The 40,987-nt window shown below is 42.6% G+C and carries 36 protein-coding genes and 1 tRNA gene; 4 read left to right on the top strand and 33 right to left on the bottom strand.

Annotated features, from left to right (window positions below; translation table 11 throughout):
• The first annotated feature begins 253 nt into the window (after positions 1-253).
• Positions 254-3,391, top strand: coding sequence for a protein O-mannosyl-transferase family (locus AAGC65_RS10380; RefSeq protein WP_343112378.1), 3,138 nt, complete (start codon positions 254-256; stop codon positions 3,389-3,391).
• Between the two features lie 56 nt (positions 3,392-3,447).
• On the opposite strand, the gene AAGC65_RS10385 is transcribed toward AAGC65_RS10380, so the two are convergent.
• Positions 3,448-3,660: a hypothetical protein gene (locus tag AAGC65_RS10385; protein WP_343112379.1), complete on the bottom strand. Its 213-nt coding sequence runs from the start codon at positions 3,658-3,660 to the stop codon at positions 3,448-3,450.
• A 225-nt stretch (positions 3,661-3,885) separates the two neighbouring features.
• Here AAGC65_RS10385 and AAGC65_RS10390 point away from each other — a divergent pair, with 225 nt between their 5' ends.
• Positions 3,886-4,728, top strand: a complete 843-nt coding sequence (locus tag AAGC65_RS10390; RefSeq protein WP_343112380.1) for an oxidoreductase — start codon at positions 3,886-3,888, stop codon at positions 4,726-4,728.
• A 126-nt stretch (positions 4,729-4,854) separates the two neighbouring features.
• Here AAGC65_RS10390 and AAGC65_RS10395 read toward each other — a convergent pair whose 3' ends face one another.
• The 5 genes from AAGC65_RS10395 to AAGC65_RS10415 form a co-directional block, all read right to left on the bottom strand.
• Positions 4,855-6,591, bottom strand: a complete 1,737-nt coding sequence (locus AAGC65_RS10395; protein ID WP_343112381.1) for a thiamine pyrophosphate-dependent enzyme — start codon at positions 6,589-6,591, stop codon at positions 4,855-4,857.
• A 199-nt stretch (positions 6,592-6,790) separates the two neighbouring features.
• Positions 6,791-7,375, bottom strand: coding sequence for a hypothetical protein (locus AAGC65_RS10400; RefSeq protein ID WP_343112382.1), 585 nt, complete (start codon positions 7,373-7,375; stop codon positions 6,791-6,793).
• A gap of 303 nt (positions 7,376-7,678) precedes the next feature.
• The gene (locus AAGC65_RS10405) at positions 7,679-8,593 is read right to left on the bottom strand and encodes a helix-turn-helix domain-containing protein (protein ID WP_343112383.1); all 915 of its coding nucleotides are present in this window, start codon (positions 8,591-8,593) and stop codon (positions 7,679-7,681) included.
• Between the two features lie 453 nt (positions 8,594-9,046).
• Complete coding sequence (locus AAGC65_RS10410) at positions 9,047-9,781, bottom strand: LytTR family DNA-binding domain-containing protein (protein ID WP_343112384.1); 735 nt, start codon at positions 9,779-9,781, stop codon at positions 9,047-9,049.
• Positions 9,778-10,893, bottom strand: a complete 1,116-nt coding sequence (locus AAGC65_RS10415; protein WP_343112385.1) for a histidine kinase — start codon at positions 10,891-10,893, stop codon at positions 9,778-9,780. The genes AAGC65_RS10410 and AAGC65_RS10415 overlap by 4 nt, the downstream gene beginning before the upstream one ends.
• A gap of 236 nt (positions 10,894-11,129) precedes the next feature.
• Here AAGC65_RS10415 and AAGC65_RS10420 point away from each other — a divergent pair, with 236 nt between their 5' ends.
• A complete protein-coding gene (locus tag AAGC65_RS10420) occupies positions 11,130-11,438 on the top strand; it encodes a hypothetical protein (protein WP_343112386.1) in 309 nt (102 codons plus the stop codon).
• A gap of 69 nt (positions 11,439-11,507) precedes the next feature.
• Here the strand turns inward: AAGC65_RS10420 and ispG are convergent, their stop codons facing one another.
• The 25 genes from ispG to AAGC65_RS10540 all read right to left on the bottom strand — a co-directional run bounded on the left by ispG (position 11,508) and on the right by AAGC65_RS10540 (position 39,119).
• Positions 11,508-13,562 (bottom strand): (E)-4-hydroxy-3-methylbut-2-enyl-diphosphate synthase, encoded by a 2,055-nt coding sequence (gene ispG, locus AAGC65_RS10425; RefSeq protein ID WP_343112387.1) that lies wholly within the window; start codon positions 13,560-13,562, stop codon positions 11,508-11,510.
• Positions 13,563-13,651: 89 nt separating this feature from the next.
• Positions 13,652-14,263, bottom strand: a complete 612-nt coding sequence (locus tag AAGC65_RS10430) for an RDD family protein (protein WP_343112388.1) — start codon at positions 14,261-14,263, stop codon at positions 13,652-13,654.
• Between the two features lie 116 nt (positions 14,264-14,379).
• Positions 14,380-15,375 carry an MBL fold metallo-hydrolase gene (locus AAGC65_RS10435; RefSeq protein WP_343112389.1) on the bottom strand — a complete coding sequence of 332 codons (996 nt, stop codon included), beginning with the start codon at positions 15,373-15,375 and terminating at the stop codon, positions 14,380-14,382.
• Positions 15,376-15,595: 220 nt separating this feature from the next.
• Positions 15,596-16,552, bottom strand: coding sequence for an acetyl-CoA carboxylase carboxyltransferase subunit alpha (locus AAGC65_RS10440; RefSeq protein ID WP_343112390.1), 957 nt, complete (start codon positions 16,550-16,552; stop codon positions 15,596-15,598).
• Between the two features lie 46 nt (positions 16,553-16,598).
• Positions 16,599-17,102 (bottom strand): hypothetical protein, encoded by a 504-nt coding sequence (locus tag AAGC65_RS10445; protein WP_343112391.1) that lies wholly within the window; start codon positions 17,100-17,102, stop codon positions 16,599-16,601.
• 69 nt (positions 17,103-17,171) lie between these two features.
• Positions 17,172-18,929 carry a family 43 glycosylhydrolase gene (locus AAGC65_RS10450; RefSeq protein WP_343112392.1) on the bottom strand — a complete coding sequence of 586 codons (1,758 nt, stop codon included), beginning with the start codon at positions 18,927-18,929 and terminating at the stop codon, positions 17,172-17,174.
• 108 nt (positions 18,930-19,037) lie between these two features.
• A complete protein-coding gene (gene arsB, locus AAGC65_RS10455) occupies positions 19,038-20,126 on the bottom strand; it encodes an ACR3 family arsenite efflux transporter (RefSeq protein WP_343112393.1) in 1,089 nt (362 codons plus the stop codon).
• Between the two features lie 45 nt (positions 20,127-20,171).
• Positions 20,172-20,501 carry a metalloregulator ArsR/SmtB family transcription factor gene (locus tag AAGC65_RS10460; RefSeq protein WP_343112394.1) on the bottom strand — a complete coding sequence of 110 codons (330 nt, stop codon included), beginning with the start codon at positions 20,499-20,501 and terminating at the stop codon, positions 20,172-20,174.
• Between the two features lie 47 nt (positions 20,502-20,548).
• Complete coding sequence (locus tag AAGC65_RS10465) at positions 20,549-20,962, bottom strand: arsenate reductase ArsC (protein ID WP_343112395.1); 414 nt, start codon at positions 20,960-20,962, stop codon at positions 20,549-20,551.
• Positions 20,963-20,972: 10 nt separating this feature from the next.
• Positions 20,973-21,533, bottom strand: a complete 561-nt coding sequence (locus tag AAGC65_RS10470; protein WP_343112396.1) for a DUF6428 family protein — start codon at positions 21,531-21,533, stop codon at positions 20,973-20,975.
• A 240-nt stretch (positions 21,534-21,773) separates the two neighbouring features.
• Complete coding sequence (locus tag AAGC65_RS10475; protein WP_343112397.1) at positions 21,774-23,486, bottom strand: ATP-binding protein; 1,713 nt, start codon at positions 23,484-23,486, stop codon at positions 21,774-21,776.
• Positions 23,487-23,488: 2 nt separating this feature from the next.
• Positions 23,489-24,616, bottom strand: a complete 1,128-nt coding sequence (locus AAGC65_RS10480) for a sensor protein KdpD (RefSeq protein ID WP_343112398.1) — start codon at positions 24,614-24,616, stop codon at positions 23,489-23,491.
• A gap of 153 nt (positions 24,617-24,769) precedes the next feature.
• On the bottom strand, positions 24,770-25,336 hold the full coding sequence (locus AAGC65_RS10485) for a K(+)-transporting ATPase subunit C (RefSeq protein WP_343112399.1): 567 nt from the start codon (positions 25,334-25,336) through the stop codon (positions 24,770-24,772).
• Between the two features lie 112 nt (positions 25,337-25,448).
• Entirely contained in the window at positions 25,449-27,479 is a 2,031-nt protein-coding gene (kdpB, locus tag AAGC65_RS10490; RefSeq protein ID WP_343112400.1) for a potassium-transporting ATPase subunit KdpB, read from the bottom strand.
• A 106-nt stretch (positions 27,480-27,585) separates the two neighbouring features.
• Positions 27,586-29,301, bottom strand: a complete 1,716-nt coding sequence (gene kdpA / locus AAGC65_RS10495) for a potassium-transporting ATPase subunit KdpA (protein WP_343112401.1) — start codon at positions 29,299-29,301, stop codon at positions 27,586-27,588.
• An 11-nt stretch (positions 29,302-29,312) separates the two neighbouring features.
• The gene (gene kdpF, locus AAGC65_RS26185) at positions 29,313-29,390 is read right to left on the bottom strand and encodes a K(+)-transporting ATPase subunit F (protein ID WP_169611101.1); all 78 of its coding nucleotides are present in this window, start codon (positions 29,388-29,390) and stop codon (positions 29,313-29,315) included.
• A 273-nt stretch (positions 29,391-29,663) separates the two neighbouring features.
• Positions 29,664-30,479, bottom strand: coding sequence for a hypothetical protein (locus AAGC65_RS10500; protein ID WP_343112402.1), 816 nt, complete (start codon positions 30,477-30,479; stop codon positions 29,664-29,666).
• Positions 30,480-30,544: 65 nt separating this feature from the next.
• A complete protein-coding gene (locus AAGC65_RS10505) occupies positions 30,545-31,891 on the bottom strand; it encodes a sigma-54 dependent transcriptional regulator (RefSeq protein WP_343112403.1) in 1,347 nt (448 codons plus the stop codon).
• 108 nt (positions 31,892-31,999) lie between these two features.
• On the bottom strand, positions 32,000-32,203 hold the full coding sequence (locus AAGC65_RS10510) for a YqaE/Pmp3 family membrane protein (RefSeq protein WP_407940665.1): 204 nt from the start codon (positions 32,201-32,203) through the stop codon (positions 32,000-32,002).
• A 77-nt stretch (positions 32,204-32,280) separates the two neighbouring features.
• Positions 32,281-32,820 (bottom strand): acyl-CoA thioesterase, encoded by a 540-nt coding sequence (locus AAGC65_RS10515; RefSeq protein WP_343112404.1) that lies wholly within the window; start codon positions 32,818-32,820, stop codon positions 32,281-32,283.
• A gap of 115 nt (positions 32,821-32,935) precedes the next feature.
• A complete protein-coding gene (locus AAGC65_RS10520; protein ID WP_343112405.1) occupies positions 32,936-34,192 on the bottom strand; it encodes a DUF5103 domain-containing protein in 1,257 nt (418 codons plus the stop codon).
• Positions 34,193-34,621: 429 nt separating this feature from the next.
• On the bottom strand, positions 34,622-36,544 hold the full coding sequence (abc-f, locus tag AAGC65_RS10525) for a ribosomal protection-like ABC-F family protein (protein WP_343112406.1): 1,923 nt from the start codon (positions 36,542-36,544) through the stop codon (positions 34,622-34,624).
• Positions 36,545-36,696: 152 nt separating this feature from the next.
• Positions 36,697-37,386: a hypothetical protein gene (locus tag AAGC65_RS10530; RefSeq protein ID WP_343112407.1), complete on the bottom strand. Its 690-nt coding sequence runs from the start codon at positions 37,384-37,386 to the stop codon at positions 36,697-36,699.
• A 125-nt stretch (positions 37,387-37,511) separates the two neighbouring features.
• The gene (locus tag AAGC65_RS10535; RefSeq protein WP_343112408.1) at positions 37,512-38,291 is read right to left on the bottom strand and encodes an SGNH/GDSL hydrolase family protein; all 780 of its coding nucleotides are present in this window, start codon (positions 38,289-38,291) and stop codon (positions 37,512-37,514) included.
• A gap of 279 nt (positions 38,292-38,570) precedes the next feature.
• Entirely contained in the window at positions 38,571-39,119 is a 549-nt protein-coding gene (locus AAGC65_RS10540; RefSeq protein WP_343112409.1) for an REP-associated tyrosine transposase, read from the bottom strand.
• Positions 39,120-39,374: 255 nt separating this feature from the next.
• Between AAGC65_RS10540 and AAGC65_RS10545 the strand changes: the two genes are divergently transcribed.
• Positions 39,375-40,418: a quinone-dependent dihydroorotate dehydrogenase gene (locus AAGC65_RS10545; RefSeq protein WP_343112410.1), complete on the top strand. Its 1,044-nt coding sequence runs from the start codon at positions 39,375-39,377 to the stop codon at positions 40,416-40,418.
• A gap of 281 nt (positions 40,419-40,699) precedes the next feature.
• Here AAGC65_RS10545 and AAGC65_RS10550 read toward each other — a convergent pair whose 3' ends face one another.
• Both AAGC65_RS10550 and AAGC65_RS10555 read right to left on the bottom strand, forming a co-directional pair.
• Positions 40,700-40,876 carry a spore protein gene (locus tag AAGC65_RS10550; RefSeq protein WP_321564456.1) on the bottom strand — a complete coding sequence of 59 codons (177 nt, stop codon included), beginning with the start codon at positions 40,874-40,876 and terminating at the stop codon, positions 40,700-40,702.
• A 33-nt stretch (positions 40,877-40,909) separates the two neighbouring features.
• A tRNA-Cys gene (locus AAGC65_RS10555) sits at positions 40,910-40,980 on the bottom strand.
• Positions 40,981-40,987: the final 7 nt, after the last annotated feature.

Genomic DNA, 40,987 nt, shown 5'->3' on the forward strand with positions numbered 1-40,987 from the left:
TACCAAAAACCGTCGTACTACCATTATACTATCAGGCAATCTCCTTTGGTTTGTTATTTACTCCCCGAAAAGGAATGCAAATATAGGAGGATTTTTTTAACTCCAAAAAGAATTTTAAAAAAGTATTTTTAATTGCCTCTCTATACTCAAAAAGGGTTCAAAATGCGTTAATAAGGTGCTTTTGATTTCATCATCCTAATACTTTTATTAATTTCGGGCTGCATTCAACCTTTTTCTATCGTAATATTCAGACATGAACTACAACAAGATCAACAATATATTTGGCTGGGTAGCCTTTATCATTGCTTCGTTAACGTATATTTTAACCTTAGAGCCATCCTCCAGTTTTTGGGATTGCGGTGAGTTTATTGCCTGTATTTACCGGTTGCAGGTAGCCCACCAGCCCGGCGCGCCATTGTTCACCATTATTGGCAAGGTGTTTACCCTGCTTTCAATGGGCGATGTAACTAAGGTAGCTTACTGGGCCAATATGGCATCTGCACTGGCCAGCGGCGCTACCATCATGTTCCTGTTCTGGACAATTACGGCATTAGCCAAAAAACTATTAGTAAAAAAAGGCGAAGACATCAACCAGACAAACCTTATCCTGATCATAGGTTCGGGATTGGTGGGAGCTTTGGCGTATGCTTATTCAGATACCTTTTGGTTTTCGGCGGTTGAGTCTGAAGTTTACGCGCAATCATCATTATGTACTGCCATTGTATTTTGGGCCATATTAAAATGGGATGCCCATGCCGATGAGCAGCATGCCGATAAATGGATTGTTTTTATAGCCTATGTAATGGGGCTTTCTATTGGTATCCACCTGTTAAACCTGTTGGTTATACCTGCTATAGCACTGGTAATTTACTTCCGCAGGGCTAAAAATATTACTACTAAAGGTACTTTCTGGGCGTTTATGGCAGGCATTGTAGCTGTAGCCTTCGTGCTATGGGGTGTAATTCAATTCACGGTAAAAGGCGCTGCCTTCTCCGATCTGCTTTTTGTAAATACCTTGGGTATGGGCTTTGGCAGCGGTGCCATCATGTTTTTTGTGTTACTGATAGCCACCATAATTTCAGGTATTTATTATACTATTAAACCGTTAAAAGCTGTAATTATAGTATGCGCAGTATGTTTTATATTAGTATTAGGTATTAGTGCCGGTATTATTGGCTTCGTGGTTGGTCTGGGTGTACTGGCTCTGTTAGAGTATGTAGTAAAAATACGCGAAAGGCGTTTCGCACTAAACACTTTTTTAATTTGCCTGCTGTTTATCCTGTTCGGTTACAGTTCATTTGTAATGATTGTGGTGAGGGCAAAAGCCAATCCTAACCTGAATAACAGCGACCCTGAAAACGCCTTTGCATTGAACAGTTATCTGAACCGCGATCAGTATGGCGATACTCCCCTGCTTTACGGCCAGTTTTTTGACTCTACCCCTACCGAGCAAACAGAGGGAGCAAATATTTATCGCCGCGGCGAAACCAAATATGAAATTGCCGGTAAAAAACTAACTACAGTCTACGACCGTAATACGCCCTTCCCGCGTATGTTTAGCGATAAGCCTGGCCACCCGGAGTTTTACCGTTCCTGGACCCACCTGGCCGAGGGTGAAAAGCCAACTTTTGCTACCAACCTGGGCTTTTTTGGCAGCTGGCAGATCAACCAAATGTACACACGTTACTTTCTGTGGAACTTTGTTGGTCGTACCAATGATCTGGATGGCCAAACCAGCAACAGTGGTGTTGACGGCAACTGGATAAGCGGCCTTAACTTTAAAAAGCCGCTTCCCTACTCTGTAACAGAAAGCAAAAGTTATAACCGTTTATTCTTTTTACCGCTTATTATTGGTTTAATCGGCTTATTCTTCCACTTTTGGCGCGATCAAAGGAATGCCAGTGTAGTGGCAGTACTATTCTTTTTTACCGGTATTGCTATCGTATTATACCTGAATCAGGACCCTTTGCAACCACGTGAACGTGATTACGCCTATGCTGGTTCTTTTTACGCCTTTGCCATTTGGATAGGCTTGGGCGTATTAGGCATTGCCGATTTCCTGAGCAAAAAGGTAAACGCCAAAACAAGCGCTGTGATAGCCACCGTAGTTTGTTTACTGGCAGCTCCCATATTAATGGCCAATCAGGAGTGGGATGATCATGACCGCTCAACCAAGCTTACACCTCATGATATGGCCTATAATTACCTTAACTCCTGCGCGCCAAATGCCATCTTATTTACCTATGGCGATAATGATACCTACCCGCTTTGGTATATTCAGGAGGTTGAAAATGTACGTCCGGATGTGCGCATTGTAAACTTAAGCTTGCTGGGTACCGATTGGTACATCCGTGGGATGAAGCATCAAATGAATCAATCGGCACCATTGCCAATCACCATGCCCGACAAAAAATTTGAACCGGGCGTACGTGATGTGATTTACTACAACGACCAAAAAGTAGCCGGTCATGTTGAGCTAAAAGAGGTTTTTGACTTTATGACCTCCGATGATAAAGCTGCGATGGTTGAATACAACAACGGTGATGTTACCAATTACCTGCCTACCAAAAACTTTAAAATAACCGTTAACCCGGATGAAGTGGTACAAACAGGTACCGTACCTGCCACGGATAAGGATAAAATAACCACAGAAATGGACTGGACATTCGGTGGTCGCTATGTTACCAAAGATGTACTGGCAATGATGGATATCCTATCGCACAATAACTGGAAACGCCCTATCTATTTTTCGGTAACCGTACCTAATGATAACATGATAGGCCTGGATAAATTTTTATACAATGAAGGCTTTGCATATCGCCTGATGCCTTTAAAACCTGATACTGCCGCAAGCCCATTGGAGGTGAGCAATACTCCAGTGATGTACCAGAACATGATGACCAAGTTTAAATGGGGCAACATGAAAAATGCCCGCTACCTTGATCATGAATCTATGACCATGTTTTATCCGCTTATCAGCAGGCTTTACGCCAACTTGGCCGATAACCTGACCAAAGAGGGACATACAGATCAGGCTAAAAAGGTACTGACCAGATATGATGAAGTAATGCCGGGCATCATTAACTCAACCGAGATTGCCGTGCGCAAATACTACATGATAGAAAGCGCCTATCGCCTGGGGGATGCAGCCCTGGCCAACAAACTATCAAACGAAGTTAATGATTATGTTACCAACTCACTTGATTACAACTATGAACTATTGAAAAATGGTGAAACCAGCGTTGAGAACCGGGATATACAATACTCCATGTCGATACTAAGCGGCCTGGTTGGCTTTACTAAAGACTTTAAACAAAGTGCTCTTAACGCAAAATTCAGCAATCAGCTAAAAGGCTACGAAAGCAAATTCGGAGCAGCGCCAAAGCAGTAAGATATTGAACACGTAAAAGTTTAGGACTGTCATAATAACCACATGACAGTCCTTTTTTATTTACTTATTTCTGCAGCAAAAGAGAGACGCTGTTCTTCCATTATTACATTCAGAATTTTCAGGGTTTTATTTCCGATACCATGCAAGTGCATAAATTCGGCCTGTGTAAGCTTTGATAAATCTTCTAACGTTTTTATCCCGGCACCCGCCAAGGCACGTTGCGCAGGCTTGCCTAGTTTATCAAATGGATGATTTGCTTCAGGTTTCATAATCAAGCTTTTATCATACCAATATAAGAATTATTACACTTGATTGTTTGTGCATATCCCCCTCATATATATCCTACGTCTTTTCCTTCATACCCCACAAGAGCATGCTTTTTTTATTATTACTTTTAATCTGTTTGTAACAGCGAAGCTATACAACAATGAAGCTGAGCTGACAAACAATTTATCGCCTATCTGTTAATTTACATTATAAACAACAACATAGCTATGAATAATAAAGTATGGCTAATAACAGGTTGCTCAACCGGCTTTGGCCGCGAATTAGCAAAACTTGTTTTAAAATTGGGCTATAAGGCCGGAGTAGCATCGCGTAATACTGAAGATGTAAAAGACATTGTTGCCGACTACCCGGATACAGCTATTGCGCTAAAACTGGATGTAACTAATGCTGATGAAATCAAAGCCTCGGTAGCAGCGGTTGAGCAAAAATTCGGACAAATAGATGTACTGGTGAACAATGCCGGTATTGGCTACTTTGGCGCTATTGAAGAAAGCGAGGAGGATGAAATACGCCGTATGTTTGAAATCAATTTCTTTGGTCTGGCTAACATGACCAAAGAGGTGCTGCCCATTATGCGTGCACAGCGCAGCGGTCATATCCTGAACATTAGTTCTATTGGCGGGCTAAGGTCATTCCCGGGCGTTGGCTTTTATAACGCTACTAAATACGCTGTTGATGGTTATTCCGAATCGCTGTCAAAAGAAACTGCCAATTTGGGTATCAAGGTTACAGTGATTGCGCCAAGTGGTTTCCGTACAGACTGGGCCGGTCGTTCGGCCAATGACAGTAAAATTGTTATTGACGATTACAAAGATACAGCAAGAGTTAATCAAGGCAACATCCGTGGCTATAGTGGCAAACAACCCGGCGACCCGGAACGCGCTGCCCAGGCTATTGTAAAAGTTGTAGAAACAGAGACCCCACCTTTGCGCTTGCTGCTTGGCAAAGCTGCACTGAAAGGCGCGCATGCTAAACTGCAAGAACTCAAAGCAGATTTTGACACATGGGAAAAGACCACCATCGGTGCAGATTTTCCTGAGGGACAATAAATAAAAAATCCCTTTCTGTTAAGTTGTCATTGCGAGGAGGAACGACGAAGCAATCGCAAACTGTGCAAATCCCTTTGTAAAGTTCGCGGTTGCCACGCTATCGCTCGCAATGACAACTTTTATGTCTTACAACAAATCCTTTAAATGCTTGTAATTAGCTTTTACAGTATCCAATACCTCATCCATATGACCGTTGAGCATCAGCTTGGTCATGGAAACTGCCATTCCCTTTACCTGTTCAAATTCAATTTTTGGTGGCATGGCCAATGCGTTGGGATCGGTAAATACATTTACTAAGGCAGGGCCATCAAAAGCTAAAGCTTCAGTAATGGCTTGCTCCACATCTTCCGGGCGTTTGGCGGTAATACCTTTCATACCCATAGCTTGGGCAACTAAAGCAAAATCAGGGTTGTACATATCTGTTTGCCAGTCGGGCAGGCCTGCTACTTCCATTTCCAGTTTCACCATGCCTAATGATCGGTTATTAAATACAACAACCTTAACCGGCAGCTTGTACTGAACAATGGTTGCCAGATCACCCAACAACATGGAGATACCGCCATCACCGCAAAGGGCGATAACCTGTTGCCCCGGCCGGGCCAGTGCAGCCCCAATAGCCTGCGGCATGGCATTAGCCATTGAACCGTGGTTAAATGAGCCTATCATTTTACGCTTACCCGTGGCATTAATATACCGCGATCCCCATACGCATGACATGCCTGTATCCACCGTAAATATGGCATCATGGGCGGCATGTTTATCCAGTATGCTGGCAACATATTCGGGATGTATCTTATCCTGGCTGCCGCTGTCGTCAACATAGGTTTGCATTTTATCTTTTACATCAGCGTATACTTTAAGCTGAGCTTTTAGAAAGCTATCGTCTTGTTTCTGGGCAATAAGCGGCAGCAGGGTAGCAAGCGTATCCTTGATGGTGCCGCACAGGCCTACATCCACTTTGGCCCGCCTGCCTATGCGTTCGGGTTTAGTATCAACTTGTATAATTTTACAGTCGGTAGGCATAAATGGGGTGTAGGGGAAATCGGTGCCTAATAATATCAGCAAGTCACTTTCATGCATGCTATGATAGGCCGATGGTAGGCCTAGCAGCCCGGTCATGCCAACTTCGTTAGGGTTATCATACTGTATATCCATTTTAGCCCTGAAAGAATAGGCTACGGTGGCGTGTAGTTTTTGCGAAAGCGCCACTACCTCATCATGAGCGTCGGCAGCGCCTATGCCGCAAAAAATAGTTATTTTATGATACTTGTTTATCAAACTTGCCAATTGCTGTAAGTCAGCATCCGAGGGTCTCACAACCGGTACCGGATTAAAACTTTGAACCGAAGTGTTTATCTCCACAGCATCCATAGCGGCAACATCGCCGGGCAAACCAACTACGGCTACCCCTTTCTGGTGCAATGCATTTTGAATAGCTGCCTGTAGCATGCGCGGCAACTGTTTGGGCGTGGTAGCAATCTGGTTGTAATAGCTGCAATCATCAAAAAGTTTAATGGTATTGGTTTCCTGAAAATAGCTGCTGCCAAACTCAAAACTGGCTATGGTTGATGCAATAGCGATAACCGGCGCACCTGAACGATGAGCATCGTACAGGCCATTAATTAAGTGAACATGCCCCGGGCCGCTACTACCCGCGCAGCAAGCCAAGCCATTTAGTTGTGCTTCGGCACCGGCGGCATAAGCTCCGGCTTCCTCGTGCCTTACGTGTACCCATTGAATGCTGCCTTCGCGGCGTACGGCATCATTTACCTCGTTTAAGCTATCGCCGGTTACGGCATATATTCTTTTTATGCCAGCGTTTACCAGCATCTCAACCAATTGGTCTGCAACATTTTTTGCCATTTTGTTTTTTGATTATATAAACCAAAAACTCCGTAAGGCTATAAGAGTTTTTAAAATTGTGAATTGCTTCACTAAATGACCATAAATTAACAGATGGAGAAAAATGTGCATAAAAACAAAAGCGGCACCGCCTTAATGAGTGGTGCCGCTTTTTATATTTCAATATATGATGAAGCCTTTAAAGGCTGTTGTTTTCTGCTTATAAATTGAAAGCGTAAGCTATTCTTAAACCAATAAAGTTGCTTTTGTTATCATTAGTGTAAAAGGCGCTATTGCTTTCAAACCTTACACCGGCATCAATATAGCTTTTACGGCTTACGTTAAACAATACACCTACCTGAGGAGCATATACAAAAGCTGCTGATTTGGTTGTACCCATATCTGATTTGTTGGCAATGAATGAAGCACCGGCTTCTCCCTGTACATAAAAGTTTTTAACCGGGAAGTATTTCAAACCAGCTTTAACGGGTATTAACTGAATATCTGCCGCGTTGCTTACATTATTTGCGTATATGTTGTTAAAGCCTGCATTTAAAGTTGCATACAATTCTCTTTCAATGATTGGGAAATCTGCCTGTACAGAACCACCAAAATTCCAGTTGTAAGCATCGTTTAATTTACCAATAGGCAAACCTGATTCGATGCCTGCGCTTAACCTGATACCTGAACCTAAATTGGTTGTTTTGGGTGTAACAGGGGTATTAATATCCTGAGCTTTAAGATTCAAAGAAATAATTGATAACAATAAAAATATTAAAGTGCTTAGTTTAAGTGAGGTTTTCATGATCGTAGTAGTTTAGATTATATGTGATTAGCGTTTTAGTTTTACTGAAAAAAATTATCTGTAGATAATGGTTAAAATTTGGTAGGTATCCCAGTATATCTGGAGAAGCTTTCCTTTTAATACATCTAAGTTTGCTTTTTTCATTGTTGCTTTTGATTGATATATCAAAGGTACGGTGGCCCGGGAGGCGCATCAATCTCAATAAATCGGTTTTAACAACCAATTTTTCCTATTGCAATAAAATCGTCGTCAGGCAATAGCCTTAACGGGTATTTTCGGGGATAAAACGGAGGAGAGAGGAGCTTAGATATTCTTAAATTCAGACGGATTGTAACCGGCAAACCGTTTAAAAAAGCGACTGAAGTGTGAACTGTTGTCAAAGTTTAGGCGATCGGCAATTTCTTTAATGCTCAACCCCGATGATGATAGCAGGTATTGTGCTTCCAGGTACATCCGATTATGGATAACATGCAATGCGTTTTGGCCGGTTTCACTTTTAACAATCTCAGTTAAATACTTGGCAGATATAAACAGCTCGTCGGCATATTCCTGCACGGTTTTCATGGTCAGAAATTTATCTTCAACCAGTTTTTTAAACTTGTATACCAGCTGGTACTGTTTGCTCAGGTGCCGGGTAGAATGCAGTAAGCAATTTTCGCAGGCCCGGTTCATTTCATAAAGCAGATCGGTGAGCAGTAAACGTAAAATTTGTAAGTGAAACGCGCCCTGCTCCCTGCTTTCATCGCTTATCTTTTCGTACAGTGCTTTTAATGATAGTACCGCCTTTTGGGGCAGACCATAAATTGGCGGATAATCTGGGTTTATTTCCAGCAGGTTATTCAGTGTATTCTCTTTTAAAAAGTTGTTGAGCAGAAACTCTTTTTTAAACAATACCTGGTACAATAACAGGTCATCAGATGCTTCCTCGAAAGAAGTAATATAAGCAGGTGATACCAGGTGAACGGAGTTTGGGTAAACCTCGAACACAAAATGGCCAATTGTTTTTTTGCATGAACCGCTAAGGCATAAAATAACGGAGTAATAATCAGTTTTAATGGGTAAGCCATGCTTTAAACCACTTTCATTGCTTAGTATGGCAAAATCATCCTGCTTCCAGTCATCGGTAACAATACCAAAGCCGGGCTGGGTAATATTTGTAGATGCAATATGGCGCTTTAGTGTAGCGGGGATATCTAAAACAACTATTTTATCACTCATATAAGCTCCGTAATTAATTACGGCATTGGCCAAATATAATGTAATTTATGGTTCGGGGCAGATGCTCATATAACGGCTCAATAGGATTCGGAAGATTTTTGTTCCTCTGTTGGGAGGGTAATAGCCTGTGAAAAGGCATGATCTTTGGCGTGGTATGTTATATAAGTGACTCACCCGGTCTACGCTTCGCTGGACCATCCTCTCTTCGCCTATGGCGGAAAGATGGTAGAAAAAATGGATAAAAAACAAAAAAGTAAATAAAAAATCTCCCACCCTCTTTCCAGCGAAGCTGAAGAGAGGGTCGACAAGCGTAGCGATGTCAGGGTGAGTAGATAAACATGAAGGGGGCTATGTGTTATTTCAAATAGATAGTCAACCGATACAACCCCTCCCTCCACCCTCACAGGGGAGGGAATCGCACATTCCTCTGCTTTTTAACTTCAGATACACTAATCACGGTTCAAACAGCAGGCGCTCTGTTTTGAGCTTTTTTTGAACATCGTGCTTGTAATTACGCCCAATAGGTAGTTCATGACCGGCTATTTGAATGCTGTACGAGTAAAAGGAATCTATTTTGGCCAGTGCTACTATGAACGACCGGTGTATGCGGATAAAGCGGTTTTCGGGAAGCATGGCTTCCAACATACTGATCTTTTGGCGGGTAATATATTCATGATCTTTTATAACAACCTTCACATAATCGCGCAGGCTTTCTATCCATAAAATATCTGCCACATTTACCTTTACCGTTTTGCGCTCAACTTTCAGGTAAATAAAAGTTTCATGGTCGCTCACCGGGGTTTCATGGGTGATAAGCGGTTGCGGCCTGTTTTCTGTTAGTTGATATATTTTATCTACCGCGCGCAAAAAACGCTCGAAAGAAATAGGCTTCAGTAAATAGTCGACCGCATTTAGCTCGAAGCCTTCCAGCGCGTATTCGCTGTATGCAGTGGTAAAGATTACCTTGGGCGGGTTTTTAAGGCTCCGGAGCAGATCGGTTCCTTTTATACCAGGCATCTTAATATCCAGGAACATCAGGTCGATAGTTTTTTGCTGTAACAATTGAAATGCCTGTATGGCATCCGTGCATTTGCCAACCAGCTCCATCTGGCTAAACTGTAGCAGATATTTTTCAAGCACCTCTATAGCCAGCGGTTCATCATCAACTATTATGGTGCGAATCTTCATACGGTTACTAATTTTACTTCAGGTTGTTTAATAACGTTCAGATCCATATCAAGCACAATTAAGAAGGTGTCGTCCTCATTCATGATCTTCAATTTTGAAGTGGCCGGATATAACAGCTCAAGCCGCTTCATTACATTTTTTAAGCCAATGTGTCCCGGTGCCTCCTGATTATTTCCGGGCTCCCTCTCGGGATTGTTATTAGCTATTTTAAGCTTGAAATGATTGCCCGTAACATTAATATCAATATTGATCCATACCTGTCCAGTTTTTTCGCTGGTGCCATGTTTAAATGCGTTTTCAATAAACGGGAGTATAAGCAGCGGTGCGATTAGTTTATTGGTCAGGTCGCCTTTGATTGTAAAGTTAATATCTATGCGATTCTCGTACCGTACTTTTTCCAGCTTAACATACTGCTGCATCATGAATATTTCCCGCTCCAGATGCACCTCATTGGCATTGCACTCATAAAGCATATACCGTAAAATATCCGAAAGACCCAGTATTAACTGCGGCGATTTTGGCGAACCATCTAAACTAAGCGCATAAAGATTATTCAGCGTATTAAACAAAAAATGAGGATGTACCTGCGCTTTTAAGGCGCTCAGCTCGGCCTCAAGGGCAGCCTGTTTGCGCTCATACCACATTTTAAACAACTTTATGGCCAGTACAAAGCCAATAATAAGGTTTACCCCCTTAAAGGCATTTACCATGCTTTGCTTATCAAACAGTTTAACTAAAAAAGGACGCTGCTCAGCTTCAAGTGCATCATGGGAAACAATATTCATTACCCTGATGATGTGTGGGTTTACAAATACTATGGCTATTACCCGGGTTATAATTAAGGAAACGATGACCAAAAGCAACACCAGCAAAGCGAATTTTAAATACTGCTTAACAAATAAATATTTAGGGATCACCCAGTAGGCAATGGCGTAATAATAAGCTATTTGCACCGGCATAAAGTACAAATTATTGCGCATGGATACCCAGAAATTTGTTTGCACCGAATACAGGCCTGCCACAAATATATATACCACTGCCCAAAACATCAGGTGCTGATATACCCGTGGTATTTTGATGTTTTGCAGCCGTGTATCTAATTGGTTATACATATAACAAAATTACCGCATATAGGCCAAAAGATGTAAAAACTTTTAGCTAAATGCGATAAACCGCACGCTTTTGTCGACATACAACAAAAAAATATTTCGTAACGCTTTTTATTTTTGACCAGTGTTGATAAGGGCATAACAGATACCTTTTATCGCTCATTTATTGTTGAGTATCCCAGTTGCTTTTTAGCAGTTTTAAACCATAGTAACTTGGTTACTAAATTAAAAACAGGGTTATGAAAACGATAATGATAACAGCATTGATACTGATAAGCGCGGTTTGCTGTCAGGCTCAAAACAAGTTAGCAGCCGGTAAGGGCTTTTGGGTGGTAGAAAGCAATATCAACGAGCCCAAAGTACAAACCATACGGTTTTACAGCGATGATGCGAAACTATTGTATACAGAAACGATAAATGCCAAATTGAATTTAAAGCATGACAAGGTAAAGCTTGCTTTAAACCAACTATGTAATAAACTACAGGAGAATAAGGACTATCTGGATAACAAAAAGCTTATTGCCCTGGCGTTTAATCTGAAACGATAACGATCTTTTTTAATTATACTTTGAACAAGGGTTGGCGCGAGGCCAGCCCTGTTCTGTTTTAAAAGGTTTTTATGCCTGTTCCTGCTCAACCCAGTTGCCATCATCTTTAATGATGCCAATCAATTCGTCAAGGGCATTGGCGGCGCTGATATTTTTCTTTACAGCTTCCTTACCGCGGTATAGCGTAATTTTATCGGTGCCGGAGCCTACATAGCCATAATCGGCATCGGCCATTTCACCGGGGCCATTTACAATACAACCCATGATACCAATTTTCAGCCCTTTCAGGTGGCTGGTACGGCTGCGGATCATTTGGGTAGTAACCATCAGATCAAAAAGTGTACGGCCGCAGCTTGGGCACGATATATATTCCGTTTTAGAAATGCGTGACCTTGTGGCCTGCAAAATACCAAACGCGGTAGAAGTTACCACATTGGCCGGCAGTTCAGGGGCATCTATCCAAATGCCATCTCCAAAACCATCAACTAAGAGTGCGCCCATATCAGTAGCAGCGTATAGTTGAAGCATAGTAGTAAGTTGTGAGTTATGAGTTGTGAGTGAATTTTGATTTTTAAACTTATTACTCATAACTCCAAACTCGTAACTTCTCTTCACAATCACCGGTACCTCCAGACCCAATTCTTCCAGTTTAAAGAAGAAACTGCGCTGATCTGCCATGCCGTGCAGAGCGGTGGTTTCCAGTACCAATACCAATGAATTATCAAAAGGCAATGAACCAAATTCGTCCGATTCTATATCTGCATGTTGCACCCTCACCAGGTTTAATTTTGAGGAACGATCTGTATCAGCACTAATATATTCTGCCAGAGAAAACACCGGGTGGCAATTCGTTTTATCGGCCAGTTTTTGCCAGGTATTATAGTTATAAAGCTGTTTTAAATTACTCGGGAACGTAAACGATGGCAACGCATCTGCCAGGTAAACAAAATCAACCGACTGCTCGGCCATGTTATATTTATCAAGCAGAGGCGAATAGATATAGCCAGCATCTTTAAGTACAGCAGGATCTTTCAGATTTTTGCCCGAAAGGTCGGCCACCACCCTTGGTACCATATGCCCGCCTATAAAAGCGTTGGCCTCATAGGTATGACGTTTTTTGTATTCGTAAGGATTATGAGTGAGTGGTGAGTGGTGAGTAGTGAGTAGTGAGCTCTCCTGTCCGAAATTTTGACTTTTGAATTTTGAATTTTGACTTCTCTCTGTGTAACGTTTCACCAGTTCAATGGCAACCGGGGCTTCGGCTTCGGGTTCTTCGGTCAGGGAAACGCGAACGGTATCGCCCAGACCATCTTCAAGCAGAGCACCAATCCCCACGGCCGATTTGATGCGGCCATCTTCGCCATCACCGGCTTCGGTAACACCCAGGTGCAGCGGATAGTTCATACCTTCGGCCACCATAGTTTCAACCAGTAAGCGGTAAGCCTGCACCATTACCTGCGGATTGCTCGATTTCATGGAGATCACTAGATTGTAATAGTTCAATGTTTCGCACATCCGCATAAACTCCATAGCCGACTCAACCATGCCTTGCGGGGTATCGCCATAACGGCTCATAATGCGGTCGCTCAACGAGCCATGATTGGTACCTATACGCATGGCCGTGCCATACTCTTTACAGATCTTAACCAGCGGAGCAAATTTTTTGTAAATGCGTTCCAATTCGCCCTGATATTCCAGATCGGTATAATCTATCTGGTCAAATTTCTTTTTATCGGCATAGTTGCCCGGGTTTACCCGTACCTTTTCAACAATGCGGGCAGCCACCTCGGCAGCGTTGGGGGTAAAGTGTATATCGGCTACCAGCGGTACAGTGTATCCGCGCTGGCGAAGCTGTTTCTTGATCTCGGCCAGGTTCTGGGCCTCTTTAATGCTTGGGGCGGTAATGCGCACATACTCGCAACCGGCATCAACCATACGGATAGACTGCTCTACGGTACCAATGGTATCCATTGTGTCAGTAGTGGTCATGCTTTGTATACGGATAGGGTTGTTGCCCCCTAACGGTACATCGCCAATATTAACCTCGCGGGTAATAAAACGGGAGTATTCTGTTAATGAATTACAATAACGGCCTTGCAGCAATTTTACAGCATCAGTATTCATGCCTGGATATGAATTAATAAGATGCAAATTTAATGAATATAGTCGAATAGCTAATTTATATTTCTATAGAACCATGTAACGCTGCCAATTCAAAATAACCTATCCTTGATCACCAGTGTACCCGCCATCATATCGTGCAGGCATTGCTGCTGTTTATTAAAAAAGGCCAGCAGGTAACCAATAAAACCGGTACCCACAGAAAATATTTTACACAGGTTACGGCTAATGGCTTTGCCAATGCTTATTCGGTCGCCCTGCATATCCACCACTCTTATTTTGAGCATTTGCTTCCCGAAGGTGGCCTGCTTGGCCGAGCTTTCCATCACGACATGATAAATGATCTTGGCGAAAGGTACAATGCCCATAATGACAAATGAGGCCACGATCCGCGTTTCTTTATCATGGATAAACAGCAACACTACTACAAAGGCAATAAGGATAAATACTCCAAAAAGGATAAACCAGTCAAGCACGGAGGCCAGCAGCCGCTGGTCAAAACTGCCAAAGTATTGCATCAGCAGCGCAGGTTTGGCAAAACCTAACAACTCCCTTAACTCAGCAATTTCGTGGGCTTCTTTGTAATCGTCCATTTCAGGAGTTTTTACAAAGTCGGTAGGTTTGATGTGAAAATCCTTGAGTTGCTCCAGGCTGAATGGCCCCTGCGGTTTACCATCAATTACCAATATGTAGGTCTGAGCCATTGATATTATACTTTGGATTGGAATGATGATAAGTTACACCAAAACATTGATTTCCGAAAACGGAAGAATATCCTGAGAGATCCTGAAACAAGTTCAGGATGACGGGAGTATAACCTTTACAAATACGGCTTCCACCAATTGGAATTATAGGTGCCAGTTACTTCGGTGGGTTCGCCGGGTTTGGGCACAAACAGGTCAATTTGTTTTTCTTGAGCCAAAACCGTTAAACGTTCAATAGGTTCATACCAGGCATGGGGTGCCAGGTTAAAGGTACCGTAATGTATGGGCATCATCAATTTACCTTTCAGGGCCAAATGTGCATTCGATGCATGGTCGGGCCCCATGTGTATATCGGGCCAGTAAGTACCATAAGCGCCAACTTCAAGCATGGTTAAATCAAACGGGCCAAATTTATTGCCGATCTCCTCAAAGCTTGGCGACCAGCCAGAATCGGCCCCGAAATAAATATTATGTTTTGGGCCTTTGATCACGAATGATGCCCACAGGGTTTCGTTCCGGTTGACCACGCCCCGGCCAGAAAAATGCCTCGATGGCGTTGAGGTAAGCACTACATCGGTGCCAATCATCACGCTATCGCCCCAATCCATCTCTGTAATATAATTTTCAATAATGCCCCATTTACGCAGATATTGACCTACACCGACAGAACAATAAAACGGAATGGTTGAACCAGCGAAGTATTTAATGGTATCCTTATCAAAATGGTCGTAATGATCGTGCGATATGATAATGGCATCAAGCGGAGGCAGCTCGCTCAGTAAAAGCGGTGGTTCAAAAAAACGTTTCGGCCCGAAGTATTTACTGAATGATGCACGTTCCCCCCAAACAGGGTCGGTCAGGATTCGCTTGCCATCAATTTCTATCAGGATACTGGAGTGGCCGACCCAGGTAATACGCAGGCCGCTGGCAGGTGGAATTTGATAAACAGAAGCATCGGTTTTGAATGGGCCGAGCGTTTTTTTAGGCGTATTTTCGGCCTTGTTATTTATGTACTCCCGTAAAATGGCTGGCATTTTTCCAAAACCGGCCTCGTCGGTGGGTATTACATTGATGTATTTTTTTCCTTGTTTTCTCGATCCTTCTAAACTCATATAAACAATTATAGTAATAACTGTTCATTAAGATAGGGTATGCGATTAAAAGTTACGTTAAAGAATTTAGGTAGGATTTTGTTGACTTTGGAATGATATTCAATCTTACCATAACATTCTTATTCGACTCTTCCGGAAAAAGGCTTTTTAAATGATCTCAAACAAGAAAGAGCCGCCCTATTCAGACAGCTCTTTCTTTATAATATCAATTCAAATAAACTTATCCTTCGTTAACAACACCCATGCTGCAAAATTTATCAATACGCTCGGTAACCAGCTCATTGATATCACGCTCGCCAAGGGTTTTCAGATCTTTTAGGAGTTGCTTTTTCAGAATGGCAGCCATCGCTACCGGATCCTGATGAGCACCGCCAAGAGGTTCTTTAATTACACCGTCAATCAGTTTATTTTTAAGCATTTCTGTCGAGGTTAATTTCAATACTTCGGCAGCACGCTCTTTATTTTCCCAGGTTTTCCACAGGATGGTTGAGCAGTTTTCCGGTGATATTACCGAATACCAGGAATTATCCAGCATCAGTACCCTATCGCCAATACCTATACCTAATGCACCGCCCGATGCGCCTTCGCCTATTATCACACAGATCACCGGAACTTTCAGTACCGACATTTCCAGCAAATTGCGGGCAATGGCTTCACCCTGTCCACGTTCTTCAGCCTCCAAACCAGGAAATGCTCCCGGGGTATCAATGAGGGTAACAATAGGTTTGTTGAATTTTTCGGCCATTTTCATGAGCCTTAAAGCTTTGCGGTAACCTTCAGGGTTGGCCATACCAAAATTACGGTATTGGCGCTCTTTGGTATTGCGGCCTTTTTGATGACCAATGAACATCACGGTTTGGCCATTCAAAGTACCGAAACCACCGATAATAGCTTTATCATCACCTACTGTCCTATCGCCATGCAACTCAATAAAATCATCACACATCAGCTCTATGTATTGCAGGGTATATGGTCTTTCAGGGTGACGCGATATCTGTACTTTTTGCCAACCGGTAAGGTTAGAATATATATCTTTTTTAGCGGCGTCAAGTTTTGCTTCCAGTTCAGCTACTGTGGCAGACATGTCCAATTTGTTCTTGTCTTCAACCTGTCTCACCTTTTCAATTTGCTGTTGCAGTTCAGCCAGCGGCTTTTCAAAATCAAAAGTAATCTTCATACTATTTATTTGGGCTGCTAAATTACGTAAATCAAACGGGATATTATCAATTACGATTTTGCAAAGTTTCCAGCTTTTTAATTTGCTGCGGAGCAAGCAGATTACCTGTACTTAAACAGGCCTGCAAAATGGCGTTCCTGAGCTCGCCATAGTATAAACCTGACCGTGTTGTATAAAATATAACATCGCCATTATTCAGCCTTTGTTTACGAAAAAGGTTATCCAAAGTTTTTTCATTGTTGATAATGAACGTGCCCATCTCTATCCTTTTGCGTTTTAATTCGGCAGCAATGGCTCCAATTTTTGTGATCTGAACCGGACTCAGATCCAATTCTTTTTTGAACTTCATCACCTTATCGGGAATAGGGAAGTGATTTAGTTCAGCAGGCAGGGCCATATTATAAAGATCGTCGCCATTCAGCAAAGCGTTGTACTGTTTATCGCTCAAGGTTTTTACCGGCGATTTTTTCAGAGTGCTATCTGCCTGCTGGGCGTGCAACGAGCAACAAATGAATAAACTGATCAGTAAAGCGGCAATTGGTTTCAGCATAGGCTATATTTTATAAATATTAACTTCCGGGCAATTCAAACTAAGTTAAAAAACGCTCGTCGTTTATTTTCATTGCACCTTAACTATTTTTGTACGTTGCGATATTCCGTTCTCGTTAAATGACTCTATTTGAAAATAGTAAGGCAGGTTTTTATCCATTCCATTAAAATAGTATTCATTTTTACCGTATACCATCATGTTGTTATACAGTTTATCGGGCGCTATGCCCATGTAAACAGTATAACCAACGGCATTATCAACCGGTTTCCATTTAAGCCAGGCATTGCGACGCTCACTATCACCGCGTAACACGATCAGGTTTTGAACGGTATCGGGCTTAACTCCTGCACCTTTACCAAATACCCGAAAACCCGACAACGCGAATTTCCCGGTTGGCATATGCAGGTTAACCATTTTAAGGTAACGTGCCTTTGTAGGTATTTTTAGCTCCACATAATCATGAGGCACATCAGTTTTGTTTTTGCTTTTATCTATCAAAGGTTTCCAACTTTTACCATCGAGCGATGAGTAAACGATATACTGATGAAAAACGTTCATTGATTTGCCCATGAATGTAGCATCCTGATCGGCATAGTTTATTTGTACGGCATTCACCGTACTTACAGCACCCAGATCGGTTTTAAACCACTCGCCTTTAGCGGCCGTTTTTGCGCTCCAGTAGGTTTTAATATCTTCATCAACGGCATTGTTAGGTTCATAAGCGCCCAGGGTTGATGAAACCTCTACAGGTTTATTATAATTAAGGATCATCCAGCCGGTAAAATTGCTTTTCAGGTGATCTTCGGGACCGGTTGCCAGGTAATGCGGATAATCGCCATAAGCGGTATTGGTATATAGTACGCCATCCTTATCAAAGCCGGCCGGCCAAAAACCTATGCGACGTTCAAAATTATTTTTAACCGAGATACCCATTGTAGAGATATGCCAGTAGTTGCCAAACTTATCCTGCCAGGTAGCTCCATGTCCCGCTCCCTTTGCAAAACCGCCGGGCTTGTACGAGAAAGGATTATGCTTTTGATACGTGAATGGCCCTAACGGCTTATCGCTGATAAATACACCATCGCCGTAACCACTTTGCTCGGTACCAGGCGCGCCAAATTGCAGGTAGTATTTCCCATTATGCTTGTTCATCCACGAACCTTCAATAAAAGGTAGTAAAAATACATTATCGTTGTGCTCACCGAAGCGTTCCCAGCCGTGTACTTCCGGGTCGAGCTTTACCAGTTCTTTTTTGGGGCCGATGGGTTCAAAAGTTTTGCGGTCGATCTCCTGCCCGTAAAGCGGCAGCGTATTGCTGGAACCATGATAAATATACACCCGCCCGTCATCGTCCGCAAACATACCCGGATCCCAGGCGCCTACCTTAAAATAATCTTTAGCGGCTTTCCAATCATCATGAGTGGGGTTGGTGCTCATCCAAAGGGTAAAATCTTTGTTATAGGTTGATCCGATTACTAATAGGGTGTCACCCAAAACCAATGTAGCCGGAGCGCAAAGCTCATCTCCCTGCACCTCATTGTAAGGGCGCAGAAACTTGCGATAAATAAAATGCCAGTTCAGCATATCATCACTCCACCAATAGCCAAACTGGTTGGTGCTGAACAAATAGTATTTACCCTTGAACAAGGTCATGGTTGGGTCGGCAGTAGCGCGATGTTTACCCCACTCGGCAAAATTAGGGAACGGCGTATAGCCGTAATCTAAATTGAGCGGGTTACAATACGTAAGCCTTTTGTTTTGGGCGTTAGCGTTAAACAGACCAAAACAAAGCAATAAAACAAGCAAACTAAAAAAGCGGATCTTCATAAATTCAGGTAAGCAGATTATTTAAAACAGGTGGCTAATATCTGTTTTTAAACCTTACTTAAACTACAATTTACTACTACATCTGTTTCACAAAACGACTAATAGGCTTCACATTTGCTCATTAAGTTGGGGCGAACCAACGCTGTAAACCTTTTTGCGCAACCAAAAAGCCAGATTTACCAAAGCAATTAAAGCCGGTACCTCAACCAATGGCCCAATTACCCCCACAAAAGCCTGCCCGCTATTAATGCCAAATACTCCAATGGATACCGCTATAGCCAGTTCAAAATTATTACCGGCCGCAGTAAATGATAATGCCGCGTTTTGCGAATAATCGGCACCAAGCCATCTACCTGTTATAAATGTAATCAGAAACATGATGATAAAATAAATTACCAAAGGGATAGCTATCCTTACTACATCAAATGGTATCTGTACTATCAGATCGCCTTTTAAGCTAAACATAACCAAGATGGTAAATAACAAGGCAACGAGTGTTAAGGGACTTATTTTAGGGATAAAATAATCATTGTACCAGGCATCGCCTTTTAATCTCCGCAAAACAAAACGCGTTAAAAAACCAACAAAAAACGGAATACCCAAATAAATAAGCACGCTTTTCCCTATTTGACCTATACCGATGTTTACCCGCATACTTTTAAGCCCAAAATATGGAGGCAAAACCGTTATGAACAACCATACGAATACACTGTAAAAAAGCACCTGGAATATACTGTTAAAGGCTACCAAACCGGCAGCGTATTCGCGGTTGCCATCGGCAAGTTCATTCCATACCATTACCATAGCTATGCATCTGGCCAGCCCGATCATTATTAAGCCTATCATGTAGGCCGGATGATGCCGCAGAAAAATGATCGCTAACAAAAACATCAGCACAGGCCCGACAAGCCAGTTCATGATAAGCGACAATGATAATATTTTGCTGTTGCTAAATACCTTGCCTAATGCTTCAAAACGTACTTTAGCAAAAGGTGGGTACATCATCAATATTAAACCCACTGCAATAGGTATGTTGGTAGTATCTGATTGAAATTGATTGATGAAGCTTTTGGTTGACGGCATATAATAACCTGTGAATATCCCTGCCCCCATAGCAATAAATATCCACAGGGTTAAATACCTGTCTAAAAAAGACAGCTTTTTCCGTTGAACCGGATTGCAATTATTGGCATTCATTATATTTGTATATTGCTATGAAACGATAGTTATAATCAAAAAAAATCAGCAGCAGTTTTCAGGGAAATTAACCGGGGTAAAAAAAGCGTTCAGCTTATCGGCATATTGTTTCCATTTAACCTGATCAATACAGTAATTCATGGAAGTACCCTCAATGGTGCCCTTAATTAAGCCGGCTTCTTTAAGCTCCCGCAAGTGTTGAGAGGTGGTGGGTTGGGCCAGGCCAAGTACTTCAACCAGATCGGTACCTATACAGGCATTGGCCTTTATCAAATGCTCAATAATGGCAATGCGCGCGGGATGCGCCAAAGCTTTAAGCATTTTGGCCAACTCGTTTTGAGCCTCAGTAAAGTTTTCTGTTTTGGTTAAACCCATGTCAGGCAATATTACGATTAAAGCGGTTAATAATCAAAAACAGCAACTTACAGGTTCTGACCAATAAAATAAGCTGTATAAGTTTTGATCATATCCCTTACCCTTTCAAATTCCTGCATTATCTCCTGCTCGGTTCCGGTAACCTTAGCCGGATCTGGAAAGTTATGATGAAACCTTTGTGCTGTTGAAGGAAAGTAAGGACAATTCTCTCTGGCATTATCACACACGGTAATGATATAATCAAACTGAACGTCTGTATATTCATCCACATGGTTTGATGTGTGTTGACTAATGTCTACCCCATCATTAGCCATAATCTGTACAGCTCTTGGGTTTACGCCATGCACTTCAACACCGGCACTATAAACCCGTGCTTTATCGCCAGCATACATTTGAAGATAACCCTCTGCTATCTGGCTACGGCAACTATTACCCGTGCACAGCACTAATATATTTTTCATATAATGATAATTAGCAACAACCCCCACCAGGAGTACACACAGAAGTAGAAATTAAATTTTTTAATTCAATTTTGGATTTTGCATCGGCAGGAGTACAGCACTCTGATCCAGTATCAGTGGTACCGCAGCTGCCTCCCCTTTCAATAGCTTTGCACTGTACCGAATCTGGTCGTAAGTCCACCAGAAGATTATCGCCATCAGCAACGATACTGCCGGGAAACATTTGCCGGGTGTCAAACTCAGCATTACCAAATTCAATTTTAACCATAGCCAAAGGATTTAATGGCAACGTTTTTTCAACCAGTTCAATAATGGATAGTGCTTTGCCCACTTTCATGGGCCGTTTCTGCTGCTGGTCTGTTGGTTCCCATAATTGTACAATGATCTCCGTCCAGCTGTTCATTTTTCCGCCGCAATCAACAGATGTAATGGGGGCCTGCTTAATTTCGGTAATGTGGTATGCAGCATTAACCCATTTGTTTTCGGCATACTGAAATTGCAGATCAAGATCGGGGTGTATGAGCAATTGTTCTTTAAACGATGCCCAGTTCATAACCTTCTGATTATTCATGATTCAACTTATTGATTAATATATTGCAATATTACGATTAATAAATTAAATGCAAATTTGTTTTTTATAATTCCATAAAAGTTGTACCACATTAGGTATTCATTGCCGTTGACTTTAGTCAACAGCATACGGCTAATATTAAGGCTTTAGCCAAATTACACATGGTATTTGGCTAAAGCCCATCTCCTTATTCATTGTTCAGGTGACTAAAGTCAACGGCAATGAATTTGTTAGGGAATATTAAACTATTCTCTTCAGCGTAAACGTGAACTTACTCCCTGCGCCCAGTTCACTATCTACATGTATCTCTCCCGATTGTGCTTCGATAAAATCTTTGGCTATGGCCAGGCCCAGGCCAGTGCCGGTTTGATCGGCAGAGGCGTTTGGCACTTTAAAGTAGCGTTCAAACAGGCGCGACAGATATTGCTCTTCAATACCTTTACCATGATCCTGTACCGAAAACTCAATCTCGTCATTATGGTGTTTTTTCACCACCAGCTCAACGGTTGACTTTTCATGGCTGTATTTGATAGCGTTTGAGAGCAGGTTAATCAATACCCAGGTGGTTTTGTCCAGATCGGCATGAACCTCAGGTAAGTTCTCATCGCAATCTACATTGATGGCAACCTGCTTTTGATCGGCAGTAAATTTGATGGCGCGCACCGCGTAATCAACAATGTTTCTGGGGTGTGTACTGCCAAAATTAAGCTGCAATTTTCCGGTTTCAACCTGTGCCATATCCAGCAGTTCGCCGGTTATTTGCAGCAGGCGACGGGCGTCATCATCAATATTTTCCAGCAACTGCTTTTGCTCGGTGTTAACGGCTCCTATACGACTATCATCCAGCAATTTTAAACTCATTTTTATAGAGGAGATAGGCGTTTTTAACTCGTGCGATATGGTGGCGATAAAATTAGTTTTAGCCTCATCTAACTGCTGATATTCGGTTATATTTTTCAAGATGATCACTTTTCCGATAACTTTCCCTTTGCTGTTTACCGATAATGATTCGCGCGAGTAAAAGCTCTCCCGGTTATCTGCAAATATTTTCAGTTTAGGCTGATCGTTAACGAGCAAATTGCGCAGCAGGTCGTTTTCCAGGGCTATATCCGGAGCATACCTGCCGTTCAGTTGCTCGGCAGTCATCCCGATCAGGGTACAGGCCACCTCGTTGGCAAATATGATGATGAGCTTCTCATCCAAACCTAAAATGGCATCGTGCATGCTGTTGATGATGGTCTCGATCCGTTTCTTTTCAAACAAGATGCTGGCCAGGTTGCTATTCTCAAACTCATCCAGTTTCTTGGTCATGACATTGAATGCTTCTCCCAGTTCACCAAACTCATCATCAGATTTAAAATGAATTTGCTGATGATAATTACGGTTTGATACTTCTTTGATGCGGGCGGTTAACTCCTTAAGCGGATTAGCTATGTAACCCGGGAAATTCACCGCGAAACTAAAGGCAACCAAAAACAGGAACGCGCCGCAAAAAGCGACCAGTATGGTAGCACGGCTGGCTGTATGGGTAGCCACATCATTTTTGTGCGATATGGCATTCATGTTTAGCTGCATAATACCATATATCAGCTGGCGGGCCTGGATGCGTAACTCGTTTTGCAGTTTAATGTCCTGACCGGGCAGTTTAATTTTTTCATAAACAGCGCTTAATGAGTCGGTCAATTTACCTTCGCCTTGCTCGGTAACATTGTGCCTTTGCAGGTTGAGGTTATAATCAATTGTTTTAACCTGGGCCGGAGTTATGAGCCCGCCGCTTGCATCAATTGCAGCTAATATTTTTTGGGTATACTGCAGGGTTTTATAGTTATCCTTCAGGATCACCCCGGCATCTGCCGACAGGCGATTCAGAAAATAGATTGATAACCCGCAGCATATTAATGCCAGTACAAACAAAAAACCTATGCCGGTACGGAGTTTATTTTTAATGGTCATGGCTATGATAGTATTACAAGGTCAATATCAGTTTTTGACATTTTATTCAGTAGTTGCGTAAATATGGCTGTTTTCATGATCACCTGATAAAATTTAAATCGCGGTTTGCCAATGCAAATGGTAGTTACATCATGCTTTTCGGCCGTTTCCCAAATGGTTTTGGCTATGTTATCACTTTTTATTTTCAGTACCTCGCCGCCCAACTGGGTGGCCAGCTTCATATTATTGATCAGGTGCCGCTGCGAAGCCAGGTTTATTTTGTCGCTGCTTTCCCTTGATGTTTGCACATACAATAAAAACCATTTAGAGCGATAGTATGATGACAGCCTTGCCGTTTTACGTATAATTACCTTGGCCGATGCATCGTTGGTACTTATGCAGGCCAAGAAAAGCTCGGGCCGCAGTTTAATATTTTTAGGTATCTCGGTATCAATCTTCCGTTCAACCTGGTGAGCTACCTCGCGCAGGGCCAACTCCCGCAACTGCAATATCCTGTCTGACTGAAAAAAGTTACTCAACGCCAGCGGAACCTTTGTTGCATCATATATTTTACCTTCCTTTAGCCTGTCAATCAGCTCATCTGCAGTAAGGTCAATATTCACCACCTCATCCGCCATTTGCAAAACCTTATCGGGTATGCGCTCATTTATGGTGGCCCCGGTTATGCGTTCTACTTCTTCGTTGAGGCTTTCCATGTGCTGAATATTCACTGCGCTGATCACATTGATGCCCGCGTTCAGTATCTCCACTACATCCTGCCAGCGTTTTTCATTTTTGCTGCCCTCAATGTTAGTATGGGCAAGCTCATCAACAATTACCACCTCGGGCCGCAGGCTAATGATGGCTTTCAGATCCATCTCCTCGAGTTCCTTTCCCTTATAAAATAGCTTGCGGCGGGGTATCAGCGGCAGGCCCTCTAACTGGGTAACGGTTTCTTTGCGGTTATGCGTTTCAATGTATCCTATTTTAACATCAATGCCGCTGCGCATCAGGGCCTGAGCCTCCAGCAGCATTCGGTAGGTTTTACCTACTCCCGCACTCATGCCTATGTAAACCTTAAATTTACCTCTCCGCGAACGCTTGATCAGTTCCAGAAAATGCTCAACCGATTGTTCTTTTTCTTCACTCATGATTGGTATACCTTACCTTTCAAATTCATGATCATTATATAAATGTATTAAAACTAATAAAAGGAGATTCCGAAAAATCCCCTTTTATAGTATGAATGTCAATCAAACCAAGTTTATAATTAACAATCAACATTAATTACAAAACAATCCATACTATTTCTTCAGCTCGTCTAAAGCGATGTTCAGTTTAAGCACATTTACCTTAGCCGGGCCAAATGCACCTAACCACGGTTTTTCGGTATGCTCGTTAACCAGCTGGGTTAATTGTTGTGCCGATATACCGCGTATTTTGGCAATGCGGGCAATCTGCACCTGGGCACCGGCTGGCGACAGGTCAGGATCCAAACCACTGCCCGATGCGGTAACCAGCTCGGCCGGTATTTGAGCACGGGTAACGCCGGGATTATGTTTCATAAAATCCTTGATGCGGTCATCAACCTGTTTTAAATAATCAGGGTTTGACGGACCTTTGTTTGAGCCTCCTGAACCTGCCGCGTTATAATCAACAGCCGATGGGCGCGACCAGAAATATTCGTCTTTAGTAAATTTTTGGCCTATTAGGGCATAGCCAACTGTACGGCCTTTGTATTGGATGGTTTCGCCATCTCCGTGTCCCGGTGTTAATTTTCCTACTCCGGCTATAGCCAGTGGGTAAATGCCTGCAAGTATCACGATCAAAATGAGCGTTAACTTTAATGAGGGCAACAAATATGTTTTCATCTTTTTATTTTAGATATGAGATATTAGATTTGAGATATGAGACCATTGATAGGGATATGAAATTCAAGACTTCTGTTTTTTTGTCTCAAATCTCATATCTCTGCACTCATATCTATATAAATATGCCAACGGCAAGGTCAATCAGCTTTATGCCTATGAATGGGATAAGTACACCGCCAAGTCCGTAGATCAGCAGGTTACGACGCAACAGCGCGCTTGCTCCTATCGGTTTATACTCCACACCTTTTAAAGCCAATGGAATTAACAGCGGGATAATGATCGCGTTAAAAATAACTGCTGATAGTATCGCTGATTCCGGGCTGTGCAAGGCCATAATGTTTAGCGCCCTTAACGATGGTATGGATACCATGAACAGTGCCGGAACAATAGCAAAATACTTGGCCACATCATTAGCGATGGAGAATGTGGTAAGCGTGCCGCGGGTCATGAGCAACTGCTTACCTATCTCCACAATCTCGATCAGTTTGGTGGGATCATTGTCCAAATCTACCATGTTACCGGCCTCTTTTGCTGCTTGTGTACCGCTGTTCATGGCTACACCAACATCGGCCTGGGCCAAAGCAGGGGCATCATTTGTACCGTCGCCCATCATGGCTACCAGTTTACCGCCCTGTTGCTCTTTTTTAATGTAGTTCATTTTATCCTCAGGCTTGGCCTCGGCAATAAAATCGTCTACACCAGCTTTTTCGGCAATAAATTTGGCGGTTAGCGGATTATCGCCAGTTACCATTACGGTTTTAACACCCATTTTGCGCAGGCGCTCAAAACGTTCGGCAATACCTGTTTTAATAATGTCCTGTAGTTCGATAACGCCTAAAATTTCACTGTTCTGAGCAACTACCAGTGGTGTACCACCGTTAGAAGCTACCCGTTTCACACAATCTTCTACCTCTTCCGGAACCCTTTTATCGGCTTTATGGGCCAGGTTTCTCATCGAATCGAACGCGCCTTTACGAATCTTTAAACCATCGGGTGTATCAATACCGCTGGAACGGGTTTCGGCGGTGAATTTGATAAACACAGAACCTTCAGGAGCTTTAACATCTAAAAATGCCTTGTCATGACCTGCCAGTTCAATGATGGATTTACCTTCTGGGGTTTCATCAGCAAGTGAAGCCAATACTGCCGCATTAATCAACACGTCAGGAGAGATGCCCAATGCAGGCCAAAATTGGGTTGCCTTACGGTTACCTATAGTAATAGTACCGGTTTTATCGAGCAAAAGGGTATCCAAATCGCCGGCGGTTTCAACCGCTTTACCCGATTTGGTGATCACGTTGGCACGCAAAGCCCTGTCCATACCCGCTATACCAATGGCTGATAAAAGCCCGCCGATAGTGGTTGGGATGAGACATACAAACAGAGAGATAAAAGCCGCTATGGTGATAGGCGTGTTGGCATAATCGCCAAAAGGTTTCAACGTAACGCACACGATCACGAATATCAGCGTGAAGCCTGCCAGTAAAATAGTTAAAGCTATTTCATTCGGTGTTTTCTGGCGTGAGGCACCTTCCACCAGGGCGATCATCTTATCCAGAAAGCTTTCGCCGGGTTGAGTGGTCACCATTACCTTGATCCTGTCAGATAATACCTTAGTACCGCCTGTCACAGATGATTTATCGCCGCCCGCCTCACGGATCACCGGGGCTGACTCACCGGTAATGGCCGATTCATCAATGGTAGCAATACCCTCAATGATCTCACCATCGGTTGGGATGTTATCGCCGGTTTCGCAGATAAACACATCGCCTTTTTTTAATTGCGACGACATCACCCTTTCTTCTTTACCGTTAACCAGTAAACGGGCAGGTGTTTCTTCGCGGGTTTTGCGCAGGCTCTCGGCCTGCGCTTTTCCGCGCGCCTCGGCAATAGCTTCGGCGAAATTGGCGAACAGAACAGTTAATAGTAAAACGATGAATACGGTAAAGTTGTAAGCAAAACTGCCCTGTCCTTTATTGGCAAAAGAGTAAATGCTTACTATCAGCATCACGAATGTTCCTATCTCAACGGTAAACATTACCGGGTTGCGGAACAGTACGCGTGGGTTCAGTTTGATAAATGACTGCTTGAAAGCCTCCCTCATTTGATCGCCCTGGAATAATGTATTTTGATTTGAGTTCATGACGAATTCTATATGATTATTTCTTTTGTTTAGCCTCACCTAAATCCTCTCCAAGGGAGAGGACTTTTAAGAACCATCTCCTTTGGAGAGGCGGGGTGAGGCTCGTTTATCTTAATGAAAAATGTTCGGCAATTGGACCTAATGCTAATGACGGGAAGAATGACAGTGCAGCAATAATCACGATCACCGCGAATATCATCACCCCAAAAGTTGAGGTATCGCTTTTCAATGTTCCGGCCGATTCTGGTATATATTTTTTATTGGCTAACAAACCGGCTATGGCCAGCGGGCCAATAATTGGTAAAAACCTACCAAGGATCATGACAATACCAGTAGTAACGTTCCAGAATATATTACCATCGCCCAAACCTTCAAAACCTGAACCGTTGTTGGCAGCAGATGAGGTATACTCATACAGCATTTCGGAAAAGCCGTGGCTACCCGGGTTATTTAACCAGGCCGACGGTTTAACCGCCCAATCTGCACCAGGCATATGTACTAATACATATGACGAAATGGCCAAACCTACCAAAATAATGAAAGGATGCAGCAAGGCGATCAACGAGGCTATCTTCATTTCCCGGGCCTCGATTTTACGGCCGAAAAACTCGGGTGTTCGCCCAACCATCAATCCCGAAATAAACACGGCTATAATGATAAAAATGTAAAAGTTCAGGATACCTACCCCACAGCCACCGTAAAAGCAGTTCACCATCATGCCCAGCATCATCATGATACCTGATACCGGCATGGCGCTATCGTGCATGGAGTTGATGGAACCTGTTGATATAATAGTGGTAACTATGCTCCAGTAAGCAGAACTGGCCGGGCCAAAGCGCACTTCCTTACCTTCCATTGCGCCCGTTGGCTGGCTAATCCCCATTTTAGCGATAGCAGGGTTACCCCCCAGTTCGGCATTCATTGTTGGGATGAGCAACATGAGCATACCCAGCGTCATGACACCGAATATAACGTAAGCGAATTTTTTCTTGTTAAGATAAAAGCCAAGCGCAAATACCAACGCAATGGGTATTAAAGTTTGCGCAACCAGTTCTGTAATATTGGTTAAGTAGTTTGGGTTTTCGATTGGATGAGCTGAGTTTGCTCCAAACCAACCGCCGCCGTTTGTACCTAAGTGTTTAATGGCCACCAAAGCAGCAACCGGACCGCGGGATACGTGAACGGTATCGCCCTGCATACTGATAAAAGTGTCTTTACCGGCATAGCTGGTGGTCATGCCGTTAAAGGCTAATATAATGGCTATTACAAATGATATAGGCAGTAATACACGGGTAAGGGTTTTTACAAAGTAATCCCAAAAGTTACCCAGCTTGTCGGTCACTTTATCTTTTAAGGCCCTGAACACTACGACCAGTGCTGCAATACCTGTAGCAGCAGAAACAAAGTGCAGGAACATAAACACAAAATGCTGTGTAAAGTAAGTAGCGCCGCTTTCGCCTGAGTAGTGTTGCAGGTTACAGTTTACCAAAAAACTAATGGCGGTATTAAAAGCTGTATCTGCCGATTGGCCCGCGTTGCCATCTGGATTAAGCGGAAGGTGGCCCTGGGCCATTAAACAAACAAATGCATAAATGAGCCACACGCTATTAATAGTAAGCAGGGCAAATAAATGCTGTTTCCAGTTCATTTCCTTTTTGGTATCAATACCGCTGAAACGGAAAATGAAACGTTCAACAGGGGCCATAAAATCAAGCCATGTTTTTTCGCCTTTAAAAACGCGGGCTATGTAGCGGCCCAGTGGTATAGCCAGTGCAAGCGTGAGCAGGTAAGTAAATATTACACCTGAAATTTCAGAGTTCATGGGTTATATAGTTAAAATTTTTCGGGTTTAAGCAGCACGTACACCATGTATATGAACACGGCTATGGCCACAATGAATAATGCGATCATGGTGATTAGATTTTTTCGAAGTAACTAACTGATTTAAAAAAGAGCCAGAAGATGGCTATGAAGGCCACTACGTAAATAACAACTTGTAAAACATCCATAGTATTAGTTTTTACAGGTGCTTTACCAAGCGGATGCCACAAAATAACAAAACCTATTAAATAGCTTAAATACAGCCATTTAATAGGTTTTTATGTAATTGTTGGAGATTTTTAGTGATTGATAAACCTATCAAAATGATAATTGGTTATCAAAGTGGGAATGGGCACTGAAAAATTAATACCCTATTAATTCTATTTGTTTAGGATTAGTAATGTTTACAGCGAATTTTCCTTTATAAGGAATTACCCTCCCTTTAATCGAGATTTGTTTATTTAAAAATGCAACCTCAGGAATTGTATGAAACTTATTGCGGACTTCGCCTTTAATGATTACTACTAATGTTTCGTTACTTAAATATAATTCGGTAAGCATTTCGTTTACATAAAATTTAGCATCTGAAACACTATCGCTATACCATATTTTTTTATTTACCCTTTCAGAAAAATATTTGTAGCTACTGGCTTTAACTGCCTCCCTACTTGGAGGCAGTAACTCAACACTTGTAACACGCGTCGATGGCTTTTTACCTCCATCTTTTTGAAACTGCAATCTTGATTTAAAGCTTGAAAGCAAAAAAGCTGATTTATCATCAGCCATAAAGACTGAGTTTGTAATGATTGGTTTTTCACGGTTTCCATTTACTACCCCGTACACCTCAATATCATGTTTTTTTAAGGCTTTGAGCACACTCGGTTTGGCAGCTTCATACAGATAGCTTATCTCAACGGCAACGGATCTACCTTTCGATGCGGAGTCAATACTTACAATGAAACCATTAACACCAGGTATTTCTTTGATCTCACGTATATGGCCATAAACACAAACCGTATCGCCTATATGATCCGGAACATCTTTTAATTCGATGTATTTTGCCGCTTGTCTGAATATGCTGCCTTTCCTCATTGCCTGCATAATGGAGGTAGTATCCTGTGCCAATGCATAGCTAATTTGGATGAGTATAAAAGCAATTACAAGGTTTAGGGTTTTCATGCATTTAAGATAGGCAAAAAGACTTTTCCATCCGCTACCCAACCCGCGAATTATTGTATCTAACCCTACTCCAACCCGTACTCTTTAAGCTTACGGTAAAGTGTAGCTACACCTATGTTTAACAAATGAGCGGCTTCGGCGCGGTTACCGTGGGTATGGTTAAGTACGCGCTGTATGTGCAGTTTTTCTACCGATGATAGATCAAACGCAGATAGCGGGCTGCCTGATTTTACCTGTTGCTGCTGAATTTCATAGGGTAGCAGGCTTTCGTCTAAAATATTATTATCGGCCAAGATAACCGCGCGTTCAATGATGTTTTTCAGTTCGCGGATGTTGCCGGGCCAGTTGTATGCTTCCAGCTTATCTACAAACTCCTCGCTTAGTTTATTGATCTGCTTTTTAACCTTTAGGGCAAAATACTGCATAAAGTATTCGGCCAGCAGCTTAATATCTTTTTTACGCTCGCGCAGGGCAGGCAATGTGATCTGGAAAACCGACAGGCGGTAAAACAGATCTGACCGGAAATGGCCATCGGTTATTTCAGTTTGCAGGTTGCGGTTGGTTGCAGCCAGTATCCGTACATTGACCTGGGTAGGCTTGGTATCACCTATTTTTAAAAACTGCTGCGATTCCAGCACTCGAAGCAGTTTGGCTTGCAGATCATGGTCGAGCTCGCCAATTTCATCTAAAAATATAGTACCTCCGTTGGCTTCCTCAAACAGGCCTTTTTTATCTTTCAGTGCGCCGGTAAATGATCCTGCCTTATGGCCAAACAGCTCGCTTTCCAATAACTCTTTAGTAAAGGCGCTGCAATTTACAGCCACGAATGATTTAGCGCTCCGGTTACTGGCCTGGTGAATAGCTTCGGCAAAAATCTCTTTCCCGGTGCCGGTTTCACCCAATAACAAAACAGTGGTATCGGTTAAAGATACTTTTTGAGCCAGCTTGATCACATCACTTATAGCTGTTGATTTACCGATAAGCCTGTCGAACCCAAACTTATCATTCAACTTACTTTGCAGGTCAATCACCGTTTGCTGCAGCAGGGCCTTATCCATAGCCTTGCTTACCAGGGGGATTATCTTTTCGTTATCATCACCTTTGGTGATATAATCAAAAGCACCTGCTTTAATGGCCTTTACCCCATCGTTAATGGTGCCATAGGCGGTAAGGACTATAATTTCGGTAGCCGGATATGTTTTTTTGATAGTTTCGGAGAGGGTGATACCGTCGATATCAGGCAGCTTTACATCACTCAATACTACCTGAATTTGTTCCTGTTGTAATTTGCGCAGGCCTTCTTTGGCGTTTGCAGCGGTAAGTACTTCGTGACCTTCCAGCTGAAGTATACGGGCCAGCAGGTTGCGCAGCCGTTCTTCGTCGTCGATAATTAACAGTTTGCCTTTTTGCATCTTTTATAGATGTGCAGATTTAAGATATGCAAATGTGCAGATATTATTTTAGATGTAAACGGGTATCATTTGCACATCTGCATATCCGCACATTTACACATTCACTAATTACCATCTTCCGGCTCTTCGGGTAGCACGCATCAGCTGGCGATGCCTTTTGGCTTCGTAATAATCGTTAATCACTAATATAGCGTGAATAATACCTGGTATCAGAAAGCAAAGCGTTAACAATATATTCAATATGAATGCGCCTATCCGGCCAGTGGTTAATATGGCCAGCGGTGGCAGCAAAAAGCATAAAAAGTATCTCATGGCAATAAATTTAAATCGGTTGGTACATTGTACCTGATATTTAGAGTATGAAATTCCCTTTTTGTTACCGCCACTAATTAATCGCGCAGGTTCAGCGGAAGCTGTTCGCCAAAGAAAAGCGCTTTCAGTTCGGTAGCATCGTTTGGCAGCATTTTACCACCCAATATAAGCCTCAATTGGCGACGGCGCAAAGCTCCCTCAAAAAGGGTTACTTCCGCGTCTGTTTCTGGTATCAGGCACGGTACAGCTGTTTTTTTACCCTCACTGTCAAGCGCTACAAAGGTATAATAGGCCTCGTTGCTTTTTACACGGGTACCCGATGGTATATTCTGTGCCCATACATCCATGCGAACCTCCACCGAAGTTGTGAATGCCCGGGTTACCTTTGCCTCTATACTGATCACATCGCCCAGTTTAATAGGCGACTGGAATGACACGTTATCAACCGATGCGGTTACCACAATGCGATTACAGTGTTTTTGCGCGGATATAGCCGCGGCAATATCCATCCAGTGCAGCAGGCGCCCACCCATCAGGTTGTTTAAGGTGTTGGTATCATTGGGTAATACCAATTCATTCATGATGGTATATGATTCCTGCGGCGATTTTCCTGTCATATAGAGATTTGTTTTGTACAAAGATACGTTTTTTGAGCCTCACTCCAGTCCTCTCCAAAGGAGAGGGAGTATTACTTCAAAGTCCTCCCCTTTGGAAAGAACTTAGGTGAAGCTCCTATTTCTTCACCGTATTCAACTCGCCAAAGCCAACCAGCTCATCCCAGCGGGCAGTGGGCGGGCGGTAGTAGATAAGCAGCTGGTAATCATTTTCAGTTTCAAAATGGCTGCCCTCAAACGTGATATCGTTGGCTCTTTTCGTTTTATTATCGTACCAAACGTATTCATAATCGTATACCCCCTGCTTTAAAAACAAGTTGATATTATATTTTCCGTTTTCGCCTCGGGTTAGTTTGCTATGCTCATCCAGCTTGTAATCATTAAACTGGCCAACAATGTAAACACTCCCTTCAGATTCCGACTTGTTGGCGGCAAAACTAAAATAGATATGCGCGTAATCAGCATCAATACGTGGGTCGGTGCCATCCTGGTTCAGTACAAAGAATTTGCCGTCATTATCATATGTTAAAATATAATTAGGGCTGTCACGTACCGGATCAGTCAGTAAAACCACGTTGTTGGCCGTATCCTTAATAATACGCGCAATGTGCTGTGAATTAAGCTTCAGCGTACGGGTATCAAACAGCCTGAATTCGTTTCTGCCCGGGAAATCATTGATGGTAACATCATTATAAAGTAGTTGCGTTCCCCGTACATAAGTAGGCTGCGTGTTTAATATACCGGTTTGCGTACGGGCGTTCTGCATCAGAAAGGCGCGTATATCATTTGATGGGTTTTGAACCTGCAAGCCTGTATAATCAACGGTAAAGTTTACCTTTTGGTTGGTTTGCCGGGTTTCTGTGCCCGGCGACGGGCCTGTAGTAGCCGCTATAGTTACCTTTTTGCCCAGCACATATAAACGGCGGGTAAGCACCATTTTTGATTGGTCGCCATCCTCGTAAACCTTTAGTATATAGTTACCTGCCAATTTGGGCGCTATGTTGTTGTTAGGCAGCTTAAGCTCATAATGTGTATATTTTTGAATAGTCCCCGATGAGTAAGTGTAGGTATACAAACGGTCGTCGGTAAAGCTTTGCAGGTACTCGGCGGTGGATAGGTTTGAGGAGTTCCAGCGGGTATCGCAATGCTCAATAGTATAGTAATAATTGCGGCTGCCACCTCTCAGATCGTCAAAAGCCAGCAGCACTTTTTCATCTGATCCTAAATTGATTACCGGGAACGAACCCTGTTTTTTGCTGTTATAAAACTCCACGCTTTTGATGGAAGTGTTATATACATTATTGTCATAAGGCGCTTGCGCGAAGCCTTTGATAGTAACCAGCAGGAGAACGAACAGGCAAAGATGCTTTCTCATTTTTTAGTTTTTAGGTATCCTCATTTTGCCGGGACAAAACCGGCCCGATCTTGAGATTGGAAATTTAAGAATTTCCGAAAGAGAAACTAATTAGCCCAACCAATATTTTACACAACCCAACCGGAAAACTTTTTAAAATTTTATTTTAACACTTTTTCGTTTCAAAAAAGGTCAAAAAAAGGCGAAAATTGGTGGGAAATTGATTGAATTGAGCGAAAATCTTGCATTTTGGTGCGCTTTTAGGTCATTTATAAATGTTTAAAAAGTTTTAACTAACTGATAAACAGACACAAATACCAAATATCTACACTTTTCTTCTTCCTGGCTCTTTAACAAAACAGCCCGCCTTTCCGGTTAAAGGAAAAGACGGGCTGTTATTTCTTTAAATATACTAAAATCTGCGGATATATTAAAATATCCTGTTATAGTTTATGCTTCCAGTTCCAGGATCTGCTCGGCCAGGGTTTCCCATTTTTGCTGAACTTGTTTTAGTTCTGCTTGCTTTTGGGAATAGGCTGCATTGGTTTCCTTTAACTTGGCATTATCAGTGTAAATTTTATCGTCGGCCAATTTGGCTTCCAGTTGTTTTACGGTTTTATCCAGGTCGGCAATCTGCTCTTCCATTTTGCTTAGGTCCTGGTTTAGTTTTTTAAGCTGCTGGTGTTTGTTCTCGCCATGCTGCTGTTTAACCGGTTCGGGCTTTTTCTCCTCCTTTTTAGGCTGAGGAGCCGGGATGGCCGCTTTTGGCTCTAACTTACGTTTAGACAACCATTCGTCGTATTCGGCATAAGTACCTGGGTAAACTTTTATTTTTTGATCCTCAATAAACCAGATCTTGTTGGCTACGTTATCCAGGAAATACCTGTCGTGCGATACCACGATCAGCGTACCTTCGTACTGATCTAAAGCCTGGATCAGGATATTTACCGATTGCATATCCAGGTGGTTGGTAGGCTCATCCAGTACCAGGAAGTTAGCATCGGCAGTAAGTGCCTTAGCCAAAGCCACACGTGATTTTTCGCCACCCGATAGTACCTTGATCTTTTTAAACACATCATCGCCCGTAAACAGGAACGAACCTAATATGGTACGCAGTTCCGTATCGGTATGTTTAGGTGCAAAAGCCTGCAGTTCCTGCAATATCTGATTTTCCAGGTGCAATGATTCCAGCTGGTGCTGTGCAAAAAATGTTTGCGATACATTATGACCTGTTTCGGCCCTACCTGCAAACTCTTTATCGGCACCGGCCACTATGCGCAACAGGGTTGATTTACCTTTACCGTTGGCACCAATCAAGGCTATTTTGTCGCCCTTTTCAATAATGGCCTCCGCATCATCCAAAATATCGATGCCGGGATATTTTTTGGTGATGTGCTCCATCGTTACCACGTGCCTACCAGATTGTTTGGTGAAACGGAAGGCGAAGTTAACCGTAGGGTTATCATCATCCACATCATCAACACGCTCCATTTTATCAAGCATTTTAATACGCGATTGCGCCATTTTTGCTTTAGATGCCTTGGCACGGAAACGCTCAATCAAACGCTCTTCCTGTTTTATTTTTGATTGCTGGTTTTTGAACTCACCACGCTGAATTTCTTCGCGCAGGGCTTTCTCTTCCAGGTAAAAACTATAGTTGCCCGCGTAAACGGTAAGCTTACCCTTGCGCGATTCAACCGTGCGGTTGATCACCTTATCCAGGAACCATCTATCGTGCGATACGATAACGATAGCGCCATTAAAAGCCTTCAGATAATCTTCCAGCCATTGGATAGATGGTAAGTCAAGGTGGTTGGTAGGCTCATCCAGTAACAGGATGTCGGGAGCCTGCAATAATATTTTGGCCAGCATTACACGCATGCGCCATCCACCCGAAAAGGTGCTTAGCTTACGCTCGCAATCAGTGTCGCTAAAACCCAAACCCGCTAATATTTCGCGTGCCTTATATTCAATGTTATAACCGTCAAGCAGTTCAAACTCATGCTGTTTATCGCTCAGTTTGTGTAAAAGATCTTCGGTGTAATCAGTTTCGAGTTTTTTAAGTAAGGTCTCAATCTCATCATGCAGCTGGTTCTGGCGCTCAAAAGCTTCCATAGCCACATGTACAATAGTTTTATCAGATGAGTATGACAGCAAATCCTGGTTCAGGTACCCCATTGTAAGGTCCTTAGCCATTGATATGGTGCCCGATGTAGGTTTGTAATCGCCTACAATAATTTTCAGGAGGGTAGTTTTACCGGTTCCATTGGCACCTATTAAACCAATTTTTTCACCGGGTTTTATATGCCAGTTGGCTTCATCATAAAGGGCCCGCGCACCAATCTCAAACGTAAGGTTATTTATCGCAATCATTTGGCCGCAAAGATACGCTTTTGAGACGAAAGCAGGAAGGTTATAGGTTGTACGTTATATGTTTTACGTTGCATAGATAATTCTAACCTAAAATGCGGTCTTTCAACGTACTACGCGTTCATTATGTACTATCGCCTTAAGCTATGCTTGATCTATTGCTTTTTAATATGACCGCCGCTATCAATAAACCATTTTTCTTCATCATTTTCAGAATCGAAATGACCCTTTTTGTAAGATTCAGCACTCCACGAATGGTGGAGCACAATAGTAAGGTCTTTATTAATTGTTGACGTCCGACTAATTTGCCAATGATTATTCCCATCGCCTGTAACCGTATGAATAGCGTCAATCACTTCGACATGATAAGATAAGGTTACCAAAATTCCCCGAAGATCAATAACAACAAATTTGGGTCTAATAGCCACTAAAACTCCTTCAACTTTATGATTAGCCGTGTCAACTAAATTAAAGGAAACAGCACTGGAATCTGAATCATCTTCAGCGCTATCTAAAAAGCCTGCTCCAAGTTGTGTTGGAATAAGTTTCAATGGAATATTATGTAGCTTTTTATTTTTAAATGCTGATAGATCGATTGCAATAACAGACTGCATATTTCCGTCTGACTTATAGGGAAATACCGCCTTTGGCAAGCTATCCAGATGCATCATTAGTTGTCCGCTATCTGTTAATGGGTAAACTTTTTTTCCAACAGTATCCTTTTTAACAATCAATGATAGAGGTGCTTTAACAACAGTATCAGCCTTTTTAACCGATTTATTAGCCGACTGCTTACAAGCTATTAAAACAGATAAAGCAAAAACGCAGATTATTACGTATCTCAAAGTGTGCAAGCAATTAGTTTATGCCAATATAACTTTTCAGGTTTTACGTTAGATATAATCTGACCGTATAACATGATCTTTCAACTTACTACGTATCACTTAAAACGTACAACCTTAATGCCAGGCTACGCTCCCACCGCCTTTAGCCAGGTTTGGGCCATCAGAGCTTCGCCGGCTATGCTTGGGTGTACGCCATCAAGGCTCCAGTATGCTGCCGGAGTGGTTTCTATGGCTTTATCAAAGGCAGCCTGAAATGGCACAAAAATAGCATTGTATTCAGTGGCTATGTCACGGGCCGCTTTCCTGAACAGATCAAACGTTGGATACCATTTATCGTCTACAGCCTTTACGCCTTTCGAAGCAAATGGTTCACAGATCACCAATTTCACATCGGGCAGAGCCTCTTTGGTACGTGTAAGCAGTTTCTTATAATCGGCAGTGTAATTATCAATGGTGCCGCTATAGCTGCCATTAAGGGTGTGCCAAAAATCATTTACACCAATGTGTATACTTAATATATTGGGTTTTATAGCCAGGCAATCGGTATCCCAGCGCTCGGCCAGCTGGTAAACCTTATTACCGCTAACACCTTTGTTATATATTTTGAGGCCCTTATCAGCATGGTCAAACAACAGTTTGGACGCAGTAACCAGCGCATACCCCGAACCCAGGGCAGCAGTGGTGTTATATTCGTTTTTTTTATGGTCGCGCCCCCAGTCAGTAATAGAATCACCCTGAAACAGTATTACATCACCTGTATTAAATTTCAGTTTGGATGCTTTTTCTGCAGCCAGGGCGGCAGATACAATTTGCGGTACCCCAACAGCGGCCAAAGTACCTATAGATGCGGTTTTAAGAAAATGACGGCGCGAAGACTCAAACTTATCGCTTAGTATTTTGATCATAGATGGCTTATTTTGTTTGGCTATGTTTTTCGAATTTACAATTTTACGTGATTGTTGGGCAATGGATTGGGGTTTTGTATCAGGAATGGTACATTGGCAACTCACCCGCCCGTTGCTTTTCACTGTCGCGAGTTTAGCGTCAGCGTAACTCGTGACTTGGCATGGGAGTAAGCTTTCAGCTTACGTAATTATCACAAATAAAGTGAGCTGAAAGCTCTTGCCATGCGTACCACGAGTTACGCTATCGCTAAACTCGCGGTAGAATGATATTTTTTAGACTTAGCCTATCAAAACAATATCAATTAATCCTTTTCCTCCTGCATAATCAATCGCGCTGCTGTAAAGATATTGCTCTGGTTCATTAACCCATCCTGCTGTTACAGGATTGCTATGCAGATATTCAAGCTTTTGATCCATTATTCCGTTGCTTGATAACTCAACAGGATGGCTCCCTTGCTGCCAAAATTGATAGCGTTCATTATTAACGTTATTTTTCCCTTCGCGTTCAAAAAACCAGAGCATCCATTCTCTTCTGCTCTCTTGCAAATTTTCACTAATAGCTTTTATAATGGCTTTTGACGTATGTCTTTTGATATCCCTTAAAATATCCTGCATAGGTTTGTTATTCGTCCCGATTATCAAATGAACATGGTTACTCATAATAACCCATGCGTACAGTTGAAGGCCTTTATTTTCAATGCTATATTTGAGACTATCAACAATAATATCTTTATATTCTCTTCTGGTAAGTACATCAATCCATCTTATTACCGTAAAAGTTACAAAATATGGCCGTTCCTGATCATGAAATTTATAATTACTGCTCATCGGGTTCAAGTTAATAAAGTTGTTTTAAAAAAATGTGGCTCTGTCGCGAGTTTAGCGATAGCGTAACTCGTGACTTATCATAGAGTAAGCTTTCAGCTTACGTGATTTTCATAAATTAAGCGAGCTGAAAGCTCTTGCCATACGTACCACGAGTTACGCTGTCGCTAAACTCGCGGTAGAATAGGTATTGTACAACAAATTAATAATTCCTAATTTCTGGTTTACACACATTAACTAATGTGCTAACTTCGCGGCATGTATTTTTTATTAAAACCCATCCTGTTCCAGTTCGATCCTGAAAAAGTACATTATTTTGTTACCCGCAACTTAAAACGCTTTAACCGCTTTCCGGGCGGGGCAGCTTTGAGCCGGGCCATATGGGATGTGAACAACCCGCGACTGCAAAAAGAAGTATTTGGTTTGCGTTTTAAAAACCCGGTTGGCCTGGCTGCCGGCTTTGATAAAAATGGCGAGCTGATGGGCGAAATGGCCAATATTGGTTTCGGTTTTGTGGAGATCGGTACGGTTACCCCCCTGCCTCAGCCCGGCAATCCGCAGCCGCGTATGTTTCGCCTGCCGCCCGATGGTGCGCTGATCAATCGTATGGGGTTTAATAATTTAGGCGTTGATGTGGTGGCCGAACGCATGGCTGCTTTTCGCCGGAATGCCAAAGGCGCTCAAAAACAACTTATCATTGGCGGCAACATCGGTAAAAACAAGGTTACCGCGAACGAGGATGCCGTGAGCGACTATATCAAATGCTTTGACCGCCTGTTTGATGTGGTTGATTATTTTGTGGTGAACGTAAGCTCGCCTAACACTCCCGGATTGCGTGCCCTGCAGGAGAAAGAGCCTTTAATGCACATCCTGAACACCTTGCAGCAACGCAACTCAAAAAACGGTATCAGCAGACCTGTCCTGCTCAAAATAGCACCCGACCTCACCGACTCGCAGTTGGATGATATTGTTGACATTGTGCAGCAAACCCGCATTGCAGGTATTATTGCCACTAATACTACTATCAGCCGCGAAAACTTAACTGTGGCCGAAAGCCTAAAAAATGAAATGGGTGGATTGAGTGGCAAACCGCTTACCAAGCGTTCAACCGAGGTGATCAGCTATCTGCATAAAAAATCGAACGGATCGTTCCCTATCATTGGCGTAGGCGGTATCCATTCGGCCAACGATGCCATAGAAAAACTGCAAGCCGGCGCATCACTGGTACAGCTATATACCGGCTTTATTTACGAAGGCCCTGCGCTGATTGGCAGGATCAATAAGAAGCTTCTTGACCGTTGATTATTGGGGTGATTACGTTGATTTCGTTGATGACTTTCTGCCTAAGCAGGAATTTTACTGATGATGGCCTGATTGAGAAAAAATAATGATTTAGGACAATTATCAACGGTATCAACGCAATCACTCCTCCAAAATCAACGACCAAGACAAGGCAATCAGCGAAATCAGCGTAATCACCCCAATAATCAACGGTCGGCGCATAAAAAATCCCGCCAGTTTCTTAAACCGACAGGATTTTATAAGATCTTTTCAAGCGCTTAGCGCGCTAAAACCAGATAGAATTATTTTGCAGCGATAGCTTTTGCTAAAGCTTCGTTGTTTTTAGTGATCTGGCTGTGTTTTGACTCAGCAGAACGGCTTCCGTACTCCAGGTTAGTAGCCAGTTTCAAAAACTGAACTTCTAAACGTGAAGTAGTTTTGTTTTTTCTATCTTTTCTTTTTAAACGTGTAACGCCCATGATGTTTGTTCTTTAAATTTTTTAATACCCTTGAGGTCGGGAGCGGATTCGAACCGCTGTAAAAGGTTTTGCAGACCTCTGCCTAGCCACTCGGCCACCCGACCATTTTTT

Source organism: Mucilaginibacter sp. (assembly GCF_039207105.1).
In the GTDB taxonomy this organism is placed as follows: domain Bacteria; phylum Bacteroidota; class Bacteroidia; order Sphingobacteriales; family Sphingobacteriaceae; genus Mucilaginibacter.

Bases quoted from the DNA above. Each gene is read 5' to 3' on its own strand.
- AAGC65_RS10390 (WP_343112380.1), top strand. From the start codon at position 3,886: ATGAATAATAAAGTATGGCTAATAACAGGTTGCTCAACCGGCTTTGGC.
- AAGC65_RS10430 (WP_343112388.1), bottom strand. From the start codon at position 14,263: ATGGCTCAGACCTACATATTGGTAATTGATGGTAAACCGCAGGGGCCA.
- AAGC65_RS10520 (WP_343112405.1), bottom strand. From the start codon at position 34,192: ATGAGAAAGCATCTTTGCCTGTTCGTTCTCCTGCTGGTTACTATCAAA.
- AAGC65_RS10485 (WP_343112399.1), bottom strand. From the start codon at position 25,336: ATGAAAACATATTTGTTGCCCTCATTAAAGTTAACGCTCATTTTGATC.
- AAGC65_RS10435 (WP_343112389.1), bottom strand. From the start codon at position 15,375: ATGAGTTTAGAAGGATCGAGAAAACAAGGAAAAAAATACATCAATGTA.
- AAGC65_RS10540 (WP_343112409.1), bottom strand. From the start codon at position 39,119: ATGAGCAGTAATTATAAATTTCATGATCAGGAACGGCCATATTTTGTA.
- AAGC65_RS10380 (WP_343112378.1), top strand. From the start codon at position 254: ATGAACTACAACAAGATCAACAATATATTTGGCTGGGTAGCCTTTATC.
- kdpB (WP_343112400.1), bottom strand. From the start codon at position 27,479: ATGAACTCAAATCAAAATACATTATTCCAGGGCGATCAAATGAGGGAG.
- AAGC65_RS10395 (WP_343112381.1), bottom strand. From the start codon at position 6,591: ATGGCAAAAAATGTTGCAGACCAATTGGTTGAGATGCTGGTAAACGCT.
- AAGC65_RS10545 (WP_343112410.1), top strand. From the start codon at position 39,375: ATGTATTTTTTATTAAAACCCATCCTGTTCCAGTTCGATCCTGAAAAA.
- AAGC65_RS10405 (WP_343112383.1), bottom strand. From the start codon at position 8,593: ATGAGTGATAAAATAGTTGTTTTAGATATCCCCGCTACACTAAAGCGC.
- abc-f (WP_343112406.1), bottom strand. From the start codon at position 36,544: ATGATTGCGATAAATAACCTTACGTTTGAGATTGGTGCGCGGGCCCTT.
- AAGC65_RS10440 (WP_343112390.1), bottom strand. From the start codon at position 16,552: ATGAAGATTACTTTTGATTTTGAAAAGCCGCTGGCTGAACTGCAACAG.
- AAGC65_RS10415 (WP_343112385.1), bottom strand. From the start codon at position 10,893: ATGTATAACCAATTAGATACACGGCTGCAAAACATCAAAATACCACGG.
- AAGC65_RS10450 (WP_343112392.1), bottom strand. From the start codon at position 18,929: ATGAAGATCCGCTTTTTTAGTTTGCTTGTTTTATTGCTTTGTTTTGGT.
- AAGC65_RS10400 (WP_343112382.1), bottom strand. From the start codon at position 7,375: ATGAAAACCTCACTTAAACTAAGCACTTTAATATTTTTATTGTTATCA.
- AAGC65_RS10510 (WP_407940665.1), bottom strand. From the start codon at position 32,203: ATGAGATACTTTTTATGCTTTTTGCTGCCACCGCTGGCCATATTAACC.
- AAGC65_RS10470 (WP_343112396.1), bottom strand. From the start codon at position 21,533: ATGAATAATCAGAAGGTTATGAACTGGGCATCGTTTAAAGAACAATTG.
- AAGC65_RS10515 (WP_343112404.1), bottom strand. From the start codon at position 32,820: ATGACAGGAAAATCGCCGCAGGAATCATATACCATCATGAATGAATTG.
- AAGC65_RS10460 (WP_343112394.1), bottom strand. From the start codon at position 20,501: ATGGGTTTAACCAAAACAGAAAACTTTACTGAGGCTCAAAACGAGTTG.
- AAGC65_RS10465 (WP_343112395.1), bottom strand. From the start codon at position 20,962: ATGAAAAATATATTAGTGCTGTGCACGGGTAATAGTTGCCGTAGCCAG.
- AAGC65_RS10480 (WP_343112398.1), bottom strand. From the start codon at position 24,616: ATGAGTGAAGAAAAAGAACAATCGGTTGAGCATTTTCTGGAACTGATC.
- AAGC65_RS10445 (WP_343112391.1), bottom strand. From the start codon at position 17,102: ATGCTGAAACCAATTGCCGCTTTACTGATCAGTTTATTCATTTGTTGC.
- kdpF (WP_169611101.1), bottom strand. From the start codon at position 29,390: ATGATCGCATTATTCATTGTGGCCATAGCCGTGTTCATATACATGGTG.
- AAGC65_RS10410 (WP_343112384.1), bottom strand. From the start codon at position 9,781: ATGAAGATTCGCACCATAATAGTTGATGATGAACCGCTGGCTATAGAG.
- arsB (WP_343112393.1), bottom strand. From the start codon at position 20,126: ATGAATGCCAATAATTGCAATCCGGTTCAACGGAAAAAGCTGTCTTTT.
- AAGC65_RS10500 (WP_343112402.1), bottom strand. From the start codon at position 30,479: ATGAAAACCCTAAACCTTGTAATTGCTTTTATACTCATCCAAATTAGC.
- AAGC65_RS10420 (WP_343112386.1), top strand. From the start codon at position 11,130: ATGAAAACGATAATGATAACAGCATTGATACTGATAAGCGCGGTTTGC.
- AAGC65_RS10505 (WP_343112403.1), bottom strand. From the start codon at position 31,891: ATGCAAAAAGGCAAACTGTTAATTATCGACGACGAAGAACGGCTGCGC.
- AAGC65_RS10475 (WP_343112397.1), bottom strand. From the start codon at position 23,486: ATGACCATTAAAAATAAACTCCGTACCGGCATAGGTTTTTTGTTTGTA.
- AAGC65_RS10385 (WP_343112379.1), bottom strand. From the start codon at position 3,660: ATGAAACCTGAAGCAAATCATCCATTTGATAAACTAGGCAAGCCTGCG.
- ispG (WP_343112387.1), bottom strand. From the start codon at position 13,562: ATGAATACTGATGCTGTAAAATTGCTGCAAGGCCGTTATTGTAATTCA.
- AAGC65_RS10535 (WP_343112408.1), bottom strand. From the start codon at position 38,291: ATGATCAAAATACTAAGCGATAAGTTTGAGTCTTCGCGCCGTCATTTT.
- kdpA (WP_343112401.1), bottom strand. From the start codon at position 29,301: ATGAACTCTGAAATTTCAGGTGTAATATTTACTTACCTGCTCACGCTT.
- AAGC65_RS10550 (WP_321564456.1), bottom strand. From the start codon at position 40,876: ATGGGCGTTACACGTTTAAAAAGAAAAGATAGAAAAAACAAAACTACT.